The following is a 57,254-nucleotide window of genomic DNA, read 5'->3' on the forward strand; positions in this document are numbered from 1 at the left end:
ACTCGTCGCGGGCGTGGCGCCGGGCCGTCTCCCGCTCCTCCAGGTACGCGTCGTAGCCGCCGCCGTAGAGGTTGATCTGCTGCTGGACCAGGTCGAGTTCGAGGACCTTGGTGACGGTGCGGGTGAGGAACTCGCGGTCGTGGCTGACCACGACCGTACCGGCGCGCAGGCCGCGTACGAAGCCTTCCAGGCGTTCCAGGCCCGCCAGGTCGAGGTCGTTCGTCGGCTCGTCGAGGAGGAACACGTCGTACCGGGAGAGGAGCAGCGAGGCGAGTCCCGCGCGGGCCGCCTGGCCTCCCGAGAGCGACGTCATGGGCTGGTCGAGGCTGACGGCGAGACCGAGGGAGTCGGCGACGTCCTCGGCGCGTTCGTCGAGGTCCGCGCCGCCGAGCGCCAGCCAGCGCTCCAGGCTCGTGGCGTACGCGTCGTCCGCGCCCGGGGCGCCGTCGACGAGGGCCTGGGTCGCCTCGTCCATGACGCGCTGGGCCTCGGCGACGCCGGTGCGCCGGGCCAGGAAGGCGCGGATCGACTCACCCGGGCGGCGGTCCGGCTCCTGGGGCAGGTGCCCGACGGACGCGGCGGGCGGCGAGAGCCTCAGCTCTCCCCCTTCGGGGGCGTCGAGGCCCGCGAGGAGCCTCAGCAGCGTGGACTTCCCCGCTCCGTTGGCCCCGACGAGACCGATGACGTCGCCGGGGGCGACGACCAATTCAAGTCCGGAGAACAGGGTGCGGTCGCCGTGGCCTGCGGCGAGATCTTTGGCGACGAGAGTTGCGGTCATCAGGGGGTGATTGTAGGACGTGGGACGGGGTGGCCTCCCGCCCCTCACGCTCTGTGGGTGACCCAGAGCGACTCCGCCGGCCAGCGGTGTGCCCAGTCGGGTGGGTCGGTCTCGTTGTAGCCGTTGGGTGCTCCGGGTTCGGGCCGCGGCTCTATGAGGTCGTCGATGATCAGACCCGCGCCGCGCAGGACCCTGACCCAGTCGCCGTAGGTGAGCTGATAGCTGGTCGCGCCGTCGCCCTCGGCGATGGTGTCCAGCCCGAAGTAGTCCTGCCGCAGCGTCGTGGTCACGCGGCTCGCGGCTTCGTCGTAGCAGACTTCGAACCATGGGCTTGCGACGTTGAACACCAGGCGCCCGCCCCGGCCCAGGACGCGTGCGGCCTCCGGGACGGCCAGCTGCGGGGGCGCCCAGCTGAGCCCACCGAAGTCGCAGAAGACCAGGTCGAAGCTGTCGGCGGCGAAGGGGAGTCGTTCTGCGGCGCCCTGCACCAGCGGGTAGCGGGCCGCTCCCATCGCGTCGGCCGCCGCGGCGAGCTGGGCTTCGGACAGGTCGAGCCCGACCACGGTGGCGCCCTCGGCGGCGAGCGCTCTGGACCACTGGCCGGCGCCGCAGCCGAGTTCGAGGACGCGCTTGCCGGTGACGTCGCCCAGGGCGCGCAGGCGCGCGTCGGGGATGGAGTACATGCCCCACAGCCGGGGTGTGGCGCCGATTCGCGGGTCGTGCTCGTGCTGGTAGGCGCTGCTGATCCGGTTCCAGAGCCGCCGGTTGGCGGGGATGCTGTCCACGCGCCGACTCCAGCACTGCGTGGCGGGGGCGGTCAACACATTTGGAGCACTGGCCGGTCCTCAGAGCCTGTGTCATATCCCCGGCCGGGTGATCGCCGCCTGGCACGCACGCTCGCCGCGTTGCCGAAAAGCCCTAGTAGCTCCGCTACGAGGACTTCCCGGCGCCTTGCGATCGCACGCACCAGACGACGCCCACTGATCCGGCCGGGGATATGACACAGGCTCTCACGTCGGCGGCGATCGCGGTCACGGCGAGGCCGGGGCGACCAGCACGCTCGTGGAGGTCCGGGCCACCACGTAGGCCTCGCCCTTCGTGGCCTTGGCCGGCAGCGGGACCCGGTGCCGCCCCGGCTCAAGGACTTCGTCGAGGACTTCGTGGGTGTGGGTGCGCGAGAGGCGGTCCGTGCGGTACGCCGTAAGCCGGACAAGGCACGCCGACGTGACCTCCAGCTCCGCCGCACCGGGGCCCGCCGTGAGCCGGGTGAGGCGGCGCTGTTCCATCGGGCTGCGGTCCAGCGCGTACTCGATCTGGGCGAGCAGGACCGGGATGACCGGGGCGAGGCCGTCGACGTGGGCGACCTGGGCGCCCGCGCCGTCGAAGGCCGAGCGTACGGAGTGGCGGGTCGCCTCGGGGACCGCGCGGCCGAAGGCGACCGCGCCGTACGTGCGCAGTTCGTCGGGCGCGACGCCCGCCGCGTCCGCCGCGATCTCCGCGCCGATGCCGATCGTGCGCAGCGCCGCGGCCAGTTTGGCGAGGAGCGCCACGCGCGGGCCGATCAGCAGGACCCGGCGGCGGGCCTGGCGCTCTCCCGCGGTGAGCAACTGGCCGAGTGCCTCGCGGTATTCGGCGCCCCGGAAGCGGAAGGGCCCTATGCCGTGGTAGCCGTTGAGCACCAGGTCGACCGGCTCCGACGTCTGCCAGGCGAAGTCGCGCCAGACGAAGTCGTCGCTGCCGTCGGCGCTCTTCTCGATCACCGCCGTGACCGCGCCGCACTCCAGGCCTTCGCACTCGGGGCAGCCGTAGATGACGTAACGCCCCTCGCGCAGCGGCGCCTCCGCCTCCAGGAGCAGTCTGCGGACGTGCGCCGTGAAGATGGCCGGCGGGATGTCGGCGGCCAGCGGCGACACCGCGTCGAGGTCGGACAGCCGGAAGAGCAGGGGGCGGCCGTCCACGATGAAGTCGACGAAGTCGCGGTGTACTTGGTAGCCACCGTCGGCGAGGACCCCACCGGCGCGCATGGCCGGTGCCAGACCGAAGGTCGCGTACTCGGCAGACATGCTGTGAGTATCCCCACCCGGCATGTGATGTGAGCACGGCATGGCACATTCCGCTACGTTCCCGGTATGAAAGATGACGATGTGATCGTGGTGGGCAGTGGGGTCGTCGGGCTCACCACGGCCGTCGTGCTCGCCGAGTCGGGGCGCCGCGTGCGGGTGTGGAGCAAGGAGCCCGCCGAGCGGACCACCTCGGCCGTTGCGGGCGCCCTGTGGTGGCCCTACCGCATAGAGCCGGTGGCGGCGGCCGGTGACTGGGCGCTGGACTCGCTGGCCGTGTACGAGGAGTTGGCCGCTCGCGGCGGGTCCGGCGGCGTACGCATGGTCGAGGGCGTACATGCCGAGACGGGGCTGGACGCGTTGGGGCCGTGGGCGTCGCGCGTGGCGGGGCTGCGGCCCGCGGAGCGCGGCGAGTACGCGGGGCGTGGGCTCTGGGCGCGGTTGCCGCTCATCGACATGCCGGTCCATCTCGGCTGGCTGCGGGAGCGGTTCCGTGCGGCGGGCGGGGTGGTGGAGGAGCGTACGGTCGGGCGGCTCGCGGAGCCCCTGGCCGAGGCGCCCACCGTGGTCAACTGCTCGGGGCTCGGCGCGCGTCGGCTCGTACCGGACGACGCGGTGTACCCGGTGCGGGGTCAGCTCGTCGTCGTGGAGAACCCGGGGATCGAGACGTGGTTCACGGCGGCCGACGCCGCGTCGAGTACGACCACGTACTTCTTTCCGCAGCCGGGCGGGCTGCTGCTCGGCGGGACCGCCGAGGACAGCGTCTGGTCGGCCGAGCCGGATCCGGCGGTGGCCGAGGCCATCGTCGCGCGGTGCGCGGCCGTGCGGCCGGAGATCGCGGGGGCGCGGGTGCTCGGGCATCGGGTGGGGCTGCGGCCCGCGCGCCACCGGGTGCGCCTGGAGCGGGAGCGGACGCCGGAGGGCGGGGTGCTCGTGCACAACTACGGGCACGGCGGCGCCGGTGTCACGGTCGCCTGGGGGTGTGCGCGGGAGGCGGCGCGCCTGGCGGACGCCGCCTCCTGAGGGCCCGTCTTCGGGACGGAACGGGCAGAGCCTGACTCAGCTGTTCCTGATCACGGTGCTGCCCGGGTCCTCGTCGTCGCCGTTGTCGTCCTGGGCCGGGCCGATCCGGATCTCGAAGTCGCCGGCGTACTGCTCGTGCCCGGCGATCACGGCCTTCTCGATCGCTTCCGTGCCGTGCTCACCGCGCACGATCAGCGGGTCGTGGCGCAGGTCCCGCATCAGCGACACACACATGCCGATCATCACGAGGGTGAAGGGAGCGGCTACCAGGATCGTGAGGTTGCGCAGGCCGGTGAGCGCGTCGTCCGAGCCGTCGCCGATCAGCAGCATGACCGCGCCGACGGCGCCGGTCACGATGCCCCAGAAGATCACCACGAACCGGCCCGGTTCGAGGGCGCCCTTCTGGGAGAGCGTGCCCATCACGATGGACGCGGCGTCGGCGCCCGAGACGAAGAAGATGCCCACGAGGATCATCACCAGGAGGCTGGTGACGGTGGCGATCGGATACTCGTGGAGCAGGCCGAAGAGCTGCGCCTCCTGCGTCGTCTCCCCCTTGAGTCCGCCCCGGTCCGCGACGGTCATGGCGCTGCCGCCGAACACGGCGAACCAGATGAGGCTGACGGTGCTCGGCACCAGGATGACGCCGCCGACGAACTGCCGGATCGTACGGCCGCGGCTGATCCGCGCGATGAACATGCCGACGAAGGGCGTCCACGAGATCCACCAGGCCCAGTAGAAGACCGTCCAGCTGCTCAGCCAGTCCGCGACGCCCTTGCCGCTGGACGCCTCGGTGCGGCCGATCAGCTGGGGCAGGTCGTCGAGGTAGGCGCCGAGCGAGGTGGGCACCATGTCGAGGATGATGACCGTCGGGCCCGCGACGAAGACGAACAGGACGAGCAGCGCGGCGAGCACCATGTTGATGTTGGAAAGCCACTGGACGCCCTTCTCCACACCGGAGATGGCGGACGCCACGAAGGCCAGGGTCAGCACGGCGATGATGACGACGAGCAGGCCCGTGCCGGCGTTCTCCATCCAGTCGAGCACCTCGATGCCGCTGCCGATCTGCAGGGCGCCGAGGCCGAGGGAGGCGGCCGAGCCGAAGAGCGTGGCGAAGATGGCCAGGATGTCGATGACCCGGCCCCAGGCGCCGTGCGCGTGCTTCTCGCCGATGAGCGGTTCGAAGACGGCGCTGATGGTCTGGCGCCGGTTGCGGCGGAAGGTGCTGTACGCGATGGCGAGGCCCACGACGGCGTAGATCGCCCACGGGTGGAGCGTCCAGTGGAAGAGCGTGGTGGCCATCGCGGTCTCCATCGCCGCGGGCGGGTCGGCCGGATCGGTGCCCGGCGGTGGCGAGGTGAAGTGGGCCAGGGGCTCGCTCACTCCGTAGAACATCAGGCCGATGCCCATGCCGGCGCTGAACATCATGGCGACCCAGGAGACGGTGCGGAACTCCGGGTCCTCGCCCTCCCGCCCGAGAGTGATCTTTCCGTACCGGCTGACGGCCAGCCAGAGCGCGAAGACGACGAACCCGGTGGCGGTCAGCATGAAGAACCAACCACCGTTGTGCATCAACCCGTTGAGCATGTCCGTGGAGACATCCTGCAACGAATCCGTCGACACCGCGCCCCAGACCACGAACGCCAGGGTGAGCACGGCGGTCACGCCGAACACCACCCGGTCCGTCTGTGGCGAGCGGCCGCCGGGGGCGGGCGCCATGATCTCCTGCGCCCCTCCCCCGTCGTCCGCTTTCCGCTGATCCTGCGTCACAAGGGGCACCTTTCGAGGGGACGTTTGTTTCCGGACTTCGTTCTCCGCTACCCCCTACCACATGTGACGCACCTCTCACTTCCTCAACAGGCCATGTCGGGCCGAGCCGTGACCACGTGATACGGCGCGCGCTCGTCGAGCAGGAGCGGGACGAGACGGCGCGCGGGCTGCCTCAGCGGTACGTACGCGCCGGACTTCCCGCGCCTCACGGTGACGCCGTGCAGCGCGAGTTCGTCCTTGATGTCGCGGTACTGGGCGGCGTCGAGGCGGTAGCCGCAGGGCGGGTCCTGGATGATCTCGGACGGTTCGGCGGGGTCGTTGTCGGCGCCGCCGATGTAGACCGGGCCGCGGTCGCGGAAGCCCTCGGCGCGGGCGGCGCCGGTGGCCGCCTCGAGCCGGTCACGACGCTCGTCCGTGAACTCGGCCAGGCCACCGAGCGCCGAACGCTGGGAGGCCACGCGCCGCCGGTTGTTCAGCGCCTCGTCCTTCTTCTCGGCGTCGGTCATCGGATCGACGCGGCTCTCGATGAGCAGTCCCGCCGCGTGCTTGATGCCGGACATGTTGCGCAGGATGCGTTCCTGGCCGTCGCCCGCGGTCTGCTTGATCGGGTCGCCGGTGACCGGGTCGGTCCAGATGCCGTACGTGCCGATGGTGTACGCGTCGTGCCGGGCGGCGGGGCGTACGTACGCCTCGGACAGGGTCTGCGCCTCCCTGTGCACGGCGTCGTCGGTGTTGAGGTTGCGCGGCCAGAGGTCGAACAGGTCTTTGTCGTAGTACTTGGGGGTGGCGCCGTACTCGTGCAGGTCGTAGATGACGTCGGGCTCGCGGTCGCGGATCACGGCGGCCACGGCGCGGGCCTCCGCGGTCTTCAGGGCGAGGTGGTCGCGGTTGATGTCCACGCCGTCGGAGTTGCCGCGGGTGTCGGCGGCGCGGCCGTCGGGATTGGCGGTGGGCAGGACGAGCAGCGTGGTGCGGGAGAGGAAGCGCCGGGTCTTCTTGTCCTTCGCGTATGCCAGGTCGCGGATCGTGGACAGGCAGGCCTCGCGGCCCGACGGCTCGTCGCCGTGCTGGCTGCAGATCAGCAGGACGGTGTTCTTCGAGGGGCGTTCGCCGATGCGGACCAGTTGGAGGGGGCGGCCCTGCTTCGTGGTGCCGATGCGGCTGACGGTGACCCTCTTGGCGGCCTTGTCGACGGTGGCGAGGAGTTCCTGTTCCTCCGGCTGGCTGGTCCAGCGCGCCCCGTCGGTCTCCTCGAATCCGGTACGGGGCGGGGTCTGCGTCGCCTGGGCGGGCGCCGTCAGAAGTGGCGCGGCGAGTGCGGCGGTGGCGCAGGCGAGCGCCAGGGTGCGTATGCGGGGCGTCATGAAGTGCGGCCTCCGGGAACGGGGTTGAGCGGGCGGGGCGGGGCCACGCCGTCGAGACGGGACCGGCCGGGTGTGCGGGGTGCGGTGGTGGTGAAGGAGTCCGCGCCGCCGGCCAGCGGCAGTTTCGCCGAGGTGCGGGCGAGGTCGATGGTGAGCGTCGGGGTGTCGGCGGGCGGCTCGATGAGGTTCTTGTCGGTGCCCGCGACGATCAGCGCCAGGCGGTGCCCCTTGGGCACGACGTGGTCGCTCGCGGCGAGGTCGAGGGTGATGGTGTGCGGCTTGCCCGGGGTGAGCGGGTGGCCGTGCCGGGCATCGGCCCAGTTGCCGAGGTCGGCCCAGCCGCGGCTGAAGATCGTGTAGTCGACGGCGGCGGTCCTGGCGCGCGTCTCCTTGAAGCAGGAGCTGTCACCCGCGGTGCTCGCGCCCCAGCAGGTGCGTTCGGGAAGGGTGGTGATGCCCTCACCCGGGGCGGAGTAGTCCCGGATGGTGTCGGGGCCGAGGTCGACGAGGACCGCGGAGAGGTGGGCGGTGCGGGTCGTCGGGGTCGCGGTGACGGTCACCGTGGAGGAGCCGGAGAGGCGCAGGTCGCGTCCGAGGGGGTCGCTGACGAAGCCCGCCTTGGCGGGGGTCGGCGTGCCGATGCGCTCGGCCCAGTCGGTCTCGCTCAGCGAACGGTCGTCGGTGAAGGTCTCGGTGCCCTTGCCGGGCCGAAGTCCGAGGGTGCCGACACCGGGCGCCGCGCCCTTGGCCGGGCGAAGGGTGACCGCGTGGGTGCCGCGCGGCGGCCAGACCCGGTCGGTGGTCCAGTGGTCCGGGGCGCGTTCGATGTCGGCCATCGGCTCGCGGTCGACGCCGTTGTCGTAGCCGAGGAGTTCGTGGTCGAACCAGCGGTGCAGCGTGCGCACCCAGTCGCCGCGGCGCAGGTCGAACGGGTCGACGTGGCCGGCCTGGCTGAGCCACACCTTGCGGTCGACGCCGTTCTTCGCGAGGGCGTCCCACCACTGGCCGAAGTGCTTGGTGCGGACGTTGAGGTCCTGCATGCCGTGCACGGCGAAGACGCTGGCGCGCACCTTTCCGGCGTCCGGCACGTGGTTCCGTTCGCTCCACAGGCGGGTCCAGTCGCCGGAGCGCGGCGCCCCGTCGACCAGGCGCTGCTGCACGGCGCCGCAGCGGGCGCGGGCCTCGGGGCTCTCCACGGCGTTCGAGAGGCCGTCGGGGCCGCCGTCGTAGAGCGGCGCGCCCTTGGCGAAGTAGTAGTCGTACCAGGAGGAGATCGCGCCGATCGGCACGATCGTCCGCAAGCCCTTGACGCCGGTGGCGGCCACTCCGTTCGCGACGGTCCCGTCGTAGCTCTTGCCGATCATTCCGGTGGCGCCGTTGGCCCACGACGCCTTCGTACGTTCGCTTCCTGTGCGGCTCGTGTAGCCGCGGGCGCGCCCGTTCAGCCAGTCGACGACGGCCTTCGCGGACTGGACGTCGGAGCGGCCGCCGACGTCGACACAGCCGTCGGAGCGGTTGGTGCCCGCGAGGTCCACGGCGACGTAGCCGTAGCCGCGCGGCACGAAGTAGTTGTCGTAGTAGAGGGGGAGTTGGACGGGCTTGCCGTCCGCGTCGTACGTCTTCTTCTGGCTCTCGTTGCCCCGCCCGCAGCAGGAGTAGTACGGGCTCGCGTCCATGATCACGGGTATCCGGCGGCCCGTGCGGTCGAGTTCGCGGGGCCGGACGATGTCGACGGCGACACGGTCGGTCCTGCCGTCCGCGTCGCCGTCGATCCTGGTGTCGACCCAGACGGATTCGCGGATCGCGTTCTCGTAGGAGTACACGGGCTTGCTCTCGCCCGGTGTACGCAGGCTCTGGCCCGGCGTGCGGGGGGACTGTGCCGCCCCCTGCGCCGCGCCCGGGGACATGAGGGTGGCGATCAGGGCGGCCAGGGCCGCCGCGAGAAGTGCTCTCCACAGGAGGCGGGTGCGTCGCGCACGTATCGGCATGGCGCGGAAGGTACACGGGCGAACTGCCGCGCGACAGGGGGCCGTAGGCAACATGTCAGGTGCGTGGGACATTGAGGCACATGTCGGCCGCATGGCGATCATGTGACGTTCGGGACCATGGACATGACGCGTCCGGGCGGGGCTGAATAGGCTCGTCGACCAAGACGAACCGATCTTCAGACCCTACGACTTGGAGTTTGACGTGCACCGCAGACTCATCGCCCCGGGCGCGCTCGCGGCCTCTCTCCTGCTGGCGATCCCGGCATCGGCCGCGGACTTCACTCCCGGGGCGCCGGGCATCGGCGACCCCTACTACCCGGCCAGCGGCAACGGCGGATACGACGTCTCGCACTACGACCTGCGGCTGAAGTACCAGCCCGGGACCGACCTGCTCGAAGGCACGGCGACGATCAACGCCCGCACCACGCAGGACCTCTCCCGCTTCAACCTCGACTTCGGCCTCAAGGTCTCCGAGGTGCGGGTCAACGGCAAGAAGGCGAAGTTCACGAAGACCGGCGACCAGGAACTGGAGATCACGCCGCCGGCGGGACTGCCCAAGGGCACGGCGGTCACGGTCGTCGTGCGGTACGCGGGCAAGCCCTCCGAGCTGAAGATCAACGGCTACACGGCCTGGCACCGGACGCCGGACGGCGGCGTCGCGGCCCAGGAGCCCGACTCGGCCGTGTGGTGGTTCCCCTCCAACGACCACCCGCTGGACAAGGCGACGTACGACGTGTCCGTCTCCGTGCCCGACGGCACCCAGGCGATCTCCAACGGCGTGCTGCAGTCGCAGAGTTCCAAGCTCGGCTGGACCCGCTACAACTGGCGCTCCAACAAGCCGCAGGCGAGCTACCTCGCCACCCTCGCGGTCGGCAAGTTCGACATCACGACCGACAGGACCGAGAGCGGCCTGCCGGTCCTCAACGCCTACAGCAAGGACCTCGGCGACAACGCGGGCTCGGCGCGGGCCAGCATAGAGCGGACCACCGAGGTCGCCGAGTGGCTGGAGACGGTCTTCGGCAAGTACCCCTTCAACGCGCTCGGCGGGTACGTCCCGAACGTGAAGAGCAGCTACGCCCTGGAGACCCAGACGCGGCCCTTCTACAGCCCCGCCGCGTTCGCGAACGGCTCCAACGCGTCGATCGTCGTCCATGAGCTGGCCCACCAGTGGTACGGCGACAGCGTGTCCGTGGACGGCTGGAAGGACATCTGGGTCAACGAGGGCTTCGCCCGCTACAGCCAGTGGCTGTGGTCGGAGAAGGAGGGCGAGGGCACGGCGCAGGAGCTGGCGGACTACGTGTACGCCCAGCACCCCGCGGACGACCCGTTCTGGCAGGTCAAGCCGGGCGACCCGGGGCCGGACAACCAGTTCCACGGTGCGGTCTACGACCGGGGCGCGCTCGCCCTGCAGGCGCTGCGCAACGAGGTCGGGGACAAGACGTTCTTCGCGATCCTGAAGCAGTGGCCGCAACAGCACGCGTACGGCAACGCCAAGGTCAACGACTTCGTGAAGTTCGCCGAGAAGGTCTCGGGCGAGCCGCTGGCCGAGCTGTTCGACACCTGGCTCTACCAGCCGTCGCGTCCGGCGGCTCCCGCCGTGCGGGACGCCGGTATCGCCCGCTCCGCCGCCGCCCCGGCCAAGCCGAAGTCGTGGAAGCAGATCGCCGCGACGAACGGTGTGCACGAGCACGGTCACGGTCACTGAGGACCGGCGTGCCGGACCCGGGCGGCGCCGCCGCGCCGCCCGGGCGCGGCGCCACAGGCTCTCAGAGCCTGTCTTTGAACCCCCGCCTGCGCAGCGACGCCCGGCACGCGCCCTCGGCGCACGGACGACGGGGATTCAAAGACAGGCTCTCAGCGCGCCGCGGCGTACGCGCCCAGGATGACGTCGAGGGTCGCGTCCGGCTCCCGCACCGTCGGGAAGTGGTCGCTGTGCGCGAGGCGCACCGTGCGGCAGCCGGGGATGCGCCGCGCCATCGTCTCGTTCACGTGGATCACCTCGGGCTGGTCGAGCTCGCCGATGGCGAGGACGCACGGCACGTCGAGCTCGCCGAGCCGGTCGTAGGCGGGCGGGTCGGGCCTGTTGTGGGGGACGTTGGCGAACCACGCCGGGACCACCGCCCGCAGATGCGCCTCGACCTCCGGGTCGTCACCGGTCCCCGCGGCGCCCGAGGTGCGCCTCAGCAGCGCCACGATGCCGTCCACGTCGCCCGCCTCGGCGAGCCTGCCGATCTCGGCCATGAACGCCGCGGGAACGAGCTCGTCGGCGCCGGTGACGCCCGGCACCAGCAGGGCAAGGCTCGCCACCCGTGCCGGATCGCGGAGCGCGAGGCTCAGGGCCGTCGCACCGCCCATGCTCGACGCGGCGATGACGGCGCGGGCCACCCCGAAGTGGTCGAGGACGGCGATCAGGTCTTCGACCAGGGAGTACGGGGCGGTCGGGGCCGGCGACCTGCCGTACCCCCGCGCGTCGTAGCGGATCACCCGGTGCCGTGCCGTGAGGCTCGGGAGGATGCCGTCCCAGATGCGGGAGTCGCCGACCCCCGGGTGCAGCAGGACCAGCGGGAGGCCCGCGCCGTCCGCGCCGCCCGGGTCGCCTGAGTCCTGCGCCCACACTTCACCGTCCTTGACCGACACCATGACGTCCATGCCGCCGAGTCTCCGCGGGTGCGGGTGGAACCGCCAGGGGGCCCGGCGGGCGAGGGCGCGAATGGGTAGGTCTAGCGACCGGAACCTGTCGGATCGGCAGCGGGCGGGTCGTCCGGCTCGTGGCTCCACAGGATGCCCGGCTCGCCGCCCGGCGCCACGGAGGCGCCGGTGTCCGGCACCGGCGGCAGCTCCGGGAGCGCTCCCGTGAACGGTGTCACGGGCAGCCCCGTCAGCGGCTCCGACGCGATGCGGCTCGCCAGCTCGGACGCCCACTCGGAGACCTGGCCGCGCAGTTCGGCCTCGGCCTCGGCGCGCTCCGCCTCTCCCCTGGCCTGCCCGGTGGCGAGAGCCCCGTCGCTCGCCACGCCGACCGTCTCCCGCGCGGGCCGCCCGACGTGCGCGCTCTCGCGACGGGGTTCGGAGAGCAACCTCTGCCGGGCCTCCGTATCGCCCCCTGCGTCCGTGCGGACCGGCCCCCGTCCTTCGAGGGCGCGGCCGGCGCGCGGCAGGAGGCGTCCGGCGAGGAGACAGAGGGCGCCGCACAGGACGACGGCGACCGCCAGTTCCTGGGCCTTCGGGCCGATCGGCCCGAGTTCCACGGGGATGGGTTGCATGCCGGTGCTCTACCCGCTCATCCGTGCGCGACAACGCACACCTGCGGGTCGGTTAGCGCCTGCCTTTGAACGCCCGCCCGCGCCCCGGGGCCCGGACGCGCCCTCGGCGCACGCACCGAACGGCGCGGTGGCGCCACCTCGGACATACGTGATCTCCGACATGACGCCACCGTGGGCTGCCACTGACCGTGGCCCTCTGTTGCCGTGACCGGCTACCGGTCCCGCGGCTCCGTGAGGCTCTGCGCCTCGCGTCCGACCCGGCGCCGCACGCCGAACCAGCCCGCGACCAGGGCGAGGCCCACGACCGGGATCAGGAACAGCGTCTTGCGGCCGACCTCGGCGTCCTTCCACATCAGGCAGAGGACGGCGAGCAGGAACGCGATCGTCACGTACTCGGTGACGCCGCTGAACGGGAGCTGGAACTTGGGCCGGGTGATCTCGCCGCGCTTGGCGCTGCGCACGAACGCCAGGTGGCAGACCATGATCGTGATCCAGGTGCCGATGATGCCGAGCGACGCCACGTTCAGGACGATCTCGAAGGCCTTGCCGGGGACCACCCGGTTGAGGCCGACGCCGACGACGCCGAGGGAGGCGGTGAGCAGGATGCCGCCGTAGGGCACCTGGTTGCGGTTCATCCTGGCCGTGAACCGCGGGGCGGAGCCCGACATCGCCATCGAGCGCAGGATGCGGCCGGTGGAGTACAGGCCGGAGTTGAGCGAGGACATGGCCGCGGTGAGGACCACGAAGTTCATCACGTCACCGGCGGCCGGGACGCCGATCTTGGACAGGACCGTCACGAACGGGCTCTGGTCGGCCGTGTACACCACGCCCGGGAGCAGCAGCGCGAGCAGGACCACGGAGCCGACGTAGAAGACGCCGACGCGCCACATGATCGAGTTCACCGCGCGCGGGACGATCTTGTGCGGCTCGGCGGTCTCGCCCGCCGCGACGCCGACCAGTTCCAGCGAGGCGTACGCGAAGACGACGCCCTGCATCACGATCACGACCGGCATCACACCGTTCGGCATGAGGCCGCCGTGGTCGGTGATCATGTTGAGGCCCGGCGTCTCGCCGCCCACCTTGTGCTGGCTGGCAAGCAGGTAGATGCCGATGATCATGAAGGCGCTCAGTGCGGCGACCTTGATGATCGAGAACCAGAACTCCATCTCGCCGAAGTACTTCACCGAGACGAGGTTCACCGAGAGCACGACCGCGAGGGCGATCAGCGCGAGCACCCACTGGGGTATGTCGGTGAAGAAGCTCCAGTAGTGGGTGTAGAGCGCGATCGCCGTGATGTCGGCGATGCAGGTGGTCGACCAGTTGAGGAAGTACATCCAACCGGCGAAGAACGCGCCCTTCTCGCCGAGGAACTCACGCGCGTACGACACGAAGGAACCGGACGACGGCCGGTAGAGGACCATCTCACCGAGCGCCCTGACCACGAAAAACGCGAAGATTCCGCACACGAGGTACGCGAGGGCGAGCGCGGGGCCCGCCGAGTGGAGGCGGCCACCCGCCCCCAGGAACAGGCCGGTGCCGATCGCGCCGCCGATCGCGATCATGTTGACGTGGCGGGCCTTGAGGTCCTTGCTGTAACCGGCGTCGCCCGCGTCCGCGGGGGCCTGGGACGCAGCTGTGCGGGATGCGTCCGGGGCGGCCGAATCTACGGCTTCCTTGCTCACGGGGGGATCTACTCTCTGGTGCCCGAAAAACTCCGGGGTCCGGATGTGCTCCGGCCCGCGACACCCCTGACGTGCGCGCGGACCGACGGGACACCTTCCCCCACACACCCCGCCCCACGCGGTGGCGCACGTCACATAGCGGAACTTCTCACATGCTGGTCAGGGGGTGTACAGAGCATCGATGACCTGCTGGTACTTGTCCCGGATCACCCGGCGGCGGAGCTTCAGGGACGGCGTCAGCTCGCCGGTCTCAGGACCCCACTCCTCCGCGAGCAGGCGGTAGCGCTTGATCTGCTCGGTGCGGTTCAAGCGCGCGTTGGCAGTCGCCACGGCGCGCGCCACCTCTTCCCGTACGGCCTCGTGGGCGGCCAGGTCCCCCTCGATCCCCCGCGCGGCGGCCCAGAGGGGCGCGAGGTCGGGGTCGAGGACGAGCAGCGCCACCAGATAGGAACGGCCGTCCCCGTGGACGAGTGCCTGCCCGATCAGCGGGTGCTCCTTGAGCGCGTTCTCGACGAGGGCGGGCGAGACGTTCTTGCCCGTCGACGTCACGATCATTTCCTTCTTGCGGTCGGTGAGCCAGAGGTAGCCGTCCTCGTCGAGCCGCCCGATGTCGCCGGTGGCGAACCAGCCGTCCGCGTCGCAGGCGCTGTCGACGCCGCCGTCGGGCCGCAGGTAACCCGCGAAGACCGTCGCGCCGCGCACCAGGATCTCGCCGTCGTCGGCGATGCGTAGGCCGAGGCCTTCCAGGGGACGGCCGACCGACCCGAGCCTGAACGCGTCGGGGCGGTTCGTCGTGACCACGCCTGAGGTCTCGGTGAGCCCCCACGCGTCCATGATCACCAGCCCGAAGCCGGCCCAGAACCTGGACACGTCCAGCGGCATCGGCGCCGACGCGCTCGCCGTCCACACCAGCCGGTCGAACCCCGCGAGCGCGAGCAGCGGGTCGAGCACCTCCCGTCTGGCCTCCTCGTACGCGGTGCGCAGCTCCGCGGTGGGCTCCTCGCCGCGCTCGCGGCAGGCGACGTGGGCGCGCGCCGTCCCGTTCGCCGCCTCGACGGCACGGCGCCGCTCCTCGGGCAGCGCGGCGAGCGCGGCCCGTACGGACGCGGCGAGCTTCTCCCACACGCGCGGGACGCCGAAGAACTGGACGGGGTGCAGTTCGCGCGCGGTGGCCGCCACCTGGGCGGGGTCCGCGCACAGGTAGACGTGGGCGGCGCGCAGCACCGGCAGGTAGATGCCGAGCAGGCGCTCCGCGACGTGCGCGAAGGGCAGGTAGCAGAGGTGCCCGGCGTGGTCGGGGAAGTCGACGACGCCGTCCAGGGCGATGCCGCCGACGAGGACGTTGCGGTGGGTGAGGCGGACGCCCTTGGGGTCGCCGGTGGTGCCCGAGGTGTAGACGACGGTGAGCGCGTCGCCGGGCCGGCTCTCGCGCCAGGACCTCTCGAAGGCCTCGGGGTCGAGGAGACGGGCGCCGGTGGCGCGCAGGGAGCCGTGGGCGTGGTGCCCGCCCGCATCGGCTCCCTCCACGACGACGAGGCGCTCCAGCGGGACCGTGCCGTCCGCGAGCAGCGGCTCCCAGCGCGGGAGTTCGCGGGCGCCCTCGACGATCGCGAGGCGGGCGCGGCTGTGCCGGGCGACGTGGGCGACCTGCTCGGGGGCCGCGGTGCTGTACACGGTGACGGGGACGGCGCCGAGGTGCACCAGGGCGAGGTCGCCGAGCCAGTGCTCGGGGCGGTTGCCCATCATCATCAGGACGTGCTCGCCGCGCCGCACCCCGAGCGCGCCGTATCCGGCGGCGAGAACGGCGACTTCGCGGCGCACCTCGCGCCAGGTGAGCGTCGACCACGCGCCGCCCGCCCGCCAGGAGAGCGCGGGGAGATCTCCGTGGTCCTCGGCGGCGCGGAGCAGCAGGGCGGGGAGCGTGAGCTCGGCGGGGTCCTCGGGGAGTCGCGGGGTCGTGGTCATGACCGCCTCCTGGCGCCATCGGCTGTGCGTGAGCGGACGGGTGCGTGAGGAGCGGGTGGCTGTGACCGTTCGCGATAGTTGGCGTATGGGCTGAAGGATCTGCGCTGGTCATCGAGAGACTGTTCAACCTAGTTGGCGGGGATCGTTCACGTTTGTTGGCGCCCACAGGTCCCAGTTGTTCACAGAGAGTTACCGCTGATGCTTGTGAGGATCTCCTCGGCTGTTCGGTGCAGTAGCCCTGCCAGCTCAGTGTGGGCACTTTCCGTCGAACTCGAAAGGTCTCTGAGGATCTTCTTCTCCGTGTCTGTGATGATCCTCGAAAGCGGGGAGAGGGGCGGCTGGAAGCACGGCGCGAGCCGCCACTCGCTGCCCGTCAGAAGTGCCCAGGTGAAGGCGGAGGAGCACTCACGAAGCCGACGTTCGCGGTCGCCGGACTGGTCAATCCAGTTGGCTGTGGGGATGGACCGGCGGATTCTTCGCCAAGAGGCGGCGGAGAGGTTCCAGGATCTGAAGGTCTCCCGGCGTTTCCGGTAGTTGATCGGAGACGCGAGCGATGCGATGTGCTCGGCAAGCTGTTCAAGTGCGCCGGGCATGTCGTAGGGCTTCTTCCGGAAGATCAGACGGAGTGGCTGTAGTGGCGCGGGGAACGGACCGATCCAGTGGGAGGGGATGCCGAGAAACCGAGCTGCTTCGTCCATGCGCATGCCGGTGTCGGCCTGGACGAGTTGGACTGCGGCCGCTCTTCGCAGCCAGATGGAGTGAGACGACTGCGGCAGCGGCTTCGGGCGGGACGCCCGGCTGAGGAGGACGAACCACTCGTCGGAGAGGTGTTGCGGGATGTGCTCGGCGCGATAGCCGCGGGCGCGAACCGGGATGAGGCAGATGGTCCTGTCGGCCTGGTCGGACCAGCCGGGGGGCCGTTGGATGGGGAAGCGCCGTCTGAAGGCGTTCTCGATCTCGTGCCGGATCAGCGGGGACGCGTCGCGCTGCAGTGTCGACCATGCCGCTCCCCAGCGGCGATCGGCGGTTTCCGGTGCGTGTTCAAGCAGGGCTGTCAGAGTTTCCCGCAGTTGGGGAAGGGGCTGCCGGACGTAGGCGTGAGCGATGGTGAGCAAGGCGGCCGTGGCTGCTGAGGATGCCGGCTCTGTGCTCCAGAGGCTGGGGTGGCGGCTCCCGCGGTGGGGAGGCGAAGCGCCCACTGACTCGGCGGCCCGTTGCTGGGCGGCCTGATGTGCGTCGAGGGCTGACGCCAGTGCGGGCGGAAGGTCGGCTGCGTGTGCGCTGTGCGGCAAGGTCGCGTTGATGATCACTGCCATGATCTGAAGGTCCGCGAACTTGTGGAAGGCAGTCTGCGGGGCCGTTGATGGGCCGAGCCAGTCGAGAATCTGGCGCTGCAACTCAGTCTGGTCAGGCCCGAGTTCGATCTGGTGCAAATTGCTGCTGTCGTCGAACCGGTGGCCGCAGAAGTCTCGTCGCGGGCCGGTGGAGATGGTGCTGTTGCGGCACTGCAGCGGGTGAAGCCCTGCTGTGGCCGGAGACGGCACGAGTTTGAGTCGAGCCTCGGGATGCCGGCTCTGGGCGGGGTGCTGGCAGGCGGGGCACGTGTCTTGGAGCAGGACTTGGTGCTCCAAGCAGGCGAAGACGACCGGAAGGTGCCAGAGCAGGTGCCATGTGCCTCCGTGTCGTTCCTGGATCACGGACCCGTTCCCCTTGAGGCAGGCCGGGCAATAGCGGGTGGCCCCGATAAGGAGCCAGGCGGGAAAGACCCTTCGTGGTCGGGGGGTGTCTCCCGGCTGTCGTGTGAGGGCCTCTGCAAGTGGCGGATAGCGGCGGTGGAAGGGCAGCAGAGTGAGGCGCTCGGCGGTTGCCGTGGACATGCGGGTGACATGCGCGAACGCAGAGGCCTCGAATGCCTCCATCATGAGCAGGTGACGGACAGGGGACATGCCGCTCGCATTGCGATGCGGGGTGAGGCCCGTGCGCCAGGTGACGCTGCTGGGCGCGACCTGCAGGCGGTGAGACAGTCGCAGGATGAACCCCGCCAGGCTCTCTCCCGGCAGTGGAACGAGACTTCGGGGTATCGGTTCGGTGGGCGGACTCTGCATCAACTCGCCGCCTCAGCCGGGGTTTCCGGGTCAAGGCGGGGACCTCGGTCGTCGAAGACGGTATTCCGTGACTTCCGTGGCTTCCTGGTGTCCTTCTTGCTGTCGGCCGGCTCGGCTGGGGTCGCTGCCGGTGCAGGACCGGTCTCCTCTGCGGGAACGTCCCGGCCCACGATGATCTCGTCGAGCAGGCTCTCGGTGATGTTCTCTTTGCCGGTGGCCATGGCTTCCTGGGCGCCTTCCTCGAGGAGTCGGCCGAGGAGACCGATGACACCGTTGGTGCGGTTCATGAGGTATTCGGGCATCGAGCCGTTCGTGAGCATCCCCTTCTTCGCCTTCAGGAGCCGCAGGTGGGCCTCGGCTCCGCGTAGGTGTTTCACGAATGCCTGGATTTCATCGGCTGTGCGGTAGGCGAAGCGGTCGAGTTCCACGAGTTCGAAACGGCGCTCGATCTGCGTGACTTCGAGGCCGTGGACGCGTGTTGTCTCCAGCGGAGGCAACACCCATTGACGATTTTGGCGGCTGAAGTGAGCTTCCCGCAGCAGGCCGGTGCCGGGGATGTTGACCCCGGTGAGAATGAGCGTGACGTTGAAGCTCATCAGGGCCCGGATCAGGTCCAGAACGTCCTGATCATCAGCGCGGTGCATCCGCAGTCGGTTGATGTCGTCGATGATCAGGACTTTGACCCCGTGGTCTCGCAGGCAGTCAGCGACCAGTTGGATCAGCTGAGGGAGCGTGAACTTCCAGCGTTCGGGACCGAAGAAGTTCAGGATCGACTCGCAGAGGCTCTTCGGGGTGGCAGTGACGGGCGTTTGGACATAGACGACTGGTGCGTGCAGGTCTGCCGTGCCTGGGACGGAGTCGGGGTTGAGGTGGTGGTGGAAGTCCAGCCACTGGTCCTCGAAGGCCGCGGCAACCGAGCAGACCGTGGCGGTCTTGCCGTGGTTGCCCCAGCCGCTGACCATCACGCCCGGCATCGTGGGGCTGTTGCGGCGAAGGGTGTTGCCCTGAAGGCGCCGGTCGATCAGCCGCGTCACGCCTTCGAGCATCGGCGTTTCCTGGACCGGAAGATTCACGTTGGTCAGGCGCCGGTAGACGTCGTAGTCGGAGCGTCTGTCGTCCGGCAGCATCTTGTATTGCCTGACGGTGAGTCTGGGCGGCGGGATGAACTGGTCGCGGGTGGTGCGATAGTGCTGCCAGCCGGTGAAGGTGTGCCGGTGCGACTCGGGGCCGAGGATCATGGCGGCGATCTGGCGGCGGGAGGGCAGGCCGTCCAGCCGCCCTGCCGAGAGGTCGTCGAGCCTCACACGTTCTCCTCAGGGTCGACCTCGTCCTCATCCGCTTCGTCGTCGTCCTCCAGCGCGGGCGGCATCAGGAACAGGTGGCGGCTTTTGAGCGATTCGTTCAGGAGCCGGGGGACGGATGTGTCAGCAGTGACGGCTGCCTCACGGCGGCGGCGCCGGTCGGCGGTGACGGCCTGCCCGACCGTGCGGGCTTGGTGCTGCCAGTCGTCCGCCTCGGCAGCCCGGCCCGCGATCCGGTCGGCAGCTGCGGTCTCAGCGCGGGCGATCTCGCGCGAGCGGGCGACGCGGGCTCGCTTCTGTGACTTCTTCCTCGCAGCCTTCCCCTTCGCCTGGTTTTCGTCGCGCTGGGTCGGCCACTGATCGACGGGTGCCGCCTCGCCGAGGATCTCCAGCAGCAGCGGTAGGAGTTCAGCGTCCGAGCGGGGCGCGAGCCGGCGTTGACGCGCGGTGGCCAGTACTTCGGCTGCCGTCTTGTCGGAGAAGGCAGGGACTTCGCCTTCTGGGGGAAGTCCGGTCCATCGAAGGACGTGCCAGGTCTCGTGATCGTCCGGATCCTGGAAAAAGACGCGGCGCCGGTCCCGCCGGTCGCTGCGGACGACCCAATCACTGGCGTGCGTGCCGCCCCGTCCCGAGGGCCGCAGGAACCGGGGCTCCTGCAGAAGGTCGGCGAAGTACCAAAGTCCCAGGATCTTCACTCCGCGGCGGGGGTGGACTCGGACGTGATGCTCGGGCAAGACCTTGTAGTAGAGCTCGGGACCGGGAATCTGCATCGACCAGCCGCCTTGGTGCATGGCCGCGGCGAACAGCGAGTTGGGACTGTGGTCCTCTTCCGGTCCCCAGGAAGGCGCGTATTCACCGAGCCGGTGGTTTTGCCAGACCTTCACGATCCAGGTCGCGATAACGTGCTCCATCTGCGAGCAGGTCATCACCGCATCGGCCTCTGGATCGGCGCCGCGGTCAGCGACGTCCGTGCCGGTGAAACCCAGCAGATGTTCGAACAGCATGGTCTTGAACGCGGAGAACGCTCGCTCGACGGCGAATTTGTCGCTGGCCCGAAAAGCGCGGGCCGGAAGGATGTTGCAGCCCAGGCTTCGTTCCGCCTCCACCAGGTCGTGGTTCTTGTAGACGCTTCCGTGATCGGTGGTCACCGTCTCTGGTTTGAAGAACGGCAGGGCTGCGACGTCGTGTCCGGCGAACTCCGCGATCACCTCGGACGGCACCCCGGGATAGGGCCATTCCATGTCCTGGCCCCAGCCCTCCCGCATCGGCAGGGGCAGCATCACGTCTCTGAGCAGCATCGCGACGTCGACCGATGTATCGGACTCCAGCGTCAGCCGGAAAGCTGGGGCGGAGTGCGTGTAGAGATCGAGCCCCAGCGTCAGGGTCGCCGACACCGCCTCGCCGAACACGCTCTCCCGCAACTTGACCGGCAGCGGCGTGGAGTCCAGCGCGATCACCTGCCCCGGGCGGTGGACGACCAGGCGCTGTCCGACGTCCGCGTCCTCGGCATCCTCGGCCGAGCGAGCGTAACGGGCCCGGGCCCCGCCGCTTCCGAACCACTCCTTCCAAACCCGCATCAAGGTGATCCGCGACGGGATGTCCTTGACGGCAAAGGAGGGGAAGGTCTCCCGGATGTACTGGTGCACCAGTCGATGCCGGGCGGCCATGGTGATCGACGACCGGTATCTGCACTCCCTCTTCACCGCGAAGATCGCTTTGCGGACCTCCTCGGTGATGCTGGGATGGCCCCCGCTGCGGCGGGTCCAGCGGCCGTCTGCGCAGGCCAGTAGCAGGCTGTCTCCTGATTTCGCGGACAGACGCTCCAGGGTTCGCTCACTCATGAACTGAAGCCCCAGCATCTCGGCCTCGTGGCGAGGCATGGCCTTCAACTCGGCCGCCTTCGCCCGCCGGCGCTCGCTCAGCGACGTCCGCTCGGGGTCGTAGGCAGGACGTGGTTCACCGGGGCGTGCCCGGTCGGCCCGGCCGTCCCGGAAGCCGGTCTCCGCCTCCAGCAGGTGCTCGGCCCTGATCCGAGCCCGTTTGAGCTGTCCTTCGGTCAGGTCGGCCAGCGACCTCGCCTGCCGTCCGACCGGCACGAACGTCGTCGGCCGGTTCGCCACGACCCTCGCATCCGCGTGGTGGATCAGCCAGCGGATCGACCTCGTCTCCTCCCGGCCCTCACCATCCGTCAGAACGAACCGGCTGAACTGGGGCTCCGCCGCCGTCACGGTCCACTCGACGCCGTTCAACTGCAGGACGCTGCCGATTTCCATGTCCAGCAGACCGTGCCCCGTAGCCATCACGGCCCTCCAGCCGATGCGCGGCCGCGCCAGATCAGCGAGCCGTCCCCCAGCGGACTGCCCAGATCAACACCGAACCTCCGCCACCACAGCAGGTGAGTAGCGTGCGCACGAGCGACAGCCGGAAGGCGTGTTGCCTCCACCAGGTCGCCGAACCTGTCCACCCCGCGTTCGGCAGCGTCCTCAAGCTCACGCTGGAGGCCCAGCTGATCGACCAGTGGCCGACGCTGCGACGACAGGTGGTCGAGCACGCTGTGGACGTGCGGCCGCCAGCCGACCGCGACCGAGTAGCGCCAGCCACAGGCATCTGCTGACCGTGCCGTTGCAGCGAATTTCACCGCGTCGATGTCCCCGATCAGGCGCTCGGGACGGACGTCGAACAGCCACAGCCCTCCGTCGGGCATCACGGCGAGGAAATCCGGGACGTGCCACCTCTTGCCTTCGCTGCTGTCGAAGTCGAGGCGGAACGGCTGCGGCAGGACTTCAGCGACCCCGAAGTAGTCCAGCGCCACCAGAAGCTGTTGCTCTTCCAGCGACTCGAACCCGTGATGCCGCCCCGTAGACACCATGAACTGCAGACCCGGCCGATGCCCCTGGTCAGCTCGCCACGTGAACCCGCGGATCATCCTGGACGACAGCACCGGCACCGATGCCATGTCGCGTACGGGCCAGGTCACCTTGCCCTCCCCGACCCGCCACGTCACTGTCCATCGACGCGGCCACCCCTCGTCCGTGACCAACCTCGACTCGAACTCGGCAAAGCCGACGTACGGCGTGAGCAGATCACTGAGTACGCACGAATCAGACCGGATCAAGACAGACGTCGTACGGAGCACCCATCCAGGGCAGCACGACCTCCCCCGCAGGCGACACGGATCACCGCAGTTGTCCGTAACTCTGCGTAAGTTGATCGCTCTCCGATGCCGACTCGCCAACAACCGTGAACATCCGCCAACTATCGCGAACGGTCACAGTGGCCGGGCGTGGACGGCCAGGGGACTGGCCCGGAGGGTTTCACAACACTGGTGTGCCAGCAATACTGTTGCACCGGATTGATGCACGCCCGGCCAGGCACCGGACCGCTGCACCGACGGGGAGACGTCCGGAGAGCCGGCCGGTCAGGGAGGGCGCGCGATGACGACGGACACGACCGGGACGAGGGACACGACGGACACGACGGCCGCCACGGACACGGCGCATACGACGGACGCCGAGGAGCCGAAGCTCACGGTCGACGAACTGGCCGCGCGCGCGGGCGTCACGGTCCGCACGATCCGCTTCTACAGCACCAAGGGGCTGCTGCCGCCGCCGGTGATCGGCGCGCGCCGTGTCGGTCATTACGGCCAGGAGCACCTGTCCCGGCTCGCGCTCATCGAGGAGTTGCAGCACCAGGGCATGACGCTCGCCGCGATCGAGCGGTACCTGGAGCAGTTGCCCGAGGATCTGAGCGCCCACGATCTGGCCATCCACCGCGCCGTGGTGGCCTCGTGGGCGCCCGACTCGGCGGAGGACGCCCCGCTCGCCGAGCTGGAGCGCAGGGCGGGCCGCACGCTCGGCGAGGCGGACCTGGAGCGGCTCGCGGCGATGGGCGTGATCGCCTTGACCGGGACCCCGGGGACGTACCGCGTGGACCTGGGGCTGCTGCGCCTGGGGGTGCAGCTCCTGGACGTGCCGATCGCGCACGAGACGATCCTCGCGGCACGCAAGGTCCTGATGGAGCACACGCGTTCGGCGGCGCACGAGCTGTCCCGGCTCTTCCGCGACGAGGTCTGGGGCCCCTACCGCGAGCGCGAGTCGGACCCCGAGCACGTCGCGGCGATGCGCTCGCTCTCGGCGCACATGCAGCCGATGGTGGTGCAGGCGCTGGTGACCGCGTTCCAGCGCTCGCTCAGGGAGGAGCTGAGGGAGTGGCTCAAGGAAGGCTGAGCCACTCCCCCGCCGAAGGCGGCGGGATCACCCGTCGCTGAACTTCTCGCCGTTCTCCGCCTTCTCGACCAGCAGCGCGGGCGGCGCGAACCGCTCCCCGTACCGCTCGGCGAGCTCACGCGCGCGTGCCACGAAGCCGGGCAGCCCGCCCTCGTAGCCGTTGATGTACTGCAGCACGCCGCCCGTCCAGCCCGGGAACCCGATGCCGAGGATGGAGCCGATGTTGGCGTCGGCGACCGACGTCAGGACGCCCTCCTCCACCAGGCGTACGGTGTCGAGCGCTTCGGAGAAGAGCATCCTCTCCTGCATGTCCTCGAACGGGATCTCGTGCCCCGGCTTGGTGAAGTGCTCGCGCAGGCCGGGCCAGAGCTTGGCGCGCTTTCCGTCCACGTAGTCGTAGAAGCCCGCCCCCCCGCTCCGGCCCGGGCGTCCGAACTCGTCGACCATGCGGTCGATGACGGTGTCCGAGGGGTGGCCCGCCCAGGTGCCGCCCGCCTCCTCGACGGCCTTCTTCGTCTCGTTGCGGATCTTGCGGGGCAGGGTGAGCGTCAGCTCGTCCATGAGGGAGAGCACCTTGGCGGGGTAGCCCGCCTGGGCCGCGGCCTGCTCGACGGAGGCCGGCTCGGTGCCCTCGCCGACCATCGCGACGCCTTCGTTGATGAACTGCCCGATCACGCGCGAGGTGAAGAAGCCGCGCGAGTCGTTGACGACGATCGGGGTCTTGTTGATCTGGCGCACCAGGTCGAAGGCGCGGGCCAGCGCCGCCTCGCCCGTCCGCTCGCCCTTGATGATCTCGACGAGCGGCATCTTGTCGACGGGCGAGAAGAAGTGCAGGCCGATGAAGTCGGCCGGGCGCGTGACCCCTTCGGCCAGGGTGGTGATCGGCAGCGTCGAGGTGTTGGAGCAGAGCAGCGCGTCCGGCTCGACGACGTCCTGGACCTCTCGGAACACCTTGTGCTTGAGCGAGGTGTCCTCGAAGACGGCCTCGATCACGGCGTCGCAGCCCGCGAGGGCCCCCGGGTCCGCGGTCGGCGTGATGCGGGCGAGCAGCGCGTCCGCCTTCTCCTGGGTGGTACGGCCGCGCTGGACGGCCTTGGCGCAGAGCTTCTCGGAGTAGCCCTTGCCCTTCTGCGCGGCCTCGGCGGAGACGTCCTTCAGGACGACCTCGATGCCCGCGCGGGCACATGAGTACGCGATGCCCGCGCCCATCATCCCGGCGCCGAGGACGGCGACCTTGCGGACCTGGCGCGGCTCGACGCCCTTGGGGCGGTTGGCGCCGGAGTTGACGGCCTGGAGGTCGAAGAAGAACGCCTGGATCATGTTCTTCGCGACCTGGCCGGTGACCAGCTCGGTGAAGTAGCGGGCCTCGATGGTCAGCGCGGTCTCGAAGTCGACCTGGGAGCCCTCGACGGCCGCGGCGAGGATGTTGCGCGGCGCGGGGTAGTTGGCGCCCCCCGTCTGCTTCTTGAGGTTGGCGGGGAAGGCGGGCAGGTTCGCCGCGAACTTCGGATGGGCCGGGGTGCCGCCCGGGATGCGGTAGCCGGGCTTGTCCCAGGGCTGCTGCGACTCGGGGTTGGCGTCGATGAAGGCGCGGGCCTTGTCGATCATCTCCTCGGGCGTGGCCGCCAGTTCGTGGACGAGGCCGTTCTCCAGGGCGCGCTTCGGGTTGTACTGGGTGCCCTGGAGGAGCACCTTCAGGAGCGCGTCCGTGATGCCCATGAGGCGCACGGTGCGGGTGACGCCGCCGCCGGCCGGGAGCAGGCCGAGGGTGACCTCGGGCAGGCCGATCTTGGAGCCGGACACGTCCAGGGCGACGCGGTGGTGGGAGGCGAGGGCGATCTCGTAACCGCCGCCGAGCGCCGCGCCGTTGATGGCGGCGACGACGGGCTTGCCCAGGGTCTCGATGCGGCGCAGCGAGTTCTTGATCGCGTTGCCCGTCTCGAACGCCTGCCGGGCGTTCTCCGGGCCGACCTTGATCATGTCCTTGAGGTCGCCGCCCGCGAAGAAGGTCTTCTTCGCGGAGGTGTAGATGAAGCCGCGGATCGCGTCCTTGTCGGCCGCGACGGCGGCCTCCGCGCGGTCGGCGATCGCCGCGATGGAGTCCTTGAACGCCTGGTTCATGGTGTTCGCGGACTGGTTGGGGTCGTCGAGGACGAGGGTGACGACGCCGGTGTCGTCCTGTTCCCAGCGGATCGTTGTGCTTTCGGTCATTTCTGATTCTCCGTGAAGTCTGTGGCAGGCGGAATCTGGGGAGGATGGCGTGGGATCGTGGCCGACTGACCGCGAGTGGGGGCTGGTCGCGCAGTTCCCCGCGCCCCTGAAGGCATGCGGCTGCGCCGCAGCCTTCCCCGGTACGGGCCCCTGAGGCGGCGCACGCAGTGCGCCTTTCAGGGGCGCGGGGAACTGCGCGAGCAACCACGACGTACCCGCGGTTGGCGACGCACCCCGAACCCCTACGGCGAGGCCCCTTACAACCGCTCGACGATCGTCGCGATGCCCATGCCGCCCCCCACGCACAACGTGGCGAGCCCGTACCGCAGATCCCGCCGCTCCAACTCGTCCACGAGCGTCCCGAGGATCATCGCCCCGGTCGCCCCGAGCGGATGCCCGAGCGCGATCGCGCCGCCGTTGACGTTGACCTTGTCCAGCGACAGGCCCATGTCCTTGACGAAGCGCAGCACGACCGCGGCGAACGCCTCGTTGATCTCGACGAGGTCGATGTCGTCGATGGTCAGACCGGCCTTGGCGAGCGCCTTGCGGGTCGCGGGCGCGGGCCCGGTGAGCATGATCAGCGGCTCGGAGCCGGAGACGGCGGCGGAGACGATCCGCGCGCGCGGGGTGAGGCCGTAGCGCTCGCCGACCTCCTTGCTGCCGACGGCGACCAGCGAGGCTCCGTCGACGATGCCGGAGGAGTTGCCCGCGTGGTGGACGTGGTCGATCTCCTCGATCCAGTGGTACTTCTGCAGCGCGACCGCGTCGAAGCCGCCCAGGTCGCCGATGTCCTTGAAGGACGGCTTCAGCTTGGCGAGGGAGTCGGCGGTGGTGCCGGGGCGCAGGTGCTCGTCGTGGTCGAGGACGACCAGGCCGTTGCGGTCCTTGACGGGCACGACGGACCTGCCGAAGCGGCCGTCCTTCCAGGCCGCGGCGGCGCGCTCCTGGGAGAGGGCCGCGTACTCGTCGACGTCGCGCCGCGAGAAGCCCTCGATGGTGGCGATGAGGTCGGCGCCGATGCCCTGCGGCGCGAAGTTGGTCTCGAAGTTGGTCATCGGGTCGGCGAACCAGGCGCCGCCGTCGGAGGCCATCGGCACCCGTGACATCGACTCGACGCCGCCCGCGAGCACCAGATCCTCCCAGCCGGAACGGACCTTCATCGCGGCGAGGTTGACGGCCTCCAGGCCCGAGGCGCAGAAGCGGTTCTCCTGGACGCCGGCCACGGTGTCAGGCAGCCCCGCGGCGATGGCGGCGATCCGCGCGATGTCGGAGCCCTGGTCGCCGACCGGGCCGACCACACCGAGGACGATGTCGTCGATGGCGGCCGGGTCGAGGCCGGGGAAGCGGGCCCGGATCTCGTGGATGAGGCCGACGACGAGGTCGATGGGCTTGGTGCCGTGCAGGGCGCCGTTGGCCTTGCCGCGTCCGCGCGGGGTGCGGATCGCGTCGTATACGTACGCTTCGGTGGTCACGCGTGAGCCTTTCGGGTGTCCGGGAGGGTGCGGTTCTCGGGGGCGGAGGTCAGCCGAGGAGGGAGCGGCCGATGATCTCCTTCATGATCTCGGTCGTACCGCCGTAGATCGTCTGGATACGTCCGTCGGTGAAGGCCTTGGCGACGCGGTACTCGGCCATGTAGCCGTACCCGCCGTGCAGCTGCAGACAGCGGTCGGCGACGCGCTTCTGCAGTTCGGTCGCCCACCACTTCGCCATCGACGCGTGCACGGCGTCGAGTTCCCCGTTCGAGTGATCGACGATGCACCGGTCGAGGAAGGTGCGGGTGACCGCGCACTCGGTCGCCATCTCCGCCACCTCGAAGCGGATGTGCTGCAACTTGGCCAGCGGCCGCCCGAACGCCTCGCGCTCCTTGACGTACGTCGTGGTGATCTCCAGGAGGTGCTCGGCGGCGGCGATCCCCGCGACGGCGATACCCATGCGCTCCTGCGCGAGGTTCGTCATCAGGTGGACGAAGGCGCCGTTGAGCTCGCCGAGGAGGTTCTCCTTGGGGACGCGTACGTCGTTGAAGAAGAGCTCGGCGGTGTCCTGGGACTTCTGGCCGATCTTGTCGAGGTTGCGGCCGCGCTCGAACCCTTCCGTGCCGCGCTCGACGACGAGGAGGGACAGACCGTGGGCGCCGCCTTCGGGGGACGTCCTGGCGACGACGATGACGAGGTCGGCCAGGATGCCGTTGGAGATGAACGTCTTGGAGCCGTTGAGCACCCAGTGGTCGCCGCGGTCCTCGGCGCTGGTGCGGATGGCCTGGAGGTCGGAGCCCGCGCCGGGCTCGGTCATCGCGATGGCCGTGATGATCTCGCCGGTGCAGAAGCCGGGCAGCCAGCGCCGCTTCTGCTCGTCCGTGGCCAGGGAGGTGAGGTACGGGCCGATGATGTCGTTGTGCAGGCCGATCGCGAGCCCGGCGGCGCCCGCGCGGGTGAACTCCTCGGCCAGGACGGCGGAGTAGCGGAAGTCGGTGTTCCCGCCGCCTCCGTACTCCTCGGGGACGGCGAGGCCGAGCAGCCCCTGTCGGCCCGCGGCGAGCCAGGCGTCGCGGGAGACGATGCCGTCCTTCTCCCACTGCTCGTAGTGCGGGAGCACCTCCTTGGCGAGGAAGGTGCGGACGGTCTCGCGGAACGCGTCGTGCTCGGCGGAGAAGATCTGCCGCTTCATCTGTACGTGGCCTCCTGGAGCCCCGGTGGTGACCGGCGAGCCCCTTTCAGAGCCAGCCATTGACGGTGTCGATCAGCTTGGCCGGCTCGAGGCCGACGGGTATGAGTCCCCCAGGGCCGGTACGTCCCAGTCGCGGGCCACTTCGGCGGTGTCGGCGCCGGGCTGCGCGGGGCCGGTGCGGACCTGCGTCGGGGTAGCGGAGAAGCGGGGGGCCGGGGCGGGCTGGGTGATGCCGCCGTGGTCGACGAAGGTGCCGCGCGCCGCGAGATGCGGGTGGCCGGGGGCCTCGCGCAGGGAGAGCACGGGCGCCACGCAGGCGTCGGAGCCCTCGAAGACGGCCGTCCACTCGTCGCGCGTACGTTCCTTGAAGCGGGCGGCGACGGCCTCGCGCAGGTCGCCCCAGCGGGCCAGGTCCTTCTGGGCGGGTGCGGTCCCCGCGAGACCGAGGAGCCCGATGAACTCGTCGTAGAACTGCTGCTCGAGGGAGCCGACGGCCATGTAGCCGCCGTCGGCGGTCTCGTAGTTGCCGTAGAAGGGGCAGCCGCCGTCGAGGAGGTTGGCGCCGCGGCGGTCCTGCCAGCCGCCGGCCGCGAGCATGCCGTGGATCATCGCGGAGAGGTGCGCCGCGCCGTCCACGATCGCGGCGTCCACGACCTGCCCGGCACCGTGCACGCGCGCGTGGTGCAGTGCCGCGAGGATGCCGACGACGAGATAGAGCGAGCCGCCCGCGTAGTCGCCCACGAGGTTCGCGGGGATCGCGGGCGGCTCACCGGGGTTGCCGATCATGCCGAGGGTGCCGGTGATGGCGATGTACGCGATGTCGTGCCCGGCGCGCTGGGCGAGCGGCCCCTCCTGTCCCCAGCCGGTCATCCGGCCGTAGACGAGCCGCGGATTGCGGGCGTGGCACTCCTCGGGGCCGACGCCGAGGCGCTCGGCCACGCCGGGGCGGTACCCCTCGATGAGGACGTCGGCGCGCTCGACGAGGTCGAGGACGCGGGCCGCGCCGTCGGGGGCCTTCAGGTCGACGACGACGGAGCGCTTGTTGCGGTTGGTCACGTCATACGCGGGGTCGATCGCGAGGCCGCCCCCGCGCGGGCGGTCGACGCGCACGACGTCGGCGCCGAGGTCGGCGAGGAGCATAGCCGCGAAGGGGCCGGGCCCGATGCCCGCGAGCTCCACCACGCGCACTCCGGCCAGCGGCCCGTGAACTTGCGTGCCCGGTACTGCCATTGAGCCCCCAGCGCTATGACACAAGTGATGTAACACCAATGATGCTAAGAACGTGTTCCACCGTGCACAAGCCCTTGACGAGCAAGCGCTTAGCCAATTTTGACCCCGCACGCTAGCCTCGGCCACCGACAACTGCGCGGGACCCACGGCAAAGAGGTGCCATGACTGCCATGACCAGTGGTAACAGCGAGAGTCACCGCAACAGGAACAGTGATCGCCCGTACGACATCGTGCTCTTCGGAGCGACGGGTTTCGTGGGGATGCTGACGGCGGAGCATCTCGCCGCCCACGCTCCCGACGGGGTGCGGTGGGCCGTCGCGGGGCGCGACACCGCGAAACTGGAGGCCCTGCGGGAGCGGCTCGCCGCCGTCAACCCCAAGTGCGCCGACCTTCCCCTGGTCCACGCGGATGTGGCCGACACCGCGTCCCTGCGGGAGATGGCCGCCCACGCGCGGGTCGTCGCCTCGACGGTCGGCCCGTACCTGACGTACGGGCAGGAGCTGGTCGCGGCGTGCGCCGAAGCGGGCACGGACTACGTGGACCTGACGGGTGAGCCCGAGTTCGTCGACCTCATGTACGTGCGCCACGACGCCCGCGCTCGGGAGACCGGCGCACGGATCGTGCACTCCTGCGGGTTCGACTCGGTCCCGCATGATCTGGGGGCGTACTTCACGGTGCGGCAGCTGCCCGAGGGGGTGCCGTTGCGCGTCGACGGGTTCGTGCGGGTCGGCGCGCAGTTCTCCGGCGGGACCTTCGCCTCCGCGCTCAACCAGTTCGCGCGCGGGCCGCAGATGCTGGCCGCCGCGAAGGAGCGGAAGCGGCACGAGCCGCGCCCGGTGGGCCGCAAGGCGTACGCCCCGCCGGGCGCGCCCCACTACGCGGCCGAGGTCGGCGCGTGGGCACTGCCGCTGCCGACGATCGACCCGCAGGTGGTGCGGCGCTCGGCGCGGGCCCTGGAGCGGTACGGGCCGGACTTCCGCTACCGGCACTACGCGGCCGTGAAGTCGCTGCCGGTCGCGCTGGGCGGGCCCGTGGCCGTCGGCGGTCTGCTGGCGGCCGCGCAAGTGCCGCCCGTGCGGCGGTGGTTGTCCGGGCGGCTCAAGCCCGGGGACGGGCCGAGCGAGTCACGCCGGGCCACGTCGTGGTTCACGGTGCGCTTCGTCGGCGAGGGCGGCGGCAAGCGCGTGTTCACCGAGGTCTCGGGCGGTGATCCCGGCTACGACGAGACGGCGAGGATGCTGGGCGAGTCGGCCCTGTGCCTGGCGCTCGACGACCTGCCTCCGACCGCGGGCCAGGTCACCACGGCGACGGCGATGGGCGACGCGCTGATCGAGCGGCTGCGCGCCGTGGGGATCTCTTTCCGAGTGGCGTCCGTGCGTTGAACTGTGAAGCAAGAGAGTTCCCCCTGGCCGTTACGACCACACCCCGTTCCGTCCTTCTGGTCTTTCAGACTGTACGGACCGGTTGGTCACCGGCCGGTGCCGGATCGGTTTCGTAGGCTTCCGCGTCCGAGAGGTCGCGGTGCCGGGTCTCCTCGGCGCAGCCGAGGGCGATGACGGTGAGCAGGACGGCGGCCATGACGTAGAGGGCGATGGGCGCGGCGCTGTCGTACTCGGCGAGCAGGGCGGTGGCGATGAGCGGGGCCGGGGCGCCGGCGGCCACGGAGGAGAACTGGGCGCCGATCGACGCTCCGGAGTAGCGCATGCGGGTGGCGAACATCTCGGAGAAGAACGCCGCTTGCGGGGCGTACATCGCGCCGTGGAAGAGCAGGGCCACGGTTACGGCCGTGATGAGCGCCCCGAAGGAGCCCCGGTCGACGAGAGTGAAGAACGGGTAGATCCAGCCGCCCATGCCGAGGGCGCCGACGAGGTAGACGGGACGGCGCCCGGCCCTGTCGGAGAGGGCGCCCCACAGGGGGATGGTCACGAAGTGGACGGCGGACGCGATCAGGACGGCGTTGAGAGCGGTCTGCTTGCTCGTGCCGGCCTGCTCGGTCGCGTACACGAGGATGAACGCGGTGACGACGTAGTAGGAGATGTTCTCCGCCATGCGGGTGCCCATGGCGATGAGGACGTCGCGCCAGTGGTCGCGCAGGACGGCGAGGACGGGCGGCTTCTCACTGGCGCCGTGTTCGGTCTTGCGTCGTTCGGCTGCCGCGAGGGCGGCTTTGAACACGGGTGATTCGTCGACGGAGAGCCGGATCCACAGTCCGACCAGGACCAGCACGCCGGAGAGCAGGAACGGCACCCGCCAGCCCCAGGAGTCGAACGCCGCGTCCGAGAGGGTGGCCGTCAGTGCGGCGAGCACGCCCGTGGCCAGCAACTGCCCGGCCGGCGCTCCGGTCTGCGGCCACGACGCCCAGAAGCCGCGCCGTCCGGCGTCTCCGTGTTCCGCCACGAGCAGGACCGCGCCGCCCCATTCGCCGCCCAGGGCGAAGCCCTGGACCAGGCGCAGTGCGGTGAGCAGGAGCGGGGCGGCCGAGCCGACGGTGGCGTGGGTGGGGAGCAGACCTATCAGGAAGGTCGCGCCGCCCATCATCAGCAGGCTGTACACCAGGAGCTTCTTGCGGCCGAGCCGGTCCCCGAAGTGGCCGAAGACGAGGGCGCCGACGGGGCGGGCGGCGAAGCCGACGGCGTAGGTCAGGAAGGAGAGCAGCGTGCCGACCAAGGGGTCGGAGTCGGGGAAGAAGAGTTTGTTGAACACGAGTGCGGCGGCGGCGCCGTAGAGGAAGAAGTCGTACCACTCGATGGTGGTGCCGATGAGACTGGCGGCCACGATCTTCTTCAGGTCTTTGGGAGCCTGGGGGTGCGCTGGGGATGGGGACGACATGGGAAGCACCACTTTCGAGACGGGTGGCTGAAGTTGTTCGCGGTGTCGTGCCAGGGTGGGGTTCTCGGCCCGCGATCCGTTATGTGCGCGGCGGACACTGCCCCTGCGGGGATGTCCTCGCCGCAGCCATACCGGAGGTCGCGCGGGCCCGGTCAGGTTCGTGGCCGCGCGCTGTGGCAGGTGAAGCTGTGCGCGGAGGCGGGTTCGCCGTGGCCGCGGTACTTCGGCCAGGAGGGGTAGGCGCACAGCGGCCGGGTGCGGGAGTTGCCGGCGGGGCCGGCGGCGATGACGCCGTCGAAGTCGGTGGGCAGGCGCTGGGCGACGGCAAGGGCTTCGCGTCCGCCGCTGGAGCCGCCGGCGAAGTAGCTGTGGGCGGCAGTGGCGCCGTAGCGTGCGCGGATGATGAAGCGGGCGGCGTCATGGGTCTTCTTCAGCGCGTCGCCGGCGAAATTGCGCACCGCTTCGTCGTTGACGCCGAAGGAGCCGTCCAAAGAGGTGGCCGGCTGGAAGTCCGGCGCCGCCCGGTGGCCGGAGTCGCCGGCGTAGGTGGCGTAGCCGCGGCCGAGGGGGCGTGGCCGGCCGGTCGGGCCGAAGGGGACGTTGCCCGTGACATCGGGGATGGTGCCGTCGTAGCCTCCGCCGCCGAACATCATCGTCTTGTCGTTCCACCGCTGCGGCAGGGCGACGCGCAGGGTGATGTCGGGAGCGCGCGGGTCCATCGGGTGGATGACGGCGTCGACACGGCAGTACGCGCCGGTCGGCGAGGTTCCGCCGTCGGCCGGCGCGATGGTGTTCGCGGTGCTCACCTCGCCGCCCGTGGTGGGCAGCCCGATCACTGAGGCGGGGATGCGCAGGCCGCGCAGGTCGCCGCAGCCGTTCGGTCGCTCGGCGGCCTGTGCCGGGAACAGGAGCGTGCCGCTGACCAGAGCGCAGGCGAGCCCTGTCGCGGTGATGGCCTTCTTCATGGCGTCTCCGTAGCTCGTGCCTCGTGTCGCGAGGCGCAAAGGCTACGAAGGGTGCCGCCATGGACGGTATGGGCTCGGCGCACACAGGGGCGGCCCGCGAGGTGTGTTGGGCGCCGGGGGGCGGGTCAGTGCTTGCTGACTTTCAGCAGCCGCAGGGCGACCTGGATCTCCAGGAGCCGTTCCGGGTCGCGCCAGGTGGCGCCGAGGAGCATCGACACCGCCGTCCTCGACGTGACGGAGAACGGCCTGGCCCTGGTGGAAACCGCCCCGGGCACCACCGTCGAGGACATCACCGACAGCACGGCCGCGCCCGTACGCGTACGCGGCGAACGGACCGTGTCCAGTGTTCCGGTGCCGTCGAAGTCCCTCAAGCGAGGGTGTTGAGGGACTTCGCGAGCCGATCCGTCGGCGTACCGGAGGTGCCGGTCAGAGCACCGGCACCGGGTACGTCGGGTACTCCACCCCGGAGACGTGCTGGACGACGCGGATCACCTGGCACGAGTAGCCGAACTCGTTGTCGTACCAGAGGTAGAGGATCGCGTTGTCGCCGTCGACCTTGGTGGCGCCCGCGTCGACGATCGAGGCGTGGCGCGAGCCGATGAAGTCGTTCGAGACCGCGTCGGGGGCGCTGGTGAAGTCGATCTGGCGCTTGAGCGGCGAGGTCAGCGACACGTTGCGGAGGTAGTCAAGGACTTCCTCGCGGTTGGTCTCGCGGCCGAGCCGCAGGCTGAGGATCGCGATCGAGACGTCAGGGACCGGGACGCGGATCGAGCTGCCGGTGATCGGCGCCTTGAGGTCGGGCAGCGCCTTGGCGACGGCGGAGGCGGCCCCGGTCTCGGTGATCACCATGTTGAGCGGCGCCGAGCGGCCGCGGCGGTCGGCCTTGTGGTAGTTGTCAAGCAGGTTCTGGTCGTTGGTGAACGAGTGGACAGTCTCCACGTGCCCGCGCACCACGCCGTACTCGTCCGCCATCGCCTTCAGCGGCGGCACGATCGCGTTGGTGGTGCAGGAGGCGCAGGACAGGATCTGCTCGTCCGGCTTGATCGTGTCGTGGTTGACACCGTGCACGATGTTCGGGACGTCGCCCTTGCCCGGCGCGGTGAGGACGACCTTGTCGATACCGGGCCGCAGGTGCTGCGAGAGGCCCTCGCGGTCGCGCCACTTGCCGGTGTTGTCGATGAGGATGGCGTCCTTGATGCCGTATGCCGTGTAGTCGACCTCGGAGGGGTCGTTGGCGTAGATCACCTTGATCTCGTTGCCGTTGGCGACGATCGTGCTGTTCGCCTCGTCGACGGTGATCGTGCCCTGGAACTGGCCGTGGATCGAGTCGCGGCGAAGGAGCGACGCGCGCTTGACGATGTCCTGCTCGCCCCCCTTGCGGACGACGACGGCGCGCAGCCGCAGGCCGTTGCCCGAGCCGGACTTCTCGATGAGCAGCCGGGCCACGAGGCGGCCGATACGGCCGAAGCCGTAGAGGACGACGTCGCGCCCCTCGCGGCACTCGATCTTGTTGGCACCGGTGGCACCGGCGACGGCCTCGGCGGTGAACGCCTCGACCGTGAGCCCGCGGTCGTCGGCCTTGTACGTCGCGGCGAGCATGCCGATGTCGATCTGCGAAGGTCCGAGATCGAGCGTGGTGAGGGCCTGCAGGAACGGCAGCGTCTCGGTGACCGAGAGCTCCTCCCCGGCGATCTGCCGGGCGAATCGGTGGGTCTTCAAAATGCTGACCACCGACTTGTTCACCAAGGAGCGGCTGTGCAGCAGGACCGTCACGTCCCGCTCGCGGTGCAGCTTCCCGATGATCGGGATCATCGACTCCGCGATCTCCTCGCGGTGCTTCCAATTGGTGAACGAGTCGTCATTGACAGTCACAGGAGTATCTTTCGAGCTAGGCGGCGCTCATATGCTAACCCGCTCCTCATTTGATCGTTCATCGGGTGCCGCGGCACCACTGGTCGCCTCCCGCAAGGCCGTGCGGCACAAGGCGTCCGCGCGGCGCGTGGACTCCGGCAGGCGGTAGCGGGGCGTCAGGCGCAGGACGTGCTCGCAGGCGTTGGCGAGGCTCACGCGGTGGCCCACCGAGACGAAGACCGGCTTCACGTCCGCGCGGGTGCGCAGCGCACTGCCCACCTCCTCCGCGCCGTCCAGCAGCGGCGCCGCACTCCCGCGCGCGGGAGCCGGGTCCTCGTACGAGAAGGCGAAGGGGTTCTTGGCGACGCCCATCGTCGCCAGGCCCGTCAGCACGCCGAGGTGGCTCGCGAGGCCGAAGCGGCGCGGGTGGGCGATGCCGTAGCCGTCGCAGACGACGAGACCCGGGTCGGTCCGCAGCCCGGCGAGCGCGGCGAGGACCGCCGGGATCTCACGGAACGCCAGCAGACCCGGCACATAGGGGAACGTCACCGTGCCGACCGCCGTCGACTCCTCGACCACGTCGAGCGTGCCCGCGTCAAGGACGACGACGGCCGCCGCGACGATGTCCCGCTCGTCGTCGTAGGCGACGTCCACGCCGGTCACGTGCCCCGTGCCGGGCGGCGGACCCGTCTCGTCCAGGACGACGCGGGCGCGCAGCTCGTCCTGGACGGCGCGCGCCGTCCGCTCATCGGTGGGCCAGTCGGAAGGCTTGGCGTAGCTGGTCATAGTGCCGGGAAGCCTAGTTGGCGTTGATCGCCCCCCTCCCCCGCGGCCATCTCCCCACGGTCACCGCCGCGATCACGACCGCCCGGCATTAAAGAAGCGTAAAGATTGCCGGAATCAGGCAATGTCACGGCGCCGGACGCCATGTGATCATCGCTCCGTACCGAGGTGGGCGACGTGGACGGAGGAAGTGATCCGATGACGGTTTTTCTGGGTCTCGGCATCGCCGGAATCGTGCTGCTGTTGCTCTCGCTCGCCCTCGACGGGGTACTCGAAGGGCTCTTCGAAGGAGCGGGCGCGCTGGACGGGCTCTTCGACGGGCTCCTTTCCCTGCCCGTGATCGCCGGATTCGTCTCCATGCTCGGCTTCGGCGGGGCACTCGTCCTCGGTACGACCGGGCTCGGGGCGGGCCCCGCCGCCGTCGCGGGGGCCTTCGCCGGAACCGGAGCGGGCTGGGTGACCTGGAAGTTCACCCGGGTCCTGATGCGCGAGCAGACCGCCCCTACCCCGCGCGGCACCGACCTCGTGGGGACCGCGGGCTCCGTGGTCACCGCGATCCCGGCCGACGGCTACGGCGAGGTACTGCTCCAACTCGCGGGCCAGCCCGTGAAGTTCGCGGCCCGCAGCTCGGCCGCGGTGGCGCGGGGCACCGAGATCTGGGTCGACGCGGCACTGTCGCCGACCTCGGTGGCGGTACGGCCCGTGGAGCGCTGACCACGCACCGGCCGGCCGTACACCGCTTCGCCGCTTCGCCACTTCACCGCTCGCGCAGCGACCGCCCCGAAACACGCACATCCATCACATAACCGATCTGCCGTCCCCGGGTGGCAGGGGGGAATGCACCATGAGTCCAGTCCTGACCGCCGTCATCGGAGTCGTCGTACTCCTCGTCCTCCTGGCGCTCGTCGTCATCACGCGCTACAAGGTCGCCGGGCCCAGCGAGGCCTTCATCGTGACCGGACGGCGCGGCAAGAAGTCCACCGACCCGGAGACCGGCCGGATCATGACCGACAACAGCGGCCAGAAGGTCGTGGTCGGTGGCGGCGTCTTCGTCATCCCGTTCGTCCAGCAGAAGTTCACCCTCGAACTGTCCTCGCGGCACATCCCGATCGCCGTGCGCGGCGCGGTCACCCTGCGCGGCGTGAAGGCGAACCTCGAAGGCGTCGCCATCGTGAAGGTCGGCGGCACCGAGGACTCGATACGGGCCGCGGCCCAGCGATTCCTCGTGCAGCAGGACGGCATCGTCGGCTTCACCCAGGAAGTGCTCTCGGGCGCGCTGCGCTCCATCGTGGGGCGGATGTCGGTCGAGGACATCATCCGCGACCGCGCCGCGTTCGCCGGTCAGGTGGCGGAGGAGGCCGAGGCCAGCCTCTCCGGGCAGGGCCTCGTCCTCGACGCCTTCCAGATCCAGGACATCACCACCGAGGGCTCCTACCTGGAGGACCTCGGGCGCCCCGAGGCCGCCCGCGCCAAGCAGGAGGCGGACATCGCCGAGGCGGTGGCGCGGCGCGCCGCGGAGCAGGCGCGGCTGAAGGCCGAGGAGGAGATCGCGATCGCCCAGCGGACGTTCGCGCTCAAGCAGGCCGAGATCAAGGCCGAGACGGACGAGGCGGCGGCGCGCGCCGGCGCCGCGGGGCCCCTCGCCGAGGCGGCCAGGCAGCAGGACGTGTTGTCCGAGCAGGAGAAGGTCGCGCAGCGTCAGGCCGCGCTGACCGACCGGGAGTTGGACACCAAGGTCCGCAAGCCCGCCGACGCCGCCCGCTACCGGGCCGAGCAGGAGGCGGAGGCCCGCAGGATCGGCCTGGTCAAGCAGGCCGAGGCCGACGCCGAGCGGGCGCGCCTCACCGGTGAGGGCGAGAAGGCGCACCGTGCCGCGCTCGCCGACGCCGTACGCCTGGAGGGTGAGGCCGAGGCCGCCGCGATCGGCGCGAAGGGCTCCGCCGAGGCGGAGGCGATGCGCAAGAAGGCCGACGCGTTCACGCAGTACGGGGACGCCGCCGTCCTGCAGATGCTCGTCGAGGTCCTGCCGAGCGTGGTCGCCAAGGCGTCCGAGCCGCTCAGCGCGGTGGACAAGATGACGGTGATCTCGACGGACGGGGCGAGCCAGCTCTCCCGCACGGTCGCCGACAACGTCGCCCAGGGCATGGAACTCCTCAGCTCCACCACGGGAGTCGACCTCGCTGAGCTCCTGAAGGGCATCACCGGCGGCAAGGCGTCCGCCCCGGCCCCGGAGGCCACCGCGGCACCGGCCGCCGTCAACGGCCGGATCGAAGTGACCGACTGACGTCCGTTCGCCGTACCACCATCGCCAGGGTGTCGTCCTGGTGCAGCACGTCACTGAGCAGATCCCCGGCCAGCAGGCCGGGGATCTGCTCGATCGGTCGTGCACGGTGGCGGCACAGGGCTTCCTTGAGCCGGGCCTCGCCCTCGATGGGGTCCCGCCGGCTCTCGGTGAGGCCGTCGGTGTAGAGGAGCAGCACGTCGTCGGGTTCCATGGTCGTCGTCAGGACGCGGTCGCTGCCGGGCAGCGGGAACCCGATGCCGCGCCCGCGCACCTCGAGGTAGGTCGCGCTGCCGTCCTTGTGGGCGAGCAGCGCCGGCGGGTGGCTGCCGTTGGCCAGGGCGAGCTTTCCGTCGGCCGGGTCCAGGCGGGCCAGCAGCAGGGTCGCCATGACGTTCTGGTCGAAGGGGGCGAGGATGGTGTCGGTCCGCGCCACGATGGTCTCCAGCGGATGGCCCTCGAGAGCGAGGGTGCGCACCGCGTGGGTGACCGTCAGGGCGGTGCGGGTGCTGGTGATCCCGTGCCCGATCGCGTCGACGACGGTGATGTGGACCGTTCCGTCCGGGAGCGTGAACCAGTCGTACAGGTCTCCGCCGGTGGGCGCGTCGTCACTGGCCGGGGCGTAGTGCACGCCGAGTTCCAGGCCGTCGACGTGGAGCGGTCTCGGGCGCAGCGCGTCCTCGAGGGCGCGCAGGGTGCGGCCGTGCGCGGTGCGCAGCTGCTCGTCGCGCTCCTCCAGCTGTACGTACAGGGCGAGGACCCCGCTGTTGGTCTCCGCCAGTTCGTGCTTGAGCCGCTGGTGTTCGTCGGCCAGCGTGTCGGCGCGGGCGAGCGCGGCCCGGAGCTCCTCCTCCAGCAGGGCGATGTCGCTGTCTCCCTGCTGCGCCGCGGCGGCGGGGGTGGCCGGTGGGCGGCGCGCGGGGTGTCCCGGCCCACCGGCGGACGGCGCTCCCTGGCCGTGCGCGCCGCCGGTCGGCAGGGGCAGGTTCCAGACGACCGTGCCGTCAGGCTGGGTCCGCGCGCGCAGCGGCAGGCGGTCCGTCGCCAGTTCCGTACCGACGCACTGGTGCGGCAGGCGCAGCGCGAGGGTCAGCTGGTGGGCGCCGTCCGCGCTCGTCTCCCGCCCACTGAGCAGGGTGACGGGGCGGCCGACGCCGAGGGCCGCGGCCGCCACCTCGCTCAGGGACAGGACGAGGCGCGCCCGGTCGTCGGCGGGGAGCCGGTGCCCGAGGGCGATGCTGCGCACGGTGTGCCGCAGGGCCTTGAGCGTACGGAAGGTTTCGCGGGTCATCTCATTCCCAGGTGCGGGCCGAGGGCCAGGATGGTCGCGTCGTCACGACAGCGGCGGTGGGTGTGGGCCAGGGAGGCCGCGAGGAGCACCGGGGGCAGCGTGAGGCGTACGTCGGAGGGGGCGTACGCCCACCGGTGGTCGATCCCGTCGGTGTGCAGGACCGCGGTGGTGTGCTCGGACAGCTCCAAAACCCGGCTCCTGGGCCTGGGGAGGGTGTAGCCGACGATGCCGGCCTGACCGTTGAGCTGGTGGTGGACGCCTTTGGAGGACAGGGTCACGGCGCGGACGTTGCCGACGCCGCAGTACTCGGCGCGGGCGCCGGTGATGCGCAGGGCGGCCACGGCGGCGCCGCGCGTGTGCCGCAGGGCCTTGTGCAGTGCGGTGAGGATGTCCGCCAGCGGGGCGGCGGGGTTCGACAGGAAGGTGCGTTCGGCGCGCTGGGCCGCCGTCGCGGCCTCGGGGCCGTGGCCGAGGCCGTCGATCACGAGAGCGGTGCGGACGCCGTCGTGCTCGGCGACGGCGTACCCGTCGCCGTTCTCCTGCTCCCCGTCGGCGGGCAGGCACAGGGCGGCCGGGACCGCCTGGACGCGCGGCGCGTCCGGGTCCGCCAGGCGGGCGTGGACGAGCGTGCCGAACCCCGCCTCCGAGCGGATGGCGAAGTCGGTGGCGATCCGGCGCGCGGCGCCCAGGCCCGCGCCCATCGTCCTGGTGGTGCTGTACCCGTCCCTGAGGCTCAGGTCGATGTCGGGCATGCCGGGGCCGCTGTCGACGGCGAAGAGGTCCAGCGCGCCGTCGAGGGACGAGCGCTGGACGAACAGGGCGCCGTTCCTCGCGTGCTTGAGGATGTTGCTCGCCAGCTCGCTGGCGAGCACGGCCGCCTGGTCAGGCAGCGCCCCTGGCATCTCCCGCGCGACCGAGCGGGCCCGGTCGGCCGCGCTCTGCACGGCGCTGGGGTGGTCTATGGCGATGTGCAGGGTACGCGCCGCCGCGCCGGCGTTCATCGCCGTCCGTTCCATCGCACGGCGGTGATGACCGTGCCCCGGCCCGGGGCCGACTGCACCTTGAACTCGTCCATGAGACGGCGCGCGCCGCCCAGGCCGTGTCCGAGACCGGCACCGGTGGTGTAGCCGTCGGTGAACGCCTGGTCGAGGTCGGCGATGCCGGGCCCCTGGTCGCTCACCGTGAGCCGCAGCCCCCGCTGTCCGCCCTGGCCGATGATCTCCAGGGCGAGGGAGCCACCGCCGCCGTGCACGTAGGCGTTGCGGGCCAGCTCGCTGGCGGCCGTGACGATGCGTGTCTGGTCCACGAGTCCGAAACCGGCCCGCAGGGTCGCCTCCCGTACCGCGTGGCGCACCGCGAGCAGGTCCTCCTCGGCCCGGATCGCGTACTCGTCGCGGAGGCTCTCGCTCTCCGCGGACGGCGCCTGCATGCTCGCCATGGGCCGCTCGGAACGGGTGGGAGCGGGGACGGAGGGTGTCTTCTGGAGGTCACCGTAGAGGGACAACAGGACTCCCCTTGGGTGATCGGGAGGCCGGCTGCCAGCCCAGGGCGATCATTCCCTGTTCCGCGTTGAGCGTGGTCTCCACACCGGACAGCTCGAGCCCGAGCTCCACCAGAGTGATCGCGACCGCCGGTCGCATACCGGCCACTATCACCCGTGCCCCCAAGAGCCGTGCCGTCGTCGTCAGTTCCATCAGCGTGCGGGCCACGAACGAGTCGATGATCTCCAGCCGGGAGATGTCGATCAGGATCGCGCGGGCACGGTCGGCGACGATGCGCTGCGTGAGCTCATCGGTGAAGGCGATCGCCGCCCGGTCGTCGAGCTCGTTGAGCAGGCCGGTGACGAGCACGTCACCGAACCGCAGGATCGGGACGCTGCTCAAGCCGCCGCTCACCGCGCGTCCGCGAGAGACGCCCGCTGTTCCGGCTGGTCGGTGAGGAGCGGAATGGCGGCGGCGAGGGCGTCGGCCAGCGTCGAGCGCGTCAGGATGGCCGAGAGGTCGATGCCGAGCTGGGCGATGATCTGGGCGATCGGCGGGCGGATGCCGCTGATCACACAGTCGGCGCCCATCAGCCGTACGGCGTTGACCGTCTGCATCAGATGGTGGGCGACCGCCGTGTCCACCGTGGGGACGCCGGTGATGTCGATGATGGCGACCTGCGCCTCGTCCCGCTCGATGGCCTCGAGGAGGTTCTCCATGACGACCTGGGTCCGGGTCGTGTCGAGCGTTCCGATCAGCGGGACGGCCAGCACGCGGTCCCAGATGCGCACCACCGGCGTGGAGACTTCCAGGAGCTGGCGGCTCTGTCGCCGGATGATCTCCTCGCGGCCCTCGACGAAGATCTCGAAGGACATGGCGCCCGCAGTGTCGAGGAGGCGGTTGATGAACAGGGCGGCCTGGTAGAGCGCGGTGACGTCGCGCGTCTCCTGCTGCACCGCTTCGAGGAGTGCCTCCTTGAGCGCGAGGACGGCCATGTAGGTGGCCGTGGGGGAGGCACCTCCACGGGCGCGGCGCAGCGACAGGTCGGTGATGGCCTGGCGCAGGCCTCGCTGCGAGGCCACGACCTCCTGCACCGGGGAGTCGGTCTCCAGGCCGGCGAGCAGCGTCTCGACCAGGGAATCGGCTTCCTCGTTCAGTTCGTGTTCGGTGATCCCTGTCTCCAGGACCGACTGTTCCGACTGAAGCTGGACCCAGCGGTCGGCAACTTTCTCGCCCTGGTCACGCAGGGCGGCGATGACGCGCAACCGGGCCTCGGGTTCACTGGTGTTCATTCCATCCACCTTAGCAATTGTTGTCGCGCGGCAAATGTTATCCGAGGCGACGATCTCCCGAAGGCGGAGGCCGCGTGCGCGTCAACTGCGCGTTTCAGCCGCACCGTTACCGGTCGTGTTCCGGCCACTCGCCGGTCCCCGGCGCCTCGTTCACCCGAACCTCACAGCTCTCGGTCCTTCACGACCGTCTGTGTGTACCTGGCTACGCCGGAAGTAAACCCGCGCGATCAGGCCAATGATCGGCGGGGACGGCGACATCGCGCCGTCGCGGGCGTCAGGCGGACTCCGCCGAGTGGTCGTCCGTCGAGGCCGGCCGGGGTGTGGTGCACTCCACTGACCGGTGGAAGCCGCTCAACCCCTGTACGAGGGCGGAGCGTTCCGCGGGCCGCATCGCCGAGATGGCTTCGAGCAGCGCACTCTCCCGGCGGTCCCGCAGTTCGTTGAGGTATTTTTCTCCCCGGCTCGACAAGCGCAGTTCGAGCTCGCGGCGACTGGCCGAACTGAGGGAGCGCTCGATGAAGCCCAGGGCGTGAAGACGGTCACACATGCGGCTCACCGACGACGGCGCGGACCCCACATACTCGCCGAGGGTGCGGAGGTTGATCCCCCGAGCACCGTCCAGGGCGTACAGCACACGCAGCTGGGACGACGAGACCGGTGCCGTGGGCGTGATGTCCCTGCCTCTGCTCCACAGCACTTCGAGCAGCTCGATGACTTCCCGGGCAGCATGCGCGGCCGCATCCTGGTCGCCCCCGACGGAAGTTTCAAAATCCATGCCGTCAACTGTGACACTTCGCAATGACGCTGTCAGTCGCTGAGGCATGGCAGGCCGACGGCTCCTTCTCACAAGCTCGCATCCCGAACAGGAACAGGTGGTACCCGACAGGTGGACAGATTCACGTCCGTGGAACGTGCTCTGCGAAGATCCGCACCGCACGCCCTCCTCGAAGCGGTACAGGAGGCGCTCGCTGTCCACTACGCGGCCGGCTCCGTCGAGCTGCTCATGGCCGACTACGCGATGACCATACTCCAACCGGTCAGCGCCATCCCGCACTCCGCGACACCCGTACCGGTCCACCTCGGCGCACCCGGCCGCGCGTTCGGATCCCAGGAACCGTTCCTCGAATCGGACGACCGTACGGACCAGATCACCGCGCATCTGCCCGTCACCGTACGCGGCGACCGCATCGGCATCCTCACCGCGCGTCTGCCCGCCCACGCCTGCGACCAGGCCACCGTGGACGAACTCGCCGACGTGGCCGAGGTGCTCGGCCACGAGATCGTCGTGGCGGAACGCGACACCGACCTCTACGTCCGGGCCCGCCGGGCCGATCGGCTCACCCTCGCCGCCGAGATGCAGTGGCAGTTGCTGCCCGGCCGCTCCTGCTCCCGCCCCGAGTACGAGATCGGGGCCCAGCTCGAACCGGCCTACGCCGTCTACGGCGACAACTTCGACTGGTCCGCCACCGCGGACCACCTCACCCTCACCGTCACCAACGGGATGGGCAAGGGCGTCCAGGCCGCCCTGCTCACCCATCTCGCCGTCACCGCGATGCGCAACGCCCGGCGCGCCGGACTGTCCCTGGCCGACCAGGCCTGCCTGGCCGACCAGGCCGTGTACGGCCACTTCCAGGGGGCGCTCCACCTCTCCGTGCTGCTCCTGCGCTTCCATCTCGGCACGGGCGAGACGGAGATCATCGACGCGGGCTCGCCGACGATGTGGCGGCTGCGCGACGGCAGGCCCGAGCCCGTCAAGCTGGACGCCCAGCTTCCGCTCGGCATGTCCGAGGACACGCCGTACACCACCGAGCACTTCCACGTCCGGCCCGGAGACCGGCTCATGTTCGTCAGCGACGGCGTCTACAACACGGCGTCGCCGACGTCCGAGTCCTACAGCGAGCGGGTCCTCGGCCGGGCGATGACCAGCACCCGCCTCCTGCCCCCCTCGCAGGTGCCGCGCGCGGTGCTCAAGGAGCTCGCGGGGTACCGCGGGCCGATCGACGCCGACGACGACGCGATGATCGTGTGCCTCGACTGGCGAGGGCGCCCCTGACAGCCACCTCCCGCGCGCGGGGGCGGTGTTGGGCCGGTCGGCGATCCTCCTGGGCAGCAAGGGCGTTGAACCCGCCACTTTTCGGGCAAGAGTTCCTCTCGTACAGCCATCATCCGATATGGCCGACCCGAGGAAGTCCCAGGAAGGAGGAGGCATGCGGACACAGCACATACCGCTCGACGCCACCGGACCGCCGGCCACGGCCACCTTCGACAAGAGTCCCGAAGCGGTGGCCGACGCGCGGGCGCTCACCCGCGGCTTCGTCGACGGACTCGTCCCCGCCGTGGACGAGCAGCACGCGGCCGGAGTCGAGCTCGTCGTCTCCGAACTCATCACCAACGTGGTGCGCCACGCCCGCGGCGCCCTGTGCTCACTGCGCCTGCAGGCGCGGGCCGACACCATCACGGTCGCCGTCTCCGACGCGGACCCGCGCCCGCCCCGCGAACGCGCGCCCGACCTTGAAGGCGGTACGGGCGGCTTCGGCTGGCCCATGGTCCACCAGCTGGCCAGAGCCGTGGGCGTCACGCTCGGCCCGACCGGCAAGACCATACGGGCTGAGCTGGCGAGGTAGTACCCGGCAGGTCGCGCCGCGGCCGTACGGACCGGAAGGCAGCCGATGCACCCCGCCCGGTCCCCGCGGGGCCCGGTAGCCTCGCGATCATGTTCATTCTCGAATTGACCTACACCGCACCGCTCTCCGCCGTCGACGAACAGCTGGCCGCCCACGTCGACTGGCTCGACCAGCAGTACGAGGCCGGCCTCTTCATCGCCTCCGGCCGCAAGAACCCGCGCGACGGCGGTGTCATCCTCGCCGTCGCGGACGACCGCGCGCGGATCGAGAAGCTCCTCGCCACGGACCCGTTCACGGTGGCGGGGGTGTGCGAGTACCGCGTCACCGAGTTCCACGCGACGAAGACGGCACCGGCCCTCGCCGCGTACCGCGAGGAACTGCCCGCCTAGGCCGTGTGCGGGGCCGGTCTCAGTCTCGCTCCAGGCGGGCGACGCGGCCCTTCTCCCCCGCGGCCCAGCAGCCGCCGTCCGGGGCGCAGTCCACGGTGTCGTACGACCCCGTGTCGACCGTCCGCCAGCTGCCGCCCGCGTCCGTCGTGACGTCGGTGCCCGTCGGGCCGACCGCGAGGGCCGTGGAGCGGCTGTGCGGGAGCCACGTCACGCCCGAGCGGTAGGCGGGCGGCGGGCGCCCGGCCGGGTCCCAGCGGCGGCCGCCGTCCCGGGTCACCGCCGCCGCCCTCGGCGAGGCCTGGTCCGCGCGGTAGTCGCCGCCGACCGCGATGCCGTGCGCGCGGTCGCGGAAGGCGAGCCCGAAGACGCCGCGGGCCGGGTCGCCCGCCGGGACGGTCGCGTCGGTGGCCGTCCAGGTCAGTCCGCGGTCGGCGGAGTGCAGGACGCGTGCGCGCGCCGCCCCGCCGGTGGCCAGCCACACGTCGCGCGGCCCCGAGCTCACCAGGCACTGGCCGCTCGCCGCGAAGCTCGCCTCGCCGTCCTGCGCGGCGGGCATGCCGGCGTTCGGCAGCACCTCCCAGGAACGGCCGCCGTCAGCGGTGGAGAGAACGCGGTACTTGCCGCCGACCGGGTCGCTCACGGCCAGGCCGTGGCGGCGGTCGAAGAAGGTCATGCAGTCGTAGAAGGCCTTGGCGTCGGTGTTGCGGAAGGACTCCGTCCAGGTCGCGCCGCCGTCCTCGGTGCGCAGCACCCGCGAGGCCTCGCCCTCCCCGATGGCGAGCACCACGGCGCGGCGGCCGTCGAAGGCCTCGATGTCGCGGAACTCCAGATCGGCGGCGCCGGGCGGGGAGACTTCACGCCAGGTCCTGCCGCCGTTCGATGTACGCAGCACGGTTCCCTTGGTCCCTGCCACCCAGGCGGCGTCGCGGCTGACGGCCGCGAGGCCCCGGAAGCGGGCGTCGGTGCCGTTCTCCTTGAGCTGCCAGCGCGGACCGCGGTCCGGGCGGTGTGCGGGACCGTCCGCCTGCGCGGTGCCCGGCGCCGCGAGGACGGCCCCGGCGAGCGCCGCGCCGCAGAGTCCCGTGAGTATCGTCCGTCTCATCGCCTTCGTCTTCCCCATGCCCCTCATGGCGGGCGAAGCTAGCCGACGCGCGGGGGCTCGTCCAGATGGCCGGAAGGTGTCCCCCGTGGGGCGGGCTCCGGGAACCGCGGGCGCCGCCACGGTGTCGCGGTGACAGAGGTCACTCACTCCGACCCGCCCTCCATGTGCACGGATCCCGTCGTTTCGTCGTCTAGTCAGGTGCCGACCCCAGTCGTCCAGCAGTCAGTGAGGGAGCAGGCGTTGTCCACCGTCATCGAGCAAGCCGTAGAGGCCCGCCTCGTCGCCGCCGCGCCGCGGATGTCGACCATTCCCGCCACCCTCCACTACGACCGGCGCGACCCCTTCGCGGTCCGGATGAGCTTCCCCGCGCCCGCCACCCTGGAGGGCATCGAGGTCTACTGGACCTTCGCCCGCGAACTGCTCACGCACGGCGTGGAGCGGGCGGTCGGCGACGGCGACGTGCGCGTGCGGCCCTACGGCCACGACCGTACGGTCGTGGAGTTCCACGCCCCCGAGGGCACCGCGATCGTCCACGTCCGCACCGGGGACCTGCGCCGCTTCCTGCACAGCACGACGGCGCTTGTGCCGGTCGGCCAGGAGCACCGCCACGTCGATCTGGACCAGGATCTGGCGGAGCTGATGCGGGACGCCTGCTGAGGCGCTGGGACCGGCCCCGGCCGCCGTCGCTGTCGTGCGTCGCGTCGCGTCGCGCTGTCGTGCGCCACGGCCTTCACGACAAGGCGCCTTCACGATAAAGCGTTGACACGGCCCGAAGGGGCTCCTACGGTGTACAGCGGTTCTGTTGCCGTCGACAGGAGTAGGACGTTGCTCGTCTGAGGTCATGAGACACCGCGTCACGCAGCTTTTCGCTGCCGTGTACGTCGCGTGTGACCTCGGCATACGAGCCGTCCCGTCCCCCGGCGCAGGCCTTTTTTCATTTTCCGGCCTCACACCTCCGCCGCGGTGTCTCCCACGCGTTGTCCCCGACCACGCTGCACACCACGCGATCGTGAGGCCTGTATGTCTACTTCCCCCACCTCCATCTCCTGCACCTCGCTCTCCTTCGCCTGGGCCGACGGCACCGGCGTCTTCGACGGGCTGCAGGTGACCTTCGGACCCGGCAGGACCGGGCTCATCGGCGTCAACGGGTCAGGAAAATCAACCCTGTTGAAGCTGATCGCCGGTGAGCTGACGCCCGCCGAGGGCGCCGTGCGCGTCGTCGGCGAGGTCGGCTACCTGCCGCAGAACGTCACCCTCGACACCGGCCTGCGCGTCGAGGAGGTGCTCGGCATCGCCGCGACCCGCGCCGCGCTGCACGCCATCGAGGCCGGTGACGTGCGCGAGGAGCACTTCACGACGGTCGGCGACGACTGGGACGTCGAGGAGCGCGCCCTCGCCACCCTCGATCAGCTCGGCCTCGGCCACATCGGCCTGGACCGCACCACGGGCGAGGTGTCCGGCGGCGAGTCGGTGCTGCTGCGGCTGGCCGCGCTGCTGCTGCGCCGCCCCGACGTACTGCTGCTCGACGAGCCGACCAACAACCTCGACCTGTACGCGCGACGGCGCCTGTACGCGGCCGTCGAGGCGTGGTCCGGAGTCCTGGTCGTGGTCAGCCACGACCGCGGGCTCCTCGACCTCGTCGACCAGATCGCCGATCTGCGGGACGGTGAGGTCAGTTGGTACGGGGGCAACTTCAGCGCGTACGAAGAGGCCCTCGCCACCGAGCAGGAAGCGGCGGAGCGCATGGTGCGCGTCGCCGAGTCCGACCTGAAGAAGCAGAAGCGCGATCTGGCCGACGCCCAGGTCAAGTTGGCCCGCCGCAAGCGGTACGGCCAGAAGATCCAGGACAGCAGGAGCCAGCCGAAGATCCTCGTCGGGGCGCGCAAGCGGGCCGCCCAGGAGTCGGCAGGCAAGCACCGCGTCATGCACGAGGAGAAGCTCGCCGAGGCCAAGGAGCGCCTGGACGACGCCGTCGAGGCGGTGCGCGACGACGACGAGATCCGCGTCGATCTGCCGCACACCCTGGTCCACCCGGGGCGCACCGTGCTCACCCTGAGCGGGCTCCAACTGCGCTACGGGGCGCTGGTGATGAAGGAGTTCGAACTGCGCGGCCCGGAACGGATCGCGCTGATCGGGCGCAACGGCGCGGGCAAGACCACGCTGCTGCGCACCATCGCCGGGGAGCTGGAGCCGGTCTCCGGCGAGGCGCGCGCCCACGTGCCGACACGCTTCCTGCCGCAGCGCCTCGACGTGCTCGACGGCGAGCTGACCGTCGCCGAGAACGTGGCGGCGTACGCTCCCGACGCGACCAACAACCGCGTCCGGGCACGGCTGGCCCGCTTCCTGTTCAAGGGGGCGAAGGCCGATCAGCGGGCGGCGACGCTGTCCGGCGGCGAGCGGTTTCGCGCGACGCTCGCGGCGCTGCTGCTCGCGGAGCCCGCGCCGCGGCTCCTGATGCTCGACGAGCCGACGAACAACCTCGACATGGCGAGCGTGAAGCAGCTCTCGACGGCCCTTGAGTCGTACGAGGGCGCACTGATCGTGGCCAGTCACGACCTGCCGTTCCTGGAGTCCATCGGCATCACGCGGTGGCTTCTCCTGGACGGGGAACTGAAGGAGATCACCCAGGAAAAGAAGACAGAAGCTGTCGGGTATTCCGCCTAGCTTCGGACGCATGCACCAGGACACACACCAGGGAACACACCCGTACATCACCATCGAAAGGGCCCGGGAGAACAACCTCAAGGAGGTGAGCCTGCGCATTCCGAAGGGCAGGCTCACCGTCTTCACGGGGGTGTCAGGGTCCGGGAAGTCGTCGGTCGTCTTCGACACGATCGCGGTGGAGTCGCAGCGCCAGCTGAACGAGACCTTCACCTGGTTCGTCCGCAACCGGCTGCCGAAGTACGAGCGGCCGCACGCGGACGCCATCGAGGAGCTCTCCCCCGCGATCGTCGTCGACCAGCGGCCGATCGGCGGCCACTCGCGCTCCACCGTGGGCACGATGACGGACATCTACTCCGTGATCCGCGTGCTGTTCTCCCGGTACGGCACGCCGAGCGCGGGCCCGGCGACGGCGTACTCGTTCAACGACCCGGCCGGCATGTGCACCGAGTGCGACGGCCTCGGCCGCACCGTGCGCCCCGACTACGACCGCATCCTCGACCCCGCCAGGTCCCTGGCGGACGGCGCGATCCTCTTCCCGCCGTTCGCCGCGGGAACCTGGCAGGGCCAGACCTACACCAACACCACCGATCTGGACCCGCACAAGCCGGTCGGCCGGTTCACCGAAGCGGAGCGGCGGTTCCTGCTGCGCGGCAACGGCCGCAAGAGGAAGGTCAGCGTCGGCAACACGGGCGGCGCGCGGGACATCGACTACGAGGGGCTCGCCGACCGCTTCGAACGGCTCTACCTCAACCGCGACCTGTCGACGCTCTCCCAGAGGACCCGCGACCTGGTGCAGGGGTTCCTGAACGAGGGCCCCTGCCCCGCCTGCCGCGGCGCCCGGCTCAACCCGGCGGCGCTCGCCACCCGCGTGGGCGGCCTCGGCATAGCGGACTGCACCCGGATGGAAGTCACGGACCTGATCGGGGAGTTGGACCGCATCGACGACGCGGTGGCGGGACCGATCGCGCGCGCCGCCGTCGCGGCCCTCGAACGGATCGAGGCGATCGGCCTCGGCTACCTCAGCCTGGACCGCGAGACGTCCACGCTCTCCGGCGGCGAGGGGCAGCGCCTGAAGATGGTCCGCCACCTCGGCTCCAGCCTCACCGGCATGACGTACATCTTCGACGAGCCGAGCGTCGGGCTGCACCCGCGCGACGTGGGACGCCTGAACGACCTCCTGCTGCGACTGCGCGACAAGGGCAACACCGTCCTGGTCGTCGAGCACGACCCGGACGTCATCGCGGTCGCCGACCACGTCGTCGACATGGGCCCGGCGGCCGGTGCCGGCGGCGGTCTCGTCGTCTTCGAGGGCACCCCCGACGAGCTGCGCCGCGCCGACACCCTCACCGGACGCCACCTGCGGCGCACGACCGGCGTCAAGGAGCGCCCGCGCGAGGCGACCGGCGGCCACTGGATCGAGGGCGCCGATCTGCACAACCTCAAGAACGTGAGCGTGCGGGTGCCGACCGGGGTGCTCACGGCGGTCACCGGCGTCGCCGGTTCCGGCAAGAGCACGCTGGTGTCGAAGGCGTTCACCGCGGCGCATCCGGACGCCGTCGTCGTGGACCAGTCGTCCATCGGCATCTCGGGCCGCTCCACCCCGGCGACGTATCTCGGGATCATGGACACGGTGCGGGGGCTCTTCGCGCGGGAGACCGGCGCGAAGGCGGGTCTGTTCAGCTTCAACTCCCACGGCGCGTGCGAGCGTTGCCAGGGGCGCGGGATCATCTACAGCGATCTGGCGTTCATGGACCCGGTGACCACGACGTGCGAGGCGTGCGAGGGGCGCCGCTTCAAGGACGAGGTGCTGCGGCTCACCGTGGACGGCCGGTCCGTCGCGGACGTCCTGGAGATGACCGCCGGGCAGGCCCTGGACTTCTTCGAGCGCTTCGACGACCCTGCGGTACGCCGCCGGCTGCGGGCCCTGCGCGACGTCGGCCTGACCTACCTCGCGCTCGGGCAGCCGCTGAGCACCCTCTCCGGCGGCGAGCGCCAGCGCATCAAGCTGGCCACCCAGCTGCACCGCACGGGCACGACGTACGTCCTGGACGAGCCGACCACCGGCCTGCACATGGCGGACGTCGACGGGCTGCTCGCCCTTCTCGACCGGCTCGTCGACGCGGGCAACACGGTGCTCGTCGTCGAGCACAACCTCGACGTCGTCAAGCACGCGGACTGGGTGATCGACCTCGGCCCCGACGGCGGCAAGCACGGCGGACGGGTCGTGTTCGAGGGGACGCCCGCGCAGCTCCTGGGCGCCGGGGGATCGTTCACGGCGGAGCATCTGCGCGGCGCGCCGGGCCTGGCCCGGAAGCGCGCCGCATGACGTGCGGCACGGCCCGGCCCCTCGCGCGGAGAGCCGGTCGAAGCCGACAGGCCGTGTGACGTCCCTCTCAGTGTCGCCGCGCGAACCGGGCGCCTGACCAGCAATGAGACGGTTGTTGCCCTGGTGACGGGTGGGACCCCGGTCTCACAGGCTCTTTACGGCGGGTTTAACCTACGGCAACGTAACCTACGACACCGTAGGTAGTGCGCCGCTCGCATTGCCGTAAGACACTCCCGTCCCCCTTCTGGAGCCCACGTGACGATCACCTCTCCCCACCTCGGCAGCACGGACAGCTGGACCGACGCCCGGTTGCTGTACGCGCTGGAGGAAGTGGTCGAGCAGGAACTCAATCGCCACCTCAAGGTGGCCAAGGACTGGATGCCCCACGAGTACGTCCCGTTCTCCGACGCCCGCAACTTCCCCGGCATCTTCGAGGACGGCGAGGCGTGGGAGAAGGGCCAGTCCCCGGTCACCGACATCGGTCGCATCGCCCTGGTGGTCAACCTGCTCACCGAGGACAACCTCCCCAGCTACCACCACGAGATCGCCTCCCTCTTCGGCCGCGACGGCGCCTGGGGCACCTGGGTGCACCGCTGGACGGCCGAGGAGGGCCGCCACGGCATCGTGATGCGCGACTACCTCCTCGCCTCGCGCGCCGTCGACCCGGACCAGCTGGAGCAGTTCCGGATGGCGCACATGAGCGAGGGCTTCGAGTCGGACAACCGCCACTCGATGCTGCACTCCGTCGCGTACGTCGCCTTCCAGGAGCTGGCGACCCGCATCTCGCACCGCAACACCGGACACCAGTCCGGCGACCCGGTCTGCGACCGCATGCTGGCGCGCATCGCCACCGACGAGAACCTCCACATGGTCTTCTACCGGAACCTGCTGAAGGCCGCCTTCGAGCTCGCGCCCGACCTGACGATGCAGGCCGTGCGGGACGTCGTGGTCAACTTCCGGATGCCGGGACACGGCATGCCGGGCTTCGAGCGGGCCGCCGCGCAGATGGCCATCGGCGAGGTCTACAACATGCGCATCCACCACGACGACGTGCTCCAGCCCGTGCTGCGCTTCCTGAAGGTCCTGGAGATCGACGGCCTCGGCCCCGAGGGGCTCAAGGCCCAGGAGGAGCTGGGCTTCTTCATGAACGGTCTCGACGCGGAGGCCTCGAAGTTCGACGAGAGGCTGGCCGCCCGCAAGGCGCGGATGGCGGCGCGCGGCGCCTGACCTCACAGGTGCGAAGGTGCGGGGACGGGGCGGCCGGGTTCGAATCGGCGTGTTCCGGTTCAGGAGGCCGGTGCGACGTCCGCGTCCCCGCTCACCACGCCGCCTCCCGGTAGTCCTTGAGGAAGACGCCCGAGACGGGATCGCCCGCCTCGCCGCGCACGATCGGGTCGTAGATGCGGGCCGCGCCGTCCACCACGTCGAGGGGCGTGCGGGAACCCGCTCCCGCGATGCGGTCCTTCTTGGGCGCCGGGTTCTCGTCCGTGATCCAGCCGGTGTCGACGGCGCACATGTGCACGCCCTGCTCGGCGAGTTCGGCGGCGCTGGTGCGGGTGAGCATGTTCAGGGCGGCCTTCGCCATGTTCGTGTGGGGGTGCCCGCCCAGCTTGTTGCGCACGGCGAAGCGGCCCTCGACCGCCGTCACGTTCACGATGTACGTGCGGGGGTGCGGCGAGGCCAGCAGCAGGGGCAGCAGCCGGTCGCAGAGCAGGGCCGGGGCGAGCGCGTTGACGAGCTGGGTCTCCAGGACCTCCGCGGGGTCGAGGGCACCGAGCCGGGCGGACCAGGAGTTCTCCGGCGAGAGGTCGGGCAACAGGCCCGCCTCGTCCGCGTCACGTGACAGCCCCGTCCCCTCGGCGTCGCGCAGCACGAGGGCGAGCGCCCCCTGTCCCGCGGAGTGGGCTTCCGTCCGCATCGGCCGGAAGCCGGGGGCGCTGCGGGCGAGCGCGGGCAGCTCCGCCGCCTCGCCCGCCGCGAGCGCCGCGTACGATCCGGGCGGCCTGCGGACCGTCTGGGCCGCGTTGTTGACGAGGATGTCGAGCGGTTCGCCCGCCTCGCGCAACTCCTCGCACAGGCCGAGCACTTGGCGCGGGTCACGCAGGTCGACGGCGAGCACGGTGAGGCGGCCCAGCCAGGCCCCGCTGCCCGGTACCGCGCGAAAGCGCCGCTCGGTGTCGTGCGGGAAGCGGCTGGTGACGACGAGGTCGGCGCCGTCGCGCAGCAGCATCAGGGCCAGCTGGAAGCCGATCTTCACGCGGCCCCCGGTGAGCAGCGCGCGGCGCCCGCGGAGATCCGTGGTGAGGGCGCGCCGGGCGCGGTTGTCGGCGGCGCAGTCCGGACAGAGCCGGTGGTAGAAGGAGTCGACCTGTCGATACGACGTCTTGCAGACGTAGCAGGGGCGGGGGCGCAGGAACGTACCGCCCGTGCCCTCGGCGACCAGCGGCGCGTCCTCTCGGCGGTCACCCGCGCCGGTCGCGGTGGCGGCCATGGCCGCGGCGTCGGCGGCGGACAGTTCGGCGCCGCGCGCCTTGCGTCTGCGCAGCCGCCCGTCGCGGGCGAAGGACGCGGCGACCTGCTCGGCGCGCAGCCGCACCGGGTCGTCGACGGGCAGTTCCCGCAGTCTGCCGACCACGTCGTGGAAGGCCGCGAGGTCCCGCTCGCTGATCCCGCCGCTCTGACCCATGCGCCCCGCCCCGCGTGTTCCGTTCCCGTGGTCCCGGCCGGATTCGAACCGGCGTATCCGCCCTGAAAAGGCGGCGAGTCTGCCTCTGCTCTACAGGACCCCCCGTCACACGCCTCGCGTGCGACCCCAGGATCGTAACGGTGGCCGCGCGCCTGTGTCGCATCGATTTACGACCGCCCCCCGCGGTGCAACTGTGGGCGAGGGGGTGAACCCATGGCGCAGACCCATGAGTGGATGTTCTACGAGGTCATGTGGCGCAGCTGGGCGGGCAGGGCGCAGGTGCCCTATCCCGTGCCGTGGTGGGCGCAGCAGGCCTTCCGGCGCTGGAGCGACGACTTCGACTCCGGCACGTACGAATCGAAGGAGGCCGCGCTGGCCTCCAACGCCCTCTACCGCTACTGGCACATGGTGGGCGTGAAGGACCACCGCCAGGAGTCCCTGATCGGCCAGGCCGGGGAGATCGAGCCGGTCTACGACAAGTACTGCCTGCTCTTCTTCCTGTACGACCCGGCGACGGGAGCCCTGCACCTGCCGCAGCTTGCCGAGGGCGGCACGGTGGCGCAGCGCATGGAGGCCCCGCATCTGCCGGTCGTCCTCACGGACTTCCGCACGCCGGACGGCGTCGCGCTCGTGCAGCGCACCTTCGCGACAACCGTGGGCGCGCGACAGCGCGATCTGGTGGTGACCCGGCTGACGGTGGGCAGCGCGACCGGGCAGCCGCGCGAGGGCTGGCTGTGCGCGGCGGTCATGCCGACGGGTCCGAGCGGCTTCCAGCGGCACGACCGCAACGGGCGGCAGATCACCGACCGGAGGCTGACGTTCCTGCGCCATCTTCCGGCGGAGAACCGGGTGGAGACCAACAGCGGCTGGGGTCCGGTGTTCGACACCGCTCCCGAACAGTACGGGGTGTACGGCAACCCCGATTTCAGCTACGACCCCGCCGCGTACCTGGCGCACAGTCCGTTCCACGACCTGGTGATGGGCGGCAAGCTGAACGGCGCCGGGCAGGCGCAGGACCAGATCGCGGGGTTGTGCAGCGCGGCGTTCGCCTGGCCGTTCCGGGTCATCGACGACGAGGTGTTCGAGCTGGATGTGCGGCTGCCCGTCGATCTGTACAGCGGGGCCGACGACCTGGCCGAGATCAGGGCGACACCGGCCGCCGACCTGGAAGAGGCCAACCGGGCGTTCTGGACGTCGAAACTGCTCGGCCAGGGCGTGCAGCCCGAACTGCCGCGCCCCGTGGTGCACTTGACGGACCTCTTCCGCGAGTCCCGCGCACAGCTGCTCATCCTCTCCGACCAGGGGGAGATCCACCCCGGCCCCACGGTCTACGACTCGTTCTGGATCCGTGACTCTTCCGTCGAGGCCACGGCCTGCTCGCTGGTGGGTGACGGCGCGCTCGCCGAGCATCAGCTCGGCACGCACTACCCGCTGAAGTTCAACCGCGGCACGGGCCGGATCGGTCCGTGCGCCGAGTACGGGTTCTACGGCGGCCCGCACGAGCGTGACGACCGCGAATGGGACAGCAACGGCCAGGCGCTCTGGGCGATCGGCCGCTTCGACCGCACGAAGGGCCGGGCCGCCGCGTTCGGCGCGAAGCTCTACACGCCGTACGTCGCCGACGGCGCCCGGTGGCTGCGCGACAACCGCGACCAGTACGGCCTGCTGCACAGCGGCTGGAGCGCCGAGCACCTGGGCGAGCGCGACAAGCCGCACTACTGGGACGACCTGTGGGCGCTGGCCGGCCTGTACGAGGCGGCGCGGCTCGCGGAGCGCATCGGATCGCCGGACGTACCCGAACTGTGGGCCGCCTTCGACGACGTGAAGCGCGCGACGGCGGCCTCGATCCGCTGGGTCCTGGCGGAGCAGCGCGGGCGCGGGGCCTGGGAGACGTACATCCCGACCGGGCCGGGCGACGTGGGCCGGCTCGACTCGACGATGATCGGCGCCGCGGCCTTCTTCCATCCGCTGCGCCTGCACATGGGCAGCAAGCTGGGCCCGGACATCGACGCGGCGGCACGCTGCACGCTCGACACCATGTACGCCCGTTTCGTGTCGGGCGGCTACCGGCACGAGGCCGCGTGGAACGCCTACGGGCCCTACCTCACCCTGCAGTTGGCGCACGCGTACCTGCTCGCGGGCGATCCGGCGCGGATGGACGCGCTCCTCGACTGGACGGTACGGGCGTCCTTCCCCCGCACGCAGGAGCGGGCGGTCGCGCTCGGCGCGTGGAACGAGCAGCACGCCTTCACCGTCGCCTCCGACTTCCACGAGGTGCCGTCCCGGCACTGGTACATGGGCGACATCCCGCACGGCTGGGCCGCCGCCGAGTACCTGCTCCTGATCCGCGACATCCTGCTCTTCGAGGCGGACGAGGACCACGACCCGCACCTGTACATCGCGCCGGGCGTCCGCCCCCACTGGGTACCCGACGGTGAGACGGTGGCCGTCGACTCGGCGCCGACACTGTTCGGCGAGCCCTTCGGCTACCGGCTCACGCACGACACCGACCGACGGTCCGTGACGGTGGAGGTCACCCAGGCGCCGGGCGGGGTGCGATACGTGTACCCGTGCCGGTTCGGACCCGTCAGGTCGGTGTCGGCGGACGACCGGGAACTACCGGTGACCGGCGACGACGTGCAGGTGCCCGCCGGGACGCGGCGGTTCGTCGTGACGTACGGCTGAGGGAGGAACCCGAGCGGCAGCGCGAAGTGCTCCGAGAGAGCGCACCAAATCCCGAAAATTGGACATTCATACCTCTGGGCCGATTCTGGTCTGGTGGGTCCGCATCACGGGGCCTAGCGTCTGCCCTCGCCGGTTGCGCTTCACTGCCCATACCGGCTGCCTGCCCATCTCAGAGCAGGCGCCCCTCCCTATCTACGGGGGGGCACAGTGAACATCTACAGGGGGGCACAGTGAACATGCATTCGCTCTTGGCGAGACGCACACCTCACATCCGCGCCGCACTTGCGATGGCAGCGGGCTTCGTACTGGTCGGTGCCGGCGCGGCCGGAGCCTCCACACCCCCGACGCCCTCCCTGGGGCGTGACGCCGTCATCGTCC

The 57,254-nt window shown here is 70.6% G+C and carries 46 protein-coding genes, 1 tRNA gene and 1 pseudogene (2 of these 48 cut by a window edge); 15 read left to right on the forward strand and 33 right to left on the reverse strand.

The window, feature by feature from the left end; translation table 11 throughout:
- The 3 genes from ACFVYR_RS01740 to ACFVYR_RS01750 form a co-directional block, all read right to left on the reverse strand.
- Positions 1–778, reverse strand: the start of a protein-coding gene (locus tag ACFVYR_RS01740) for an ABC-F family ATP-binding cassette domain-containing protein (RefSeq protein WP_384247555.1). Its footprint begins 875 nt before the window's first position; the window shows 778 of its 1,653 coding nt (coding positions 1–778); its start codon is at positions 776–778; its stop codon lies beyond the left edge, outside the window.
- A gap of 44 nt (positions 779–822) precedes the next feature.
- Complete coding sequence (locus tag ACFVYR_RS01745) at positions 823–1,563, reverse strand: class I SAM-dependent methyltransferase (RefSeq protein WP_384247557.1); 741 nt, start codon at positions 1,561–1,563, stop codon at positions 823–825.
- A 246-nt stretch (positions 1,564–1,809) separates the two neighbouring features.
- The gene (locus ACFVYR_RS01750; RefSeq protein ID WP_384247559.1) at positions 1,810–2,841 is read right to left on the reverse strand and encodes an oxidoreductase; all 1,032 of its coding nucleotides are present in this window, start codon (positions 2,839–2,841) and stop codon (positions 1,810–1,812) included.
- 66 nt (positions 2,842–2,907) lie between these two features.
- On the opposite strand from ACFVYR_RS01750, the gene ACFVYR_RS01755 reads away from it, so the two are divergent.
- Positions 2,908–3,861, forward strand: coding sequence for an FAD-dependent oxidoreductase (locus ACFVYR_RS01755; protein ID WP_384247561.1), 954 nt, complete (start codon positions 2,908–2,910; stop codon positions 3,859–3,861).
- A gap of 36 nt (positions 3,862–3,897) precedes the next feature.
- Here ACFVYR_RS01755 and ACFVYR_RS01760 read toward each other — a convergent pair whose 3' ends face one another.
- The 3 genes from ACFVYR_RS01760 to ACFVYR_RS01770 all read right to left on the reverse strand — a co-directional run bounded on the left by ACFVYR_RS01760 (position 3,898) and on the right by ACFVYR_RS01770 (position 8,980).
- The gene (locus tag ACFVYR_RS01760; protein ID WP_384247999.1) at positions 3,898–5,577 is read right to left on the reverse strand and encodes a BCCT family transporter; all 1,680 of its coding nucleotides are present in this window, start codon (positions 5,575–5,577) and stop codon (positions 3,898–3,900) included.
- A 134-nt stretch (positions 5,578–5,711) separates the two neighbouring features.
- On the reverse strand, positions 5,712–6,992 hold the full coding sequence (locus ACFVYR_RS01765; protein WP_384247563.1) for a M14 family metallocarboxypeptidase: 1,281 nt from the start codon (positions 6,990–6,992) through the stop codon (positions 5,712–5,714).
- Positions 6,989–8,980, reverse strand: coding sequence for a Xaa-Pro dipeptidyl-peptidase (locus ACFVYR_RS01770; protein ID WP_384247564.1), 1,992 nt, complete (start codon positions 8,978–8,980; stop codon positions 6,989–6,991). Before ACFVYR_RS01770 ends, ACFVYR_RS01765 begins: the two co-directional genes overlap by 4 nt.
- A gap of 202 nt (positions 8,981–9,182) precedes the next feature.
- Between ACFVYR_RS01770 and ACFVYR_RS01775 the strand changes: the two genes are divergently transcribed.
- A complete protein-coding gene (locus ACFVYR_RS01775) occupies positions 9,183–10,685 on the forward strand; it encodes a M1 family metallopeptidase (protein ID WP_384247566.1) in 1,503 nt (500 codons plus the stop codon).
- A gap of 149 nt (positions 10,686–10,834) precedes the next feature.
- On the opposite strand, the gene ACFVYR_RS01780 is transcribed toward ACFVYR_RS01775, so the two are convergent.
- From ACFVYR_RS01780 to ACFVYR_RS01820, 9 genes and pseudogenes are all read right to left on the reverse strand, one after another.
- Positions 10,835–11,629 carry an alpha/beta fold hydrolase gene (locus tag ACFVYR_RS01780; protein ID WP_384247568.1) on the reverse strand — a complete coding sequence of 265 codons (795 nt, stop codon included), beginning with the start codon at positions 11,627–11,629 and terminating at the stop codon, positions 10,835–10,837.
- A 71-nt stretch (positions 11,630–11,700) separates the two neighbouring features.
- The gene (locus tag ACFVYR_RS01785; protein WP_384247570.1) at positions 11,701–12,243 is read right to left on the reverse strand and encodes a hypothetical protein; all 543 of its coding nucleotides are present in this window, start codon (positions 12,241–12,243) and stop codon (positions 11,701–11,703) included.
- A 212-nt stretch (positions 12,244–12,455) separates the two neighbouring features.
- On the reverse strand, positions 12,456–13,925 hold the full coding sequence (locus tag ACFVYR_RS01790; protein ID WP_384247572.1) for an amino acid permease: 1,470 nt from the start codon (positions 13,923–13,925) through the stop codon (positions 12,456–12,458).
- Positions 13,926–14,084: 159 nt separating this feature from the next.
- Positions 14,085–15,890 (reverse strand): AMP-dependent synthetase/ligase, encoded by a 1,806-nt coding sequence (locus ACFVYR_RS01795; RefSeq protein ID WP_384247574.1) that lies wholly within the window; start codon positions 15,888–15,890, stop codon positions 14,085–14,087.
- Between the two features lie 179 nt (positions 15,891–16,069).
- Entirely contained in the window at positions 16,070–17,434 is a 1,365-nt protein-coding gene (locus ACFVYR_RS01800; RefSeq protein ID WP_384248033.1) for a hypothetical protein, read from the reverse strand.
- Between the two features lie 78 nt (positions 17,435–17,512).
- A pseudogene (locus ACFVYR_RS01805) lies at positions 17,513–17,995 on the reverse strand (TniQ family protein); the annotation flags it as partial.
- Positions 17,995–19,299: a TniB family NTP-binding protein gene (locus ACFVYR_RS01810; RefSeq protein WP_384247576.1), complete on the reverse strand. Its 1,305-nt coding sequence runs from the start codon at positions 19,297–19,299 to the stop codon at positions 17,995–17,997. The pseudogene ACFVYR_RS01805 and the gene ACFVYR_RS01810, both read right to left, overlap by 1 nt.
- The gene (locus ACFVYR_RS01815) at positions 19,296–21,569 is read right to left on the reverse strand and encodes a transposase (protein WP_384247578.1); all 2,274 of its coding nucleotides are present in this window, start codon (positions 21,567–21,569) and stop codon (positions 19,296–19,298) included. The genes ACFVYR_RS01810 and ACFVYR_RS01815 overlap by 4 nt, the downstream gene beginning before the upstream one ends.
- Positions 21,570–21,595: 26 nt before the next feature.
- A complete protein-coding gene (locus ACFVYR_RS01820; RefSeq protein WP_384247580.1) occupies positions 21,596–22,273 on the reverse strand; it encodes a TnsA-like heteromeric transposase endonuclease subunit in 678 nt (225 codons plus the stop codon).
- A gap of 457 nt (positions 22,274–22,730) precedes the next feature.
- On the opposite strand from ACFVYR_RS01820, the gene ACFVYR_RS01825 reads away from it, so the two are divergent.
- A complete protein-coding gene (locus ACFVYR_RS01825; RefSeq protein ID WP_384247581.1) occupies positions 22,731–23,522 on the forward strand; it encodes a MerR family transcriptional regulator in 792 nt (263 codons plus the stop codon).
- 27 nt (positions 23,523–23,549) lie between these two features.
- Here the strand turns inward: ACFVYR_RS01825 and ACFVYR_RS01830 are convergent, their stop codons facing one another.
- From ACFVYR_RS01830 to ACFVYR_RS01845, 4 genes are all read right to left on the reverse strand, one after another.
- Entirely contained in the window at positions 23,550–25,733 is a 2,184-nt protein-coding gene (locus tag ACFVYR_RS01830) for a 3-hydroxyacyl-CoA dehydrogenase NAD-binding domain-containing protein (RefSeq protein ID WP_384247582.1), read from the reverse strand.
- 257 nt (positions 25,734–25,990) lie between these two features.
- Positions 25,991–27,205 carry an acetyl-CoA C-acetyltransferase gene (locus ACFVYR_RS01835; RefSeq protein WP_384247584.1) on the reverse strand — a complete coding sequence of 405 codons (1,215 nt, stop codon included), beginning with the start codon at positions 27,203–27,205 and terminating at the stop codon, positions 25,991–25,993.
- Between the two features lie 49 nt (positions 27,206–27,254).
- Positions 27,255–28,397, reverse strand: a complete 1,143-nt coding sequence (locus tag ACFVYR_RS01840) for an acyl-CoA dehydrogenase family protein (RefSeq protein WP_384247585.1) — start codon at positions 28,395–28,397, stop codon at positions 27,255–27,257.
- A gap of 72 nt (positions 28,398–28,469) precedes the next feature.
- Positions 28,470–29,627 carry a CaiB/BaiF CoA transferase family protein gene (locus ACFVYR_RS01845; RefSeq protein WP_384247587.1) on the reverse strand — a complete coding sequence of 386 codons (1,158 nt, stop codon included), beginning with the start codon at positions 29,625–29,627 and terminating at the stop codon, positions 28,470–28,472.
- A gap of 170 nt (positions 29,628–29,797) precedes the next feature.
- Here ACFVYR_RS01845 and ACFVYR_RS01850 point away from each other — a divergent pair, with 170 nt between their 5' ends.
- Positions 29,798–31,009 carry a saccharopine dehydrogenase family protein gene (locus tag ACFVYR_RS01850; RefSeq protein ID WP_384247588.1) on the forward strand — a complete coding sequence of 404 codons (1,212 nt, stop codon included), beginning with the start codon at positions 29,798–29,800 and terminating at the stop codon, positions 31,007–31,009.
- 64 nt (positions 31,010–31,073) lie between these two features.
- Here ACFVYR_RS01850 and ACFVYR_RS01855 read toward each other — a convergent pair whose 3' ends face one another.
- From ACFVYR_RS01855 to nfi, 5 genes are all read right to left on the reverse strand, one after another.
- On the reverse strand, positions 31,074–32,456 hold the full coding sequence (locus ACFVYR_RS01855; RefSeq protein ID WP_384247590.1) for an MFS transporter: 1,383 nt from the start codon (positions 32,454–32,456) through the stop codon (positions 31,074–31,076).
- 152 nt (positions 32,457–32,608) lie between these two features.
- Positions 32,609–33,421, reverse strand: a complete 813-nt coding sequence (locus ACFVYR_RS01860; RefSeq protein ID WP_384247591.1) for a tannase/feruloyl esterase family alpha/beta hydrolase — start codon at positions 33,419–33,421, stop codon at positions 32,609–32,611.
- A 125-nt stretch (positions 33,422–33,546) separates the two neighbouring features.
- Positions 33,547–33,792 carry a hypothetical protein gene (locus ACFVYR_RS01865; RefSeq protein ID WP_384247592.1) on the reverse strand — a complete coding sequence of 82 codons (246 nt, stop codon included), beginning with the start codon at positions 33,790–33,792 and terminating at the stop codon, positions 33,547–33,549.
- A 55-nt stretch (positions 33,793–33,847) separates the two neighbouring features.
- A complete protein-coding gene (locus tag ACFVYR_RS01870; protein ID WP_384247594.1) occupies positions 33,848–35,293 on the reverse strand; it encodes a glyceraldehyde-3-phosphate dehydrogenase in 1,446 nt (481 codons plus the stop codon).
- Between the two features lie 27 nt (positions 35,294–35,320).
- On the reverse strand, positions 35,321–36,058 hold the full coding sequence (gene nfi / locus ACFVYR_RS01875; RefSeq protein ID WP_384247595.1) for a deoxyribonuclease V: 738 nt from the start codon (positions 36,056–36,058) through the stop codon (positions 35,321–35,323).
- A 195-nt stretch (positions 36,059–36,253) separates the two neighbouring features.
- Between nfi and ACFVYR_RS01880 the strand changes: the two genes are divergently transcribed.
- Together ACFVYR_RS01880 and ACFVYR_RS01885 are read left to right on the forward strand one after the other, a co-directional pair.
- On the forward strand, positions 36,254–36,769 hold the full coding sequence (locus ACFVYR_RS01880) for a hypothetical protein (protein ID WP_384247597.1): 516 nt from the start codon (positions 36,254–36,256) through the stop codon (positions 36,767–36,769).
- 130 nt (positions 36,770–36,899) lie between these two features.
- A complete protein-coding gene (locus ACFVYR_RS01885; RefSeq protein ID WP_384247599.1) occupies positions 36,900–38,339 on the forward strand; it encodes a flotillin family protein in 1,440 nt (479 codons plus the stop codon).
- On the opposite strand, the gene ACFVYR_RS01890 is transcribed toward ACFVYR_RS01885, so the two are convergent.
- The 6 genes from ACFVYR_RS01890 to ACFVYR_RS01915 form a co-directional block, all read right to left on the reverse strand.
- On the reverse strand, positions 38,311–39,627 hold the full coding sequence (locus ACFVYR_RS01890) for a PP2C family protein-serine/threonine phosphatase (RefSeq protein ID WP_384247600.1): 1,317 nt from the start codon (positions 39,625–39,627) through the stop codon (positions 38,311–38,313). The genes ACFVYR_RS01885 and ACFVYR_RS01890 overlap by 29 nt on opposite strands.
- On the reverse strand, positions 39,624–40,628 hold the full coding sequence (locus tag ACFVYR_RS01895) for a SpoIIE family protein phosphatase (protein ID WP_384247601.1): 1,005 nt from the start codon (positions 40,626–40,628) through the stop codon (positions 39,624–39,626). Before ACFVYR_RS01895 ends, ACFVYR_RS01890 begins: the two co-directional genes overlap by 4 nt.
- Positions 40,625–41,065, reverse strand: coding sequence for an anti-sigma regulatory factor (locus tag ACFVYR_RS01900; RefSeq protein ID WP_384248001.1), 441 nt, complete (start codon positions 41,063–41,065; stop codon positions 40,625–40,627). The genes ACFVYR_RS01895 and ACFVYR_RS01900 overlap by 4 nt, the downstream gene beginning before the upstream one ends.
- A 49-nt stretch (positions 41,066–41,114) precedes the next feature.
- Positions 41,115–41,510, reverse strand: a complete 396-nt coding sequence (locus ACFVYR_RS01905; RefSeq protein WP_384247603.1) for an STAS domain-containing protein — start codon at positions 41,508–41,510, stop codon at positions 41,115–41,117.
- A gap of 8 nt (positions 41,511–41,518) precedes the next feature.
- Complete coding sequence (locus ACFVYR_RS01910) at positions 41,519–42,400, reverse strand: STAS domain-containing protein (protein ID WP_384247604.1); 882 nt, start codon at positions 42,398–42,400, stop codon at positions 41,519–41,521.
- Between the two features lie 274 nt (positions 42,401–42,674).
- The gene (locus ACFVYR_RS01915) at positions 42,675–43,175 is read right to left on the reverse strand and encodes a MarR family winged helix-turn-helix transcriptional regulator (RefSeq protein WP_384247606.1); all 501 of its coding nucleotides are present in this window, start codon (positions 43,173–43,175) and stop codon (positions 42,675–42,677) included.
- Positions 43,176–43,286: 111 nt separating this feature from the next.
- Between ACFVYR_RS01915 and ACFVYR_RS01920 the strand changes: the two genes are divergently transcribed.
- From ACFVYR_RS01920 to ACFVYR_RS01930, 3 genes are all read left to right on the forward strand, one after another.
- Positions 43,287–44,453 carry a PP2C family protein-serine/threonine phosphatase gene (locus ACFVYR_RS01920; protein ID WP_384247607.1) on the forward strand — a complete coding sequence of 389 codons (1,167 nt, stop codon included), beginning with the start codon at positions 43,287–43,289 and terminating at the stop codon, positions 44,451–44,453.
- A gap of 154 nt (positions 44,454–44,607) precedes the next feature.
- On the forward strand, positions 44,608–45,024 hold the full coding sequence (locus ACFVYR_RS01925; RefSeq protein ID WP_384247609.1) for an ATP-binding protein: 417 nt from the start codon (positions 44,608–44,610) through the stop codon (positions 45,022–45,024).
- 89 nt (positions 45,025–45,113) lie between these two features.
- Positions 45,114–45,413: a YciI family protein gene (locus tag ACFVYR_RS01930; RefSeq protein WP_384247610.1), complete on the forward strand. Its 300-nt coding sequence runs from the start codon at positions 45,114–45,116 to the stop codon at positions 45,411–45,413.
- Between the two features lie 19 nt (positions 45,414–45,432).
- Here the strand turns inward: ACFVYR_RS01930 and ACFVYR_RS01935 are convergent, their stop codons facing one another.
- On the reverse strand, positions 45,433–46,515 hold the full coding sequence (locus tag ACFVYR_RS01935; protein ID WP_384247612.1) for a WD40/YVTN/BNR-like repeat-containing protein: 1,083 nt from the start codon (positions 46,513–46,515) through the stop codon (positions 45,433–45,435).
- Positions 46,516–46,755: 240 nt separating this feature from the next.
- Between ACFVYR_RS01935 and ACFVYR_RS01940 the strand changes: the two genes are divergently transcribed.
- From ACFVYR_RS01940 to ACFVYR_RS01955, 4 genes are all read left to right on the forward strand, one after another.
- Entirely contained in the window at positions 46,756–47,172 is a 417-nt protein-coding gene (locus ACFVYR_RS01940) for an SsgA family sporulation/cell division regulator (protein WP_384247613.1), read from the forward strand.
- Positions 47,173–47,535: 363 nt separating this feature from the next.
- Positions 47,536–49,179 (forward strand): ABC-F family ATP-binding cassette domain-containing protein, encoded by a 1,644-nt coding sequence (locus ACFVYR_RS01945; protein WP_384247614.1) that lies wholly within the window; start codon positions 47,536–47,538, stop codon positions 49,177–49,179.
- A 10-nt stretch (positions 49,180–49,189) separates the two neighbouring features.
- Entirely contained in the window at positions 49,190–51,505 is a 2,316-nt protein-coding gene (locus tag ACFVYR_RS01950) for an ATP-binding cassette domain-containing protein (protein WP_384247616.1), read from the forward strand.
- A 255-nt stretch (positions 51,506–51,760) separates the two neighbouring features.
- Positions 51,761–52,732 carry an acyl-ACP desaturase gene (locus ACFVYR_RS01955; RefSeq protein WP_384247617.1) on the forward strand — a complete coding sequence of 324 codons (972 nt, stop codon included), beginning with the start codon at positions 51,761–51,763 and terminating at the stop codon, positions 52,730–52,732.
- Between the two features lie 91 nt (positions 52,733–52,823).
- On the opposite strand, the gene ACFVYR_RS01960 is transcribed toward ACFVYR_RS01955, so the two are convergent.
- Together ACFVYR_RS01960 and ACFVYR_RS01965 are read right to left on the reverse strand one after the other, a co-directional pair.
- Positions 52,824–54,191 carry an SDR family oxidoreductase gene (locus ACFVYR_RS01960; protein ID WP_384247619.1) on the reverse strand — a complete coding sequence of 456 codons (1,368 nt, stop codon included), beginning with the start codon at positions 54,189–54,191 and terminating at the stop codon, positions 52,824–52,826.
- Positions 54,192–54,219: 28 nt separating this feature from the next.
- Positions 54,220–54,291, reverse strand: a tRNA-Glu gene (locus ACFVYR_RS01965).
- A 113-nt stretch (positions 54,292–54,404) separates the two neighbouring features.
- On the opposite strand from ACFVYR_RS01965, the gene ACFVYR_RS01970 reads away from it, so the two are divergent.
- Positions 54,405–56,876 carry a hypothetical protein gene (locus tag ACFVYR_RS01970; RefSeq protein ID WP_384247620.1) on the forward strand — a complete coding sequence of 824 codons (2,472 nt, stop codon included), beginning with the start codon at positions 54,405–54,407 and terminating at the stop codon, positions 56,874–56,876.
- Between the two features lie 287 nt (positions 56,877–57,163).
- Positions 57,164–57,254: the 5' end (the start) of an RICIN domain-containing protein gene (locus ACFVYR_RS01975; RefSeq protein ID WP_384247622.1), read on the forward strand. It continues 392 nt past the right edge of the window; 91 of the gene's 483 nt are visible here — the first part of the coding sequence; it begins with the start codon at positions 57,164–57,166; its stop codon lies beyond the right edge, outside the window.

Origin of the sequence: Streptomyces sp. NPDC058284 (assembly GCF_042881135.1) — a bacterium.
In the GTDB taxonomy this organism is placed as follows: Bacteria; Actinomycetota; Actinomycetes; order Streptomycetales; family Streptomycetaceae; genus Streptomyces.

Bases quoted from the DNA above. Each gene is read 5' to 3' on its own strand.
- ACFVYR_RS01785 (WP_384247570.1), bottom strand. From the start codon at position 12,243: ATGCAACCCATCCCCGTGGAACTCGGGCCGATCGGCCCGAAGGCCCAG.
- ACFVYR_RS01890 (WP_384247600.1), bottom strand. From the start codon at position 39,627: ATGACCCGCGAAACCTTCCGTACGCTCAAGGCCCTGCGGCACACCGTG.
- ACFVYR_RS01950 (WP_384247616.1), top strand. From the start codon at position 49,190: ATGCACCAGGACACACACCAGGGAACACACCCGTACATCACCATCGAA.
- ACFVYR_RS01915 (WP_384247606.1), bottom strand. From the start codon at position 43,175: ATGGATTTTGAAACTTCCGTCGGGGGCGACCAGGATGCGGCCGCGCAT.
- ACFVYR_RS01780 (WP_384247568.1), bottom strand. From the start codon at position 11,629: ATGGACGTCATGGTGTCGGTCAAGGACGGTGAAGTGTGGGCGCAGGAC.
- ACFVYR_RS01750 (WP_384247559.1), bottom strand. From the start codon at position 2,841: ATGTCTGCCGAGTACGCGACCTTCGGTCTGGCACCGGCCATGCGCGCC.
- ACFVYR_RS01960 (WP_384247619.1), bottom strand. From the start codon at position 54,191: ATGGGTCAGAGCGGCGGGATCAGCGAGCGGGACCTCGCGGCCTTCCAC.
- ACFVYR_RS01825 (WP_384247581.1), top strand. From the start codon at position 22,731: ATGACGACGGACACGACCGGGACGAGGGACACGACGGACACGACGGCC.
- ACFVYR_RS01770 (WP_384247564.1), bottom strand. From the start codon at position 8,980: ATGCCGATACGTGCGCGACGCACCCGCCTCCTGTGGAGAGCACTTCTC.
- ACFVYR_RS01755 (WP_384247561.1), top strand. From the start codon at position 2,908: ATGAAAGATGACGATGTGATCGTGGTGGGCAGTGGGGTCGTCGGGCTC.
- ACFVYR_RS01760 (WP_384247999.1), bottom strand. From the start codon at position 5,577: ATGGCGCCCGCCCCCGGCGGCCGCTCGCCACAGACGGACCGGGTGGTG.
- ACFVYR_RS01860 (WP_384247591.1), bottom strand. From the start codon at position 33,421: ATGAAGAAGGCCATCACCGCGACAGGGCTCGCCTGCGCTCTGGTCAGC.
- ACFVYR_RS01795 (WP_384247574.1), bottom strand. From the start codon at position 15,890: ATGACCACGACCCCGCGACTCCCCGAGGACCCCGCCGAGCTCACGCTC.
- ACFVYR_RS01885 (WP_384247599.1), top strand. From the start codon at position 36,900: ATGAGTCCAGTCCTGACCGCCGTCATCGGAGTCGTCGTACTCCTCGTC.
- ACFVYR_RS01895 (WP_384247601.1), bottom strand. From the start codon at position 40,628: ATGAACGCCGGCGCGGCGGCGCGTACCCTGCACATCGCCATAGACCAC.
- ACFVYR_RS01970 (WP_384247620.1), top strand. From the start codon at position 54,405: ATGGCGCAGACCCATGAGTGGATGTTCTACGAGGTCATGTGGCGCAGC.
- ACFVYR_RS01765 (WP_384247563.1), bottom strand. From the start codon at position 6,992: ATGACGCCCCGCATACGCACCCTGGCGCTCGCCTGCGCCACCGCCGCA.
- ACFVYR_RS01850 (WP_384247588.1), top strand. From the start codon at position 29,798: ATGACCAGTGGTAACAGCGAGAGTCACCGCAACAGGAACAGTGATCGC.
- ACFVYR_RS01845 (WP_384247587.1), bottom strand. From the start codon at position 29,627: ATGGCAGTACCGGGCACGCAAGTTCACGGGCCGCTGGCCGGAGTGCGC.
- ACFVYR_RS01945 (WP_384247614.1), top strand. From the start codon at position 47,536: ATGTCTACTTCCCCCACCTCCATCTCCTGCACCTCGCTCTCCTTCGCC.
- ACFVYR_RS01855 (WP_384247590.1), bottom strand. From the start codon at position 32,456: ATGTCGTCCCCATCCCCAGCGCACCCCCAGGCTCCCAAAGACCTGAAG.
- ACFVYR_RS01900 (WP_384248001.1), bottom strand. From the start codon at position 41,065: ATGGCGAGCATGCAGGCGCCGTCCGCGGAGAGCGAGAGCCTCCGCGAC.
- ACFVYR_RS01925 (WP_384247609.1), top strand. From the start codon at position 44,608: ATGCGGACACAGCACATACCGCTCGACGCCACCGGACCGCCGGCCACG.
- ACFVYR_RS01815 (WP_384247578.1), bottom strand. From the start codon at position 21,569: ATGGAAATCGGCAGCGTCCTGCAGTTGAACGGCGTCGAGTGGACCGTG.
- ACFVYR_RS01930 (WP_384247610.1), top strand. From the start codon at position 45,114: ATGTTCATTCTCGAATTGACCTACACCGCACCGCTCTCCGCCGTCGAC.
- ACFVYR_RS01840 (WP_384247585.1), bottom strand. From the start codon at position 28,397: ATGAAGCGGCAGATCTTCTCCGCCGAGCACGACGCGTTCCGCGAGACC.
- ACFVYR_RS01910 (WP_384247604.1), bottom strand. From the start codon at position 42,400: ATGAACACCAGTGAACCCGAGGCCCGGTTGCGCGTCATCGCCGCCCTG.
- ACFVYR_RS01830 (WP_384247582.1), bottom strand. From the start codon at position 25,733: ATGACCGAAAGCACAACGATCCGCTGGGAACAGGACGACACCGGCGTC.
- ACFVYR_RS01935 (WP_384247612.1), bottom strand. From the start codon at position 46,515: ATGAGACGGACGATACTCACGGGACTCTGCGGCGCGGCGCTCGCCGGG.
- ACFVYR_RS01880 (WP_384247597.1), top strand. From the start codon at position 36,254: ATGACGGTTTTTCTGGGTCTCGGCATCGCCGGAATCGTGCTGCTGTTG.
- nfi (WP_384247595.1), bottom strand. From the start codon at position 36,058: ATGACCAGCTACGCCAAGCCTTCCGACTGGCCCACCGATGAGCGGACG.